The sequence below is a fragment of the Pseudomonas sp. m6p genome (assembly GCF_055760375.1).
On record NZ_CM147084.1, the window covers coordinates 6251277 to 6307222 of the forward strand.

Annotated in this window: 52 protein-coding genes, 2 tRNA genes and 1 pseudogene (2 of these 55 cut by a window edge); 20 read left to right on the plus strand and 35 right to left on the minus strand. The window is 60.0% G+C overall.

The genetic code is table 11. From position 1 onward, the window contains the following. The 7 genes from ACYZUM_RS28540 to ACYZUM_RS28570 form a co-directional block, all read right to left on the minus strand. A protein-coding gene (locus ACYZUM_RS28540; RefSeq protein ID WP_038445261.1) for a tyrosine-type recombinase/integrase crosses the window boundary here: on the minus strand, positions 1 to 748 show its 5' portion. Its footprint begins 587 nt before the window's first position; the window shows 748 of its 1335 coding nt (coding positions 1-748); its start codon is at positions 746 to 748; its stop codon lies beyond the left edge, outside the window. A gap of 172 nt (positions 749 to 920) precedes the next feature. Then, positions 921 to 996: transfer RNA gene (locus ACYZUM_RS28545), tRNA-Thr, on the minus strand. A gap of 420 nt (positions 997 to 1416) precedes the next feature. Next, on the minus strand, positions 1417 to 2652 hold the full coding sequence (locus ACYZUM_RS28550; protein WP_108181395.1) for a methyltransferase: 1236 nt from the start codon (positions 2650 to 2652) through the stop codon (positions 1417 to 1419). After that, positions 2633 to 3322 carry an ABC transporter permease gene (locus ACYZUM_RS28555; RefSeq protein ID WP_003220713.1) on the minus strand — a complete coding sequence of 230 codons (690 nt, stop codon included), beginning with the start codon at positions 3320 to 3322 and terminating at the stop codon, positions 2633 to 2635. The genes ACYZUM_RS28550 and ACYZUM_RS28555 overlap by 20 nt, the downstream gene beginning before the upstream one ends. Continuing rightward, positions 3319 to 4014 carry an ABC transporter permease gene (locus ACYZUM_RS28560; protein WP_007961693.1) on the minus strand — a complete coding sequence of 232 codons (696 nt, stop codon included), beginning with the start codon at positions 4012 to 4014 and terminating at the stop codon, positions 3319 to 3321. The genes ACYZUM_RS28555 and ACYZUM_RS28560 overlap by 4 nt, the downstream gene beginning before the upstream one ends. A gap of 77 nt (positions 4015 to 4091) precedes the next feature. Continuing rightward, the gene (locus tag ACYZUM_RS28565) at positions 4092 to 4841 is read right to left on the minus strand and encodes an ABC transporter substrate-binding protein (RefSeq protein ID WP_041071347.1); all 750 of its coding nucleotides are present in this window, start codon (positions 4839 to 4841) and stop codon (positions 4092 to 4094) included. Positions 4842 to 4854: 13 nt separating this feature from the next. After that, complete coding sequence (locus ACYZUM_RS28570; protein ID WP_041071351.1) at positions 4855 to 5628, minus strand: ABC transporter ATP-binding protein; 774 nt, start codon at positions 5626 to 5628, stop codon at positions 4855 to 4857. 552 nt (positions 5629 to 6180) lie between these two features. On the opposite strand from ACYZUM_RS28570, the gene gabP reads away from it, so the two are divergent. Next, a complete protein-coding gene (gene gabP, locus ACYZUM_RS28575; RefSeq protein ID WP_047290843.1) occupies positions 6181 to 7572 on the plus strand; it encodes a GABA permease in 1392 nt (463 codons plus the stop codon). 71 nt (positions 7573 to 7643) lie between these two features. On the opposite strand, the gene vapC is transcribed toward gabP, so the two are convergent. The 5 genes from vapC to ACYZUM_RS28600 form a co-directional block, all read right to left on the minus strand. Further along, on the minus strand, positions 7644 to 8051 hold the full coding sequence (vapC, locus tag ACYZUM_RS28580; protein WP_108181397.1) for a type II toxin-antitoxin system tRNA(fMet)-specific endonuclease VapC: 408 nt from the start codon (positions 8049 to 8051) through the stop codon (positions 7644 to 7646). Further along, a complete protein-coding gene (gene vapB, locus ACYZUM_RS28585) occupies positions 8051 to 8281 on the minus strand; it encodes a type II toxin-antitoxin system VapB family antitoxin (protein ID WP_108181398.1) in 231 nt (76 codons plus the stop codon). The genes vapC and vapB overlap by 1 nt, the downstream gene beginning before the upstream one ends. Positions 8282 to 8446: 165 nt before the next feature. Then, positions 8447 to 8899 (minus strand): hypothetical protein, encoded by a 453-nt coding sequence (locus ACYZUM_RS28590; protein ID WP_108181399.1) that lies wholly within the window; start codon positions 8897 to 8899, stop codon positions 8447 to 8449. 6 nt (positions 8900 to 8905) lie between these two features. Continuing rightward, complete coding sequence (locus ACYZUM_RS28595; protein WP_108181400.1) at positions 8906 to 9319, minus strand: hypothetical protein; 414 nt, start codon at positions 9317 to 9319, stop codon at positions 8906 to 8908. A gap of 28 nt (positions 9320 to 9347) precedes the next feature. Continuing rightward, on the minus strand, positions 9348 to 10298 hold the full coding sequence (locus ACYZUM_RS28600; protein ID WP_108181401.1) for an alpha/beta hydrolase family protein: 951 nt from the start codon (positions 10296 to 10298) through the stop codon (positions 9348 to 9350). Positions 10299 to 10541: 243 nt separating this feature from the next. Here ACYZUM_RS28600 and ACYZUM_RS28605 point away from each other — a divergent pair, with 243 nt between their 5' ends. Beyond that, positions 10542 to 10982, plus strand: coding sequence for a hypothetical protein (locus ACYZUM_RS28605; protein WP_108181402.1), 441 nt, complete (start codon positions 10542 to 10544; stop codon positions 10980 to 10982). A 91-nt stretch (positions 10983 to 11073) separates the two neighbouring features. Here the strand turns inward: ACYZUM_RS28605 and ACYZUM_RS28610 are convergent, their stop codons facing one another. The 7 genes from ACYZUM_RS28610 to ACYZUM_RS28640 form a co-directional block, all read right to left on the minus strand. Continuing rightward, a complete protein-coding gene (locus ACYZUM_RS28610) occupies positions 11074 to 11424 on the minus strand; it encodes a hypothetical protein (RefSeq protein WP_108181403.1) in 351 nt (116 codons plus the stop codon). 374 nt (positions 11425 to 11798) lie between these two features. Next, positions 11799 to 12953, minus strand: coding sequence for a hypothetical protein (locus ACYZUM_RS28615; RefSeq protein ID WP_108181404.1), 1155 nt, complete (start codon positions 12951 to 12953; stop codon positions 11799 to 11801). A 113-nt stretch (positions 12954 to 13066) separates the two neighbouring features. Then, a tRNA-Phe gene (locus ACYZUM_RS28620) sits at positions 13067 to 13142 on the minus strand. A gap of 103 nt (positions 13143 to 13245) precedes the next feature. After that, positions 13246 to 13518 carry an oxidative damage protection protein gene (locus ACYZUM_RS28625; protein ID WP_008024947.1) on the minus strand — a complete coding sequence of 91 codons (273 nt, stop codon included), beginning with the start codon at positions 13516 to 13518 and terminating at the stop codon, positions 13246 to 13248. Then, positions 13515 to 14582: an A/G-specific adenine glycosylase gene (gene mutY / locus ACYZUM_RS28630; protein WP_108181405.1), complete on the minus strand. Its 1068-nt coding sequence runs from the start codon at positions 14580 to 14582 to the stop codon at positions 13515 to 13517. Before mutY ends, ACYZUM_RS28625 begins: the two co-directional genes overlap by 4 nt. Next, positions 14579 to 16804 carry an AsmA family protein gene (locus ACYZUM_RS28635; protein WP_108181406.1) on the minus strand — a complete coding sequence of 742 codons (2226 nt, stop codon included), beginning with the start codon at positions 16802 to 16804 and terminating at the stop codon, positions 14579 to 14581. Before ACYZUM_RS28635 ends, mutY begins: the two co-directional genes overlap by 4 nt. 78 nt (positions 16805 to 16882) lie before the next feature. Next, complete coding sequence (locus ACYZUM_RS28640; protein ID WP_108181407.1) at positions 16883 to 17287, minus strand: acetyl-CoA sensor PanZ family protein; 405 nt, start codon at positions 17285 to 17287, stop codon at positions 16883 to 16885. A gap of 319 nt (positions 17288 to 17606) precedes the next feature. Here ACYZUM_RS28640 and ACYZUM_RS28645 point away from each other — a divergent pair, with 319 nt between their 5' ends. From ACYZUM_RS28645 to ACYZUM_RS28675, 7 genes are all read left to right on the plus strand, one after another. Then, the gene (locus tag ACYZUM_RS28645) at positions 17607 to 19271 is read left to right on the plus strand and encodes an OFA family MFS transporter (protein ID WP_041071385.1); all 1665 of its coding nucleotides are present in this window, start codon (positions 17607 to 17609) and stop codon (positions 19269 to 19271) included. A 270-nt stretch (positions 19272 to 19541) separates the two neighbouring features. Continuing rightward, positions 19542 to 20135, plus strand: coding sequence for an imidazoleglycerol-phosphate dehydratase HisB (gene hisB, locus ACYZUM_RS28650; RefSeq protein WP_007909204.1), 594 nt, complete (start codon positions 19542 to 19544; stop codon positions 20133 to 20135). Further along, positions 20135 to 20773, plus strand: coding sequence for an imidazole glycerol phosphate synthase subunit HisH (gene hisH / locus ACYZUM_RS28655; RefSeq protein ID WP_108181408.1), 639 nt, complete (start codon positions 20135 to 20137; stop codon positions 20771 to 20773). Before hisB ends, hisH begins: the two co-directional genes overlap by 1 nt. Further along, on the plus strand, positions 20774 to 21034 hold the full coding sequence (locus tag ACYZUM_RS28660) for a DUF2164 domain-containing protein (protein WP_108181409.1): 261 nt from the start codon (positions 20774 to 20776) through the stop codon (positions 21032 to 21034). Between the two features lie 42 nt (positions 21035 to 21076). Further along, on the plus strand, positions 21077 to 21814 hold the full coding sequence (gene hisA, locus ACYZUM_RS28665) for a 1-(5-phosphoribosyl)-5-[(5-phosphoribosylamino)methylideneamino]imidazole-4-carboxamide isomerase (RefSeq protein ID WP_097086957.1): 738 nt from the start codon (positions 21077 to 21079) through the stop codon (positions 21812 to 21814). A 9-nt stretch (positions 21815 to 21823) separates the two neighbouring features. Next, entirely contained in the window at positions 21824 to 22594 is a 771-nt protein-coding gene (gene hisF, locus ACYZUM_RS28670; RefSeq protein ID WP_007909211.1) for an imidazole glycerol phosphate synthase subunit HisF, read from the plus strand. 73 nt (positions 22595 to 22667) lie between these two features. Then, positions 22668 to 23423 (plus strand): substrate-binding periplasmic protein, encoded by a 756-nt coding sequence (locus ACYZUM_RS28675; protein WP_108181410.1) that lies wholly within the window; start codon positions 22668 to 22670, stop codon positions 23421 to 23423. On the opposite strand, the gene ACYZUM_RS28680 is transcribed toward ACYZUM_RS28675, so the two are convergent. The 5 genes from ACYZUM_RS28680 to gpmI form a co-directional block, all read right to left on the minus strand. Further along, the gene (locus ACYZUM_RS28680; RefSeq protein ID WP_108181411.1) at positions 23404 to 24699 is read right to left on the minus strand and encodes a Vps62-related protein; all 1296 of its coding nucleotides are present in this window, start codon (positions 24697 to 24699) and stop codon (positions 23404 to 23406) included. The two genes, ACYZUM_RS28675 and ACYZUM_RS28680, sit on opposite strands and share 20 nt — an antisense overlap. Positions 24700 to 24812: 113 nt before the next feature. Next, complete coding sequence (locus ACYZUM_RS28685) at positions 24813 to 25589, minus strand: divergent polysaccharide deacetylase family protein (protein ID WP_041071406.1); 777 nt, start codon at positions 25587 to 25589, stop codon at positions 24813 to 24815. 2 nt (positions 25590 to 25591) lie between these two features. Next, positions 25592 to 26911 carry a S41 family peptidase gene (locus ACYZUM_RS28690; RefSeq protein WP_041071409.1) on the minus strand — a complete coding sequence of 440 codons (1320 nt, stop codon included), beginning with the start codon at positions 26909 to 26911 and terminating at the stop codon, positions 25592 to 25594. 31 nt (positions 26912 to 26942) lie between these two features. Then, positions 26943 to 28229: a murein hydrolase activator EnvC family protein gene (locus ACYZUM_RS28695; RefSeq protein ID WP_086793950.1), complete on the minus strand. Its 1287-nt coding sequence runs from the start codon at positions 28227 to 28229 to the stop codon at positions 26943 to 26945. Positions 28230 to 28481: 252 nt separating this feature from the next. Further along, complete coding sequence (gene gpmI / locus ACYZUM_RS28700) at positions 28482 to 30008, minus strand: 2,3-bisphosphoglycerate-independent phosphoglycerate mutase (RefSeq protein WP_108181412.1); 1527 nt, start codon at positions 30006 to 30008, stop codon at positions 28482 to 28484. Between the two features lie 153 nt (positions 30009 to 30161). Between gpmI and ACYZUM_RS28705 the strand changes: the two genes are divergently transcribed. The 3 genes from ACYZUM_RS28705 to secB are packed head-to-tail and all read left to right on the plus strand — an operon-like array spanning position 30162 to position 31374. Then, entirely contained in the window at positions 30162 to 30575 is a 414-nt protein-coding gene (locus ACYZUM_RS28705; protein WP_041071418.1) for a rhodanese-like domain-containing protein, read from the plus strand. Position 30576: 1 nt separating this feature from the next. After that, the gene (gene grxC, locus ACYZUM_RS28710; RefSeq protein WP_041071421.1) at positions 30577 to 30831 is read left to right on the plus strand and encodes a glutaredoxin 3; all 255 of its coding nucleotides are present in this window, start codon (positions 30577 to 30579) and stop codon (positions 30829 to 30831) included. A 57-nt stretch (positions 30832 to 30888) separates the two neighbouring features. Further along, the gene (gene secB / locus ACYZUM_RS28715) at positions 30889 to 31374 is read left to right on the plus strand and encodes a protein-export chaperone SecB (protein WP_025110924.1); all 486 of its coding nucleotides are present in this window, start codon (positions 30889 to 30891) and stop codon (positions 31372 to 31374) included. 181 nt (positions 31375 to 31555) lie between these two features. On the opposite strand, the gene ACYZUM_RS28720 is transcribed toward secB, so the two are convergent. Continuing rightward, the gene (locus ACYZUM_RS28720; RefSeq protein WP_041071426.1) at positions 31556 to 32011 is read right to left on the minus strand and encodes a tRNA (cytidine(34)-2'-O)-methyltransferase; all 456 of its coding nucleotides are present in this window, start codon (positions 32009 to 32011) and stop codon (positions 31556 to 31558) included. Here ACYZUM_RS28720 and ACYZUM_RS28725 point away from each other — a divergent pair. Beyond that, positions 32010 to 32450, plus strand: a complete 441-nt coding sequence (locus ACYZUM_RS28725; protein ID WP_108181413.1) for a hypothetical protein — start codon at positions 32010 to 32012, stop codon at positions 32448 to 32450. The two genes, ACYZUM_RS28720 and ACYZUM_RS28725, sit on opposite strands and share 2 nt — an antisense overlap. A 508-nt stretch (positions 32451 to 32958) precedes the next feature. On the opposite strand, the gene ntrC is transcribed toward ACYZUM_RS28725, so the two are convergent. From ntrC to glnA, 6 genes are all read right to left on the minus strand, one after another. Continuing rightward, positions 32959 to 34395 carry a nitrogen regulation protein NR(I) gene (ntrC, locus tag ACYZUM_RS28730; RefSeq protein ID WP_007961729.1) on the minus strand — a complete coding sequence of 479 codons (1437 nt, stop codon included), beginning with the start codon at positions 34393 to 34395 and terminating at the stop codon, positions 32959 to 32961. Continuing rightward, positions 34392 to 35477 carry a nitrogen regulation protein NR(II) gene (gene glnL, locus ACYZUM_RS28735; RefSeq protein WP_007961730.1) on the minus strand — a complete coding sequence of 362 codons (1086 nt, stop codon included), beginning with the start codon at positions 35475 to 35477 and terminating at the stop codon, positions 34392 to 34394. Before glnL ends, ntrC begins: the two co-directional genes overlap by 4 nt. 231 nt (positions 35478 to 35708) lie before the next feature. Further along, a complete protein-coding gene (locus ACYZUM_RS28740) occupies positions 35709 to 36326 on the minus strand; it encodes a DUF4124 domain-containing protein (RefSeq protein WP_108181414.1) in 618 nt (205 codons plus the stop codon). Beyond that, positions 36323 to 36835 carry a DUF4124 domain-containing protein gene (locus ACYZUM_RS28745; protein ID WP_108181415.1) on the minus strand — a complete coding sequence of 171 codons (513 nt, stop codon included), beginning with the start codon at positions 36833 to 36835 and terminating at the stop codon, positions 36323 to 36325. The genes ACYZUM_RS28740 and ACYZUM_RS28745 overlap by 4 nt, the downstream gene beginning before the upstream one ends. A gap of 101 nt (positions 36836 to 36936) precedes the next feature. Continuing rightward, positions 36937 to 38334 carry a toxin-antitoxin system YwqK family antitoxin gene (locus tag ACYZUM_RS28750; RefSeq protein ID WP_440828820.1) on the minus strand — a complete coding sequence of 466 codons (1398 nt, stop codon included), beginning with the start codon at positions 38332 to 38334 and terminating at the stop codon, positions 36937 to 36939. Positions 38335 to 38408: 74 nt separating this feature from the next. Next, positions 38409 to 39815 (minus strand): glutamate--ammonia ligase, encoded by a 1407-nt coding sequence (gene glnA, locus ACYZUM_RS28755; protein ID WP_003220788.1) that lies wholly within the window; start codon positions 39813 to 39815, stop codon positions 38409 to 38411. A gap of 328 nt (positions 39816 to 40143) precedes the next feature. On the opposite strand from glnA, the gene thiI reads away from it, so the two are divergent. Together thiI and typA are read left to right on the plus strand one after the other, a co-directional pair. Further along, entirely contained in the window at positions 40144 to 41598 is a 1455-nt protein-coding gene (gene thiI / locus ACYZUM_RS28760) for a tRNA uracil 4-sulfurtransferase ThiI (RefSeq protein WP_027611269.1), read from the plus strand. Positions 41599 to 41737: 139 nt separating this feature from the next. Beyond that, entirely contained in the window at positions 41738 to 43558 is a 1821-nt protein-coding gene (gene typA / locus ACYZUM_RS28765) for a translational GTPase TypA (protein WP_007961739.1), read from the plus strand. Positions 43559 to 43775: 217 nt separating this feature from the next. Here typA and ACYZUM_RS28770 read toward each other — a convergent pair whose 3' ends face one another. Beyond that, positions 43776 to 44213, minus strand: coding sequence for a YkgJ family cysteine cluster protein (locus tag ACYZUM_RS28770; RefSeq protein WP_007961740.1), 438 nt, complete (start codon positions 44211 to 44213; stop codon positions 43776 to 43778). 259 nt (positions 44214 to 44472) lie between these two features. Between ACYZUM_RS28770 and ACYZUM_RS28775 the strand changes: the two genes are divergently transcribed. The 5 genes from ACYZUM_RS28775 to ACYZUM_RS28795 all read left to right on the plus strand — a co-directional run bounded on the left by ACYZUM_RS28775 (position 44473) and on the right by ACYZUM_RS28795 (position 54006). After that, positions 44473 to 46923 (plus strand): glycogen/starch/alpha-glucan phosphorylase, encoded by a 2451-nt coding sequence (locus tag ACYZUM_RS28775; protein WP_108181416.1) that lies wholly within the window; start codon positions 44473 to 44475, stop codon positions 46921 to 46923. A 168-nt stretch (positions 46924 to 47091) separates the two neighbouring features. Beyond that, entirely contained in the window at positions 47092 to 50688 is a 3597-nt protein-coding gene (locus tag ACYZUM_RS28780; RefSeq protein WP_108181417.1) for a DUF2339 domain-containing protein, read from the plus strand. Then, positions 50685 to 52049: a DUF3999 domain-containing protein gene (locus ACYZUM_RS28785; RefSeq protein WP_108181418.1), complete on the plus strand. Its 1365-nt coding sequence runs from the start codon at positions 50685 to 50687 to the stop codon at positions 52047 to 52049. Before ACYZUM_RS28780 ends, ACYZUM_RS28785 begins: the two co-directional genes overlap by 4 nt. 340 nt (positions 52050 to 52389) lie before the next feature. Further along, positions 52390 to 53400 (plus strand): class 1 fructose-bisphosphatase, encoded by a 1011-nt coding sequence (locus ACYZUM_RS28790; RefSeq protein ID WP_007961744.1) that lies wholly within the window; start codon positions 52390 to 52392, stop codon positions 53398 to 53400. Between the two features lie 3 nt (positions 53401 to 53403). Next, entirely contained in the window at positions 53404 to 54006 is a 603-nt protein-coding gene (locus tag ACYZUM_RS28795; protein WP_108181419.1) for a DUF924 family protein, read from the plus strand. Here the strand turns inward: ACYZUM_RS28795 and ACYZUM_RS28800 are convergent. From ACYZUM_RS28800 to ACYZUM_RS28810, 3 genes and pseudogenes are all read right to left on the minus strand, one after another. Further along, the gene (locus ACYZUM_RS28800; protein ID WP_179294948.1) at positions 54003 to 54167 is read right to left on the minus strand and encodes a hypothetical protein; all 165 of its coding nucleotides are present in this window, start codon (positions 54165 to 54167) and stop codon (positions 54003 to 54005) included. The genes ACYZUM_RS28795 and ACYZUM_RS28800 overlap by 4 nt on opposite strands. A gap of 155 nt (positions 54168 to 54322) precedes the next feature. Continuing rightward, positions 54323 to 55087, minus strand: a complete 765-nt coding sequence (locus ACYZUM_RS28805) for a methyl-accepting chemotaxis protein (protein ID WP_371260421.1) — start codon at positions 55085 to 55087, stop codon at positions 54323 to 54325. A gap of 93 nt (positions 55088 to 55180) precedes the next feature. Further along, a pseudogene (locus ACYZUM_RS28810) lies at positions 55181 to 55946 on the minus strand (cache domain-containing sensor histidine kinase); its annotated part runs 269 nt beyond the window's last position; the annotation flags it as partial.

Here is a 55946-nt window from a genome sequence, read left to right on the forward strand (position 1 = left end):
GCTCGCTGGACCGTACAAACACATGGAGCGACAGCATCACCGTCAGACGGGTAAGTGCCCGGCCTTTATAGGTGTCGATCCGCTCTTGCAGTTCCGGCAGTCGCGATAAGGGTAGAGCGGGGCGATGGATCACCCGCGGGGCTTTGATCAAGCCTTCGAGGTCGTAAGCAGGGTTTGCGGTGATAAGCCGGAGTCGCTTTGCCTCGCGCATGATGCTCTGCAGGTAGTTTTGTACCCTTAAAGCAACGTCTATCGTTCCGCGCTTCTTGATCGCTTCCAAGGGCTGCATAAGGTCATGGGTGTCGAGATCAACAATGGCGCGTGCGCCGATCAGCGGGAATACGTGGGTTTTTAGGCGGCTCATCACTGTCTTGGAATGGCCTGGTGCCCACTTGGCCGACATTTCTGTGTGCCAGTCCAGCGCAACGCTTTCAAAGGTTCTGCCTTTGATCACGGCTTCCGCCTTGGCTTGGTGCTTGGTCTCTATGGGATCAATGCCATCCGCCAGCATTCGCTTGATCTCCAAGCGCTTGCGGCGCGCATCGGCGAGGCCAATGACGGGGTAGTTGCCGAACGAGGTCAGTCCTTCCCGTCCGTCAGGTTTGACGTAACGGAGCCGCCAGCCTTTGCGGCCATTGGGTTGGACTAGGAGGTAGAGGCCGTCGCCGTCGAAAAGCTTGTAGGCGCGGTCGGTGGGCTTGGCTGAGCGGCAAGCCGAATCAGAGAGTGGAGCAGTGGTGCGCGACATAAGGGTACTCCCTTTTATCGAAGTGACCTGTATCCCAAACTCTACCCTTAAAACGGTTGGAATCCACCAGTTTCTGACGGAAACCGATGGAACGCCAAAACGAAAAAACCCGCCAGAAGGCGGGTTTTTCGGGGGTTCTAGAGATTTTGAAAGCCTTCTCTGGAACCTTGTATGGTGCCGGCACCAGGAGTCGAACCCGGGACCTACTGATTACAAGTCAGTTGCTCTACCAACTGAGCTATACCGGCGTGTGGGCGACGATTATAGCGATTGGATTGGTTCTGTAAACCCCTGAATTCAGACTATTTTTACGTAGGCGCTGGATCAGGCTTGGCGTGAGCGGTGTCTCCGGGTTTTTAGCCGCAAGACTGGGGTTCCACGAGATCAAGCCAGACTGAGCGTAAGGGCAGAATTTCCGCACCGTTCAAGCACCCATTTCCCCCGTTTATGTCCTTTTGATTGGAAGCTTATGCACAACGGATCGGCGCGACCTTGGCGTTGCGGGGAATTTTGTGGACACGTTCTCATTTTGTGCGCAAATCCCTGTTTTACAGGTTTTTTATCAATATGAACAAAAAATGACCAATGCTGTTTTTGTCACGCAATGGCCGTGGATATTGGATCCACGGGGAAACCATCAACAGAGTTATCCACAGGCTGTAAAGATTTCAAGCGCGCTCGGCCAGCAGCAGAAAATTACGCGGCGTCAGAGGTGCGTTGCAGAAGGTGCCGAGGCGTACGACGTATCCCTGTTCGGCGAGGAAAATGGCTCGATCAAGAATCAGCCAAAGCTCCAGCGGTCGTCGGAACAGTCCGCGCAGTAGTTCCAGGTTGCGAACTTCGGCCAATCGTTGCCAACCGGCGGCTTCCAGTGCCTGCCAATCTGGCGTGCCGACTGTGGATAACTCTTTCAGTGCTGCCAGATCGCGGCAGTAATCGGCGAACGGTTTGTCCAGCCAGGCGCTCGGTAGGGACGGGGTTGGCAGGTATTCATCGACGCAGCGCACTTGCCGTTGCAGCAGATCAAAGGCCAAACGCCGGGCCATGGAGGTGTCGCGCTGACGTCGGACTCTTGCACCGGCGGTGACGGTTTCGCTCATGGGCAGCGCCAGATCTTCGAGCGAGAGCTGTAGGGCGGATCGCAAACCCGCTGAGGACAATGCGTGGTACTCGCTGCGTTTGATCCGGTTGTAGCAGCACGGGGCGATAGCCATCCGCTGACATCCGGCCGCGCTCGCCAGTTGCATCAGGCGCACATGCAGGTCGCCGCAGGCGTGCAGGGCGACGGGGGTGTGATGAGCGCTCAACACGTTCGCCGCGTCTGCGGCCAGCACATCCTGCTCGACATGCAGGGCATGCAAATGATGACGCTGACTCAGGGCCTGACCACTGGCGACCAACGCCGGATCGTATTCGACACAGGTCAGCTGTTGCCCGACGCTTAACAGGCGCCGGCCCAAATGCCCTTTGCCGGAACACCAGTCCAGCCAATGCGTTGGCGGCGAGGCGAAAGACAAACGGCTGCCGAACGCTTCAATCTGCTGCCACTTGCGTCCCGGCACGTCGACATTCAATCGATGGCCTGCAGTTTCCAGCGCATGTCCCGGCAACTCACCCACTGCGCTCAGCTCAGCCGACAACGCCGCCAAAGAGGCGAACGGCTCCGGGGCATCGACGAGATCGGCAGGATGGTTGTGCGCCCGCTCTGCATCTTCCAGTGACCGTCTGCGTAGCCAGGAAGACAATTGCGGGTAGGCGGTTTCCCACGGGAGCGAAAGATGAGTGAACGGACGAGGTTTCCACAGCGCCTGATGCGCCGTAAGAAAATCATCCAGCGCGGTGAAGCGGGCGAGTAACTCCTCGCCCGTCAGCACGTGGGAAGTTTCAACGCCCTTGGCAGGCATCGACGCGCAACCAGCGCTCCAGCAGCTTGAAGCCGCGCACCAGCACGTAGGACATCAGCAGATAGAACACGCCGGCGGCGAAGAAGATTTCCACCGGCAGGTAGGTGCGGGCGATGATCGTGCGGGCCATGCCGGTCAGTTCCAGCAGGGTCACGGTGCTCGCCAGTGCGCTGGCCTTGAGCATCAGGATCACTTCGTTGCTGTAGGCCGGCAAACCGATGCGCGCCGCACGCGGCAGCATGATGTAGAACATCGCCTTGGGCTTGGACATGCCCAGTGCTCGCGCTGCTTCGATTTCGCCCGGCGGAATCGCCTGGATCGCGCCGCGCAGGATCTCCGCGATGTACGCCGCCGTGTGCAGGGTCATGGTCGCGGTGGTACACCAGAACGGATCGCGCAGGTACGGCCACAGCGCGCTGCTGCGCACCGCATCGAACTGCGCCAGGCCGTAATAGACGAGGAACAGTTGCACCAGCAGCGGCGTGCCACGGAAAAAGAAGATGTAGGCGTAGGGCAAGGCGCGCACGTACCACAGCTTCGACGAGCGGGCGATGCCCAGCGGAATCGCCAGCAGCAGGCCGGCAATCACGGCAATCGCCACCAGTTCGAGGGTCAGGGTCGCGCCCTGCGCCAGTTTCGGCAGCCACTTGATGATCACTTCCCAGTTCATGAAGCGCTCCTCGCAAAGCCGCGAGCGGCGCGTTTTTCCAGGAAGTGCATGCCGGTCATCGCCAGCACTGTCAGGCCGAGGTACATGACTGCGGCTACCAGATAGAAGGTGAACGGTTGTTTCGACACGGTCACGCCGATCTGCGCGTGACGCATGATTTCTTCCAGACCGATGACTGACACCAGCGCGGTGTCTTTCATCAGGATCATGAACAGGTTGCCCAGGCCCGGCAGGGCGATGCGCCACATCTGCGGCATGATCAGTTTGGTGAAGATCCGCCATTTCGACAGGCCCAGCGCCACACCGGCTTCACGGTGGCCTTTGGGAATGGCGAGGATCGCGCCGCGGAACACTTCCGTGGCGTAGGCGCCGAAGCACAGGCCCAGCGCAATCACGCCAGCGGCGAAGGCGCTGAGTTGCAGGTCGGGGTTACCGAAAAACTCACCGAGGCTGCGCATCAGGTTGACCGTACCGAAGTAGATCAACAGCACCCAGAGCAATTCCGGGACGCCACGTACCAGGGTCGAATAAGTGCCGCCAAGCCACTGCAGCGGCTTGTACGGGGAAGTCTTGGCCAAGGCGCCGAGCAGACCGAGCACCAGTCCCAGGCACAGGGCTGTCAGCGCCAGTTTGACGGTCATCAGCGCACCGGCAGCGAGGGCCGGGCCGAATCCGTAGAGGTCGATAATCATGGATTTCTTTTCAAATCGCGGCAGGCAAGGCCGGGAGCCGGCGCCGTCGGTGGATGGCGCCGGTCCCGCAGGTCAGATCAATAGATGCTGAACGGGAAGTACTTGTCGTTGATCTTCTTGTAGGTACCGTCAGCGACGATTTCCTTCAGTGCGGCGTTCAGCTTCTCGCGCAGCGGGTCTCCTTTGCGCACGGCGATGCCGATTTTGTCGCTTTCCACGACCGGGTCGCCTTTGAACTCGTAGGCCTTGCCTGCATCGGTTTTCAGCCAGTCGTAGTTGGCGTACTTGTCGGCGAGGATGGCGTCGACACGACCGGAGGTCAGGTCCAGGTAGGCGTTTTCCTGGGTGTCGTAGAGTTTGACTTCGATATCGCTGCCGTAAGTGTCCTCAAGCCAGGTGCCCGCGAGGGTGGCGCGCTGGGTACCGATGATCTTGCCTTTGAGCGAATCCTTATCGGTTTTGAACTCTTTATCTTTCGGCGCGATGAACTGCAGCTTGTTCGAGTAGTACGGGTCGGTGAAGTCCACCGCGCCCTTGCGCTCTTCGGTGATCGACAGCGAGGACACCAGGAAGTCGAACTTCTTGGCGTTCAGCGCAGGGATGATGCCGTCCCAGTCAGAGGTGACAACCGAGCACTCGACTTTCATCTTGGCGCACAGGGCGTCACCGATGTCTTTGTCGAATCCGACCACATTGCCGCTGGCGTCTTTGTTGTTGAACGGCGGGTAAGCCGCTTCGATGCCCATCTTCAGGGTCTCGGCCATGGCCCCGGCGCTGAATGCGAGGGTGACGGCGGCGGCCAGGAAGACCTTTTTAAAATTCTGCATGCATGTTGCTCCGTTAGCGGTTGCTGGACATGAATTGTTTGCAGCGCGCCGAAAGCGGGTTTTCGAACACCTGCTGAGGCGATCCTTGCTCTTCCACCAGCCCCTGGTGGAGGAACACCACTTCGCTGGAGACCTGACGGGCAAAGCCCATTTCGTGGGTCACCAACAGCATGGTGCGGCCTTCTTCGGCCAGTGCGCGGATGACACTAAGTACTTCCTGAACCATTTCCGGGTCAAGGGCGGAGGTGGGCTCGTCAAACAGAATCACCTTCGGCTGCATCGCCAGCGTGCGGGCAATCGCGGCGCGTTGTTGCTGACCACCGGACAATTGCGACGGGTAGGCGTGGCGCTTGTCGGCGATGCCGACCTTGGCCAGCAGCGCTTCGGCGACCTCGATCGCCTCGGCCTTGCTCTGGCCGAGCACGCGGCGCGGGGCTTCGATGATGTTGTCGAGCACGCTCATGTGCGGCCACAGATTAAAGTTTTGAAATACAAAACCAATCTCGGAACGCAGGCGGTTGATCTGTTTGCCATCCGCAGCAACCAGTTCGCCATTCTTGGCGGGCTTGAGCTTGAGTTCTTCACCGGCCACCAGAATCTGACCCTGGTGCGGGTTTTCCAACAGGTTGATGCAACGCAGGAACGTGGACTTGCCGGAACCGGAGGAACCGAGGATCGAGATCACATCGCCGTCGCGGGCGGTCAGCGAGATGCCTTTGAGCACCTCAAGCTGTCCGTAGCGTTTGTGCAAGTTGCGGATTTCAAGCGCGGGCGTGGCCTCAGCCATGTGCGTTCCTCATATATGTTGCGCTCCTGCTGTTGGCGGGCCTTCCTGGCGAGGCGGCCAAGCTAGCATAGCGTTTCAATGGCAGCCAACAGCGCTACGGGCGGTAAGCGGATGGCGTGTGGCGGGTTGTCGCATCGGCACAGCAGACTGTCGCCCCATCAACAACCGAACGGGTGTTTGAACGTGCAGGCCCGTGGGTGTTGCGTAAAAAAAGGCGCGATGTTGCCAGCTTTGGCGGGGTGTTGGAAGCGCTATCCGGCCGAACGTTCCTGATTCGCCCTTTTATTGTGCATCCCACACTTTTTCAGTGTGTTTCTGGTGCGCCTGTTCGCTTGAAAAGTGAGTCGCAGGGTAACGCTCTGGCGAATTGCCATTAATTTTAAGGACTTGCGATGACTGTCCGGTCGCGTTCAAAGCCGCGGGCCAGAAGAGTTTGAAACATTTTGGCGCATTTATTGCGTGCAGAATCTGGAACGCCCTGTTGGTTTCTTTTTACGAGAAGGAAAATCAGGCAGGTCGGACGCAATCGCTTTCCTCGCAAAGGTAGTTTCGATGAGCAGTACCCCAAGCTCCAATGGCCTCGAACAGGGGCTCAAACCGCGTCATGTGACCATGTTGTCGATCGCCGGTGTGATCGGCGCCGGTCTGTTCGTTGGCTCCGGCCACGCCATCGCTGCCGCCGGCCCTGCCGTGCTGCTGGCTTACGCCGCCGCCGGTACCCTGGTGGTGCTGGTGATGCGCATGCTCGGTGAAATGGCTGTCGCTTCGCCCGACACCGGCTCTTTCTCGACGTACGCCGACCGTGCCATCGGGCACTGGGCCGGCTTCACCATCGGCTGGTTGTACTGGTGGTTCTGGGTATTGGTGATTCCACTGGAAGCCAACGCCGCCGCAACCATCCTGCATGCCTGGTTTCCGAGCGTGGAGATCTGGGCCTTTGCCTTGGTCATCACCATGTTGCTCACGGTGACCAACCTGTTCAGCGTGAAAAACTACGGTGAGTTCGAATTCTGGTTTGCCCTGATCAAAGTCCTGGCGATCATCGGCTTCATCATCCTCGGCCTCGCGGCGATCTTCGGCTTCCTGCCGAACAGTCAGGTCAGCGGCGTTTCGCACTTGTTCGACTCCGGCGGCTTCCTGCCAAACGGCATGGGTGCGGTACTGGGTGCGATCCTGACCACCATGTTCTCGTTCATGGGAACCGAAATCGTGACCATCGCGGCTGCGGAATCGAAGAACCCGGGCAAGCAGATTTCCAAGGCCACCAACTCGGTGATCTGGCGGATCGGCCTGTTCTACCTCGTCTCGATCTTCATCGTTGTGGCCCTGGTGCCGTGGAACGATCCGACGCTGGCCAACCTCGGTTCCTACCAGACCGTGCTTGAGCGCATGGGCATTCCGAACGCGAAAATGATCGTCGACATCGTGGTTCTGGTCGCGGTCACCAGCTGCCTGAACTCGGCGCTGTATACCTCGTCGCGCATGCTGTTCTCCCTCGGCAAGCGCGGCGATGCACCGGCGATGTCGACTCGGGTCAACAAAAGCGGCACGCCATACTGGGCGGTGATGCTGTCGACCGGCGCGGCGTTCCTCTGCACCTTCGCCAACTACGTGGCCCCGGCTGCCGTGTTCGAATTCCTGCTGGCCAGCTCCGGCGCCATCGCATTGCTGGTCTACCTGGTGATCGCGTTCTCGCAACTGCGCATGCGTAAACAACGCATGGCCCGCGGCGAGAAAATCGTCTTCAGCATGTGGCTGTTCCCGGGTCTGACCTACGCGGTGATCATCTTCATCGTCGCGGCTCTGACCATCATGCTGTTCCAGGAAGCCCACCGCGTGGAGATCCTCGCAACCGGCCTGCTGAGCCTCATGGTAGTCGCCGCCGGCCTGCTGGTGGCACGCCGCCGCAAGCTGGAAAAGCGTGGTGCGGTGGTGTTGAACTGATCCGCAACGCGTAATGCAAAACGGCCGCTGTCAGTGATGACGAGCGGCCGTTTTTGATTGGGAGCGGTGCATTAGCCTGGGTGCACCCAATCTTCAATGCGTAATCCGGAAACACGTTCGAATTCCCGTACATTGTTCGTCACCACGATAAGGCCTTGTGAGCGTGCATGACCGGCGATCATTTGGTCGTAGGGGCCAATAGGTGTTCCTGCTCTAGCCAGTTCAGATCGAATCATTCCGGCCTGTGCTGCTGCGTCATTGTCAAAAGCCAAGACTTCCAGTCGAGCAACGAATCCCTCGACAACCGAAAGATTCTTTTCAGGGGCTGCCGATTTTTCAGCGCCGTAGATAAGCTCCATGAGCGTGATAGCGCTGATGCACAACTGTCCGGAATGTCGGTTGAAAGATTCTCGGACAATTTGTGGTTTGTTCTTGATGGTGAAAATGCAGATGTTGGTATCCAGCATGTACTTGATCATCAGAACGACTCACGCTCCTGATCGTCTGGTTGCTCTCGTTCAGCCATGAAATCAGCTGAAACGTTTTCTCCATCGAACCAACTATCCCAGCTTTCTCCGGCAGGTGTGATGACGCGTGTTCTGCCGATGGCGATCACTTCAACTCGTTTGACATCGCCGGGCATTGCGACTGCCTTTGGCAGTCGAACAGCCTGGCTTCTATTGCTCATGAAAATTGTCGTTTGTTCCATATTCGGCCTCCAAAGTCTGCGCCTGCAATGAAGCAAGAATAGGTTGCGAATGGGATATGTCAACGGGATATACATCATTCTCGGATGGAGGGCTTTCGAATCGCCCAAACAAAAACGGCCGCTGTCAGTGATGACGAGCGGCCGTTTTTGTTTGGGAGCGGGGTCTTATTCGCTCTTTTCTTCCCGAACATCCTGCGACTTGCCGTAAGTATCCAGCGCAATCCCGAAATCGGTGATGAACTGTGGCTCGGTCAGCCAGGCCTGGGCGGTTTCGATGTCCATGCCGTCGGCCCACATGCGGTAGTCGATCAGCATGTCGGCGGCCAGGTGAGTGGCGGCCATGCCTTCGTTCTCGGCGTTTTCCATGTCCAGCAGCTCTGGATGGTCAACGATGATGAACGCCAGTTCGCGCAGCAGGGTCAGCAGCATTTCGTTGCGACTGACGGCTTCGGCGTCGCGCATTTTGCTGAACATCGCCAGGGTGTATTCCGGGATCGGCTCGTCCAGATGCCCGAGATTGTCGTCCTGGTCCAGCGGCTTACGGCCGACCATGCGGATGTGCTTGGCTTTGGCCTTGGCGCGCTTGGCGCGTTTCAGTTGCTTGTTCAGGGATGCCATGGGAGCTCAGTTCTTCTGTTGGGTTTGTGCGGCAATCGCGTCGGACGCCGCCACATAGTCGGCCTGGAAGGCCGGGGATTCGATCCACGCCAGGGCGCCGGCTTCGTCGGTTTCCTGCGACCACTGGCGATACTCGATCAGCGCGGCGAGGATGAAATCCATCGCGCCTTCTTCGCCTTCCTGCTCGTAAACCAGCTCCAGCAGCGGGTCTTCGAGGAATGCGCTGCACATGGCTTGCTGGCTGATCTTCTCGGCGTCGATCATTTTCTTGAACAGCTCGGTCAGGTCCACCGACTCGAAGTCGATACGGTCATCGTTCGGGTCCAGCTCAAGCGGCGCCTCGGCGCGTTTGGTGCGGTTCTGCTTGGCCTTGGTCTTGGCCCGGGCGGCGCGTTTTTGCTGCTTGTTGGCGGAGGCCATGGTGTGTTCCGTCGTGCGTGGGAAGGGCTCAGCTGCGCGGCACTGTCCGCCCGGGTGTGTCGGGGGGCAGTTCGCCGGTTTGCAGCCAGGTCAGAGCGATGGGCCATAGTGTGGCTTGGTATTCGCTACGAAAAAAGGCGAAATGTCCGACTTGTTGTTCGCCGATGTCCTGCGGCGCGATGCGCAGGTGGGTTTTATGCGCATGACTGAAGTAGCCGAGCAGACGTTCGATGGCCGGGATCGTGCCGTACGGGTCGTCGCTGATGCTGATCGCCAGGATGTGCGCGCGGACGTTGGCGAAGGGCAGGCGGCCGCTTGTCTTCAGTAGTCGGCGGCCACTCGGACGCTGCTCGTAGCGCGCGGCAGGCGTGCTCCAGTCGCGTACGACGCCTGTTGGCGTGTCCTCCAGCCAACCGAGGCGTTTGCCCGGAAAATAGCAGCAGAGCCGCGTCAGCAGCGGCATCAGCAAATGCCATTTACCAAACATGCGCCAGCGCTGTGCCGGCGCGTAGTCGCGCCAGTAAGCGAACTGCGCGCCGACCGTCACCAGCCGACGAATGACCTGCCCGGATTCGCCAAGTCCCGCCGCACAACCGCCGAAACTGTGGCCGACCACATCGATTGGCTGGCCGGGAAACTCCCGTTGCGCGCGCTTGAGCATCGCTTCGAAATCCAGCGCGCCCCAATCGGTCCATGAAGCCTCAAGGCCTCTCAGCGTCGCCGGACGCGATTCGCCGATGCCTCGGTAGTCGTAGGTGATCACGTCGAAGCCGTTGGCGAACAGGTAATCGGCGAAGCGCGAGTAATGTCGGCAGCGTACCGAGGTGGCGGCGTTGATGATGACTACTGGGCGTTGCGCATCGGGCAGGGCGTGACGCCAGGTGAAGCCGCCGAGCATAAAGCCATCTGCGGCAGCTTCTTTGAAAGGTTCGCTCACGGTTGCTGTGTCGGGCGTAAATGCGGGACTGCGTGAATTCATATGGACCTGGCCTTGGCGAAGACGGATCGAGAATGAGCTTCAACGCCGGCCTGCGCAATCACTCGGAACGCAGTGCGTTCCGGATTGAAGGTTAGCGACTCTGTACATTCGAGCCGCAGTGCGTCTCGAATTAGTCCCTTTCGCACCCTGGCCAAGTGCCAATCATTCTAAAACACGTGCTTCCCTGGCCGGATCAAATAAGGAGTAACGGTAGGGCTCTATAAGAGCCCGGGAGTTGTCATCATGAAACGCGTTCTTTCATTCCTGCTGCCCATCGCGGCGATGGCTGCATTGGCTTTTCCGGCGATGTTGCAGGCGGCCAATCTCGACCCGATCGACAGTGCCGGTGTGCAAGTCCAGCAGCAACAGCAAAACGGCATCAATTACCTGTCCGGCGGGATCGGCCTGGACGAGTCAAAAGCCATTCAGCAAACCCCCGGCTACAACCTCCATATGACCTGCTCGGTCGGCATGCAAAACGAGTACGCCGCCAACGTCGACGTGACAATTGAAAAAGCCTCGGGACAAACCGTGCTGACCCTCAATCAGGCAGGGCCGTTGGTGTATGTGCAGTTGCCGCCAGGCAAATACATTGTGCGGGCCACGCTCAATGGCCAGGAGCGGCGCGACGTGACTGACGTTGGCAGCGGCACGGCGCGCAATCTGGTGTTTCACTGGAGTTGAGGTGGTCAATGGATGATGCACTGGCAACGCATCAGGCGCGGTACAGTCCCGCGCCTGATGTGTTGGACCGCTCCGGCATTTTCTGAAAGTGTCACTGCCGCTTGCGCTTGGCCTTCTGCTTGTCACCGGGCTCGTGCGCCATTCGGTGAATCCACAATCCAATCCAGCCGACGGCTATCAGGAACAGAGTGCCGACGCACTGCGACACGATCTCGAACCAGAACATTCGGGGTTGCTGCGCCAGGGTGTAGGTATGGCGTGGGCCGGATCGGTTCCAGGTGGTGATGGAGCCGCTGAGCAAGCTGTGGATGATCAGATAAGTCGACGCGGCGATGAGGAAGGCGATCAGTATGCCGACCAGTATCATCAGCCAGAATGCAATCCGGCTCTGGCGATAGGGTGGCGGATGGGGCAGGGGCACGCGGGTTCTTTTCTGGTTCATCGAGCGGATGACCCTGTTCCATAAGGTGCGGCCAAAGTAGCGCGGATCGCCTTTGTGCGGAACCCGTCACGTATTTGTGCAATAAAAACCTGCGATGCCTAAAAAGGACTCGCGGGGTTTTTCTGGACTGCGCAGAGGGTTGGATTGTGCCGTGATCATATCGCAGGCATAAAAAACCCTGAATCTTGCGATTCAGGGTTTTTGGTATTTCATACTCAATCTTGCTTGTCACGCGCCTGCCAGGGATGGCGTAAAGCGGAGTAATCCGGTTAGCGAATGATCATCCCTGTGCAGCAAAACCCTGAAAAGGCGGGTCGCCATCAGGCGACTTGATGGGCGCTAGGATGCCAGTTAATGAAGGGTGCGGCACCACCTCATGGCGTCTGTGGAGTGCTTGGGTCAGATGTTGGCAGTGAAGAAGGCAGGGGTTTAGGCTTGGGTAAAGCTTTCGGCACAAAGATCCTGGTAGAAAGGATTGAGCTGCTGGGGATTTTTACCTTTAATTCCTGACTCGCAAACTGCCACGTCATCACAGTGGTACTGCCCATCGACCAGATCACGTGCACGTCATTCAATGCGCAATTGCTCTTGATGCCATAACCCTCAATGGCTTTGTATTTTTCGCAGAGATCGCTGTTGAGAATTACTTGTTCGGCTTGATAGTTGCCCAGCCCAAGCAGTTTGACGATTTTGCCCGGAAGATCTACCCAGGTATTGGTCCACAGCATCAGCACGACAGCAAACAACGGGCTGACGATCAGCACAAAGCGCGGATTACCTCTGATTATTGCCGTGACGATGGTAAACGCCACCAGTGAAGCGAAGAAGCAGGCCGCCATGAACGGATACTCTCCGACGGCTTTGACGGCCTCAGGGACGCCTCTGGCAACCTCCAGAGTGGACAACAATGCAACGATGTTTGCGATGAAAAACACGAGAAATGCTGTGACAGTGAACTTGGCCCAGCTAAAGGGAGGGAGTTCGTAATTTCTCTGCAAAATCGAACCGAAAAGTAGACCGCTAAGAAATGGTCCTGCTACAAGGCCGATGGTGTAGGCGGTATCCCCTTCAAAAAAATATAGAGCCATCCATAGGATGCTCATGCATATGAAGCCTGGAACGAAAAAGTAGCGGTTGATCAGGCGATGATCGAGGCGCTCCTTGGGCATATTTCCATTGATTCGATACTCCAGCTCTTCGCGCACCGGCTTGTCGCTAAAGAAAGCCTCTGACCAAGTCCAACCGGGTGCGCAAAAGCCAAAGGCAATCACCAGAACCATCAGGCCACCGATGAGCGCGGCAGTTGCCAGCAACGAAAGAAAGCTGAAGAGATCGAAGTCGGGATAGAAGTGGTTTTGGCAGAAGTAGATAAGAAATATCAAAAAGCCAAAACCAAGTGATGCGATTCGGAAGAGTTTCCAATTGTGCTTTTCGATGAACTCAAAAACCGTGTCCAGAGATTGAGGTTGCGGCTTCTCGGTCTTGGCTTCGTGTTGGTTGGTCGGCTTGCTTGAGGTTTGCATGTCCATTGGCTTGATTCATCCTTGCAAGAAACAGGGGCTGCTCTTATGCGGCGTGGGTGTTTCACTTTTCTTCAGGCATAAAAAAACCCTGAATCTTGCGATTCAGGGTTTTCGGTATTTGGTGCCCAGAGACGGAATCGAACCGCCGACACGGGGATTTTCAATCCCCTGCTCTACCGACTGAGCTATCTGGGCAACGGGGCGCATTAAAAGGGTTTTTCGGATTTACGTCAACGACTTTTTTAAAATTTCTTAAATTAATTCCGTCGCTTACGATCCGCCCCCCGATTTTGCGGGTTTACTCCGCAGGCGGAACGTAGCCTTCGGCCTTGGCGTATTCCTCGCCGGAGAAGTACTTGTCCATTTCGCCCTGAAGGTATTTGCGGTCTTCGGCATTCATCATGTTCAGGCGCTTTTCGTTGATCAGCAGGGTCTGGTGTTTCTGCCAGTCAGCCCAGGCCTTGGCCGAGACGTGGTCAAAAATGTCCTGACCTTTGGCGCCCGGGAAAGGAGCGCGTTCCAGCGCGGGCAATTCTTCTTTGTACTTGCGGCACATGATGGTGCGGGTCATGACGACTCTCCTGCGTTCAATACGGCGGCCGCGCGCTCGAGCAAGGTTTTGACCGGGGCAGCAAGGCCCAGGCGCGGCGGGGTGGCGAGGTTATACCAGAGCCAGTCGGCCTCGGCCACGTGATGGGTGGCCTCCTGTACCTGAACCAGCCAGGGTTCGATGGACAGCTGGAAATGACTGAAGGTGTGAACGAGGCTTGGCAGTGCCTGCTGCTCGCCCATGGTCAGCGAATGCTGATCGGCCAGATGTTGCAGGTCGTCGAGATCTTCGAGTTCCGGCAGGCTCCACAAACCGCCCCACAGACCGCTGGAGGGACGGCGATAAAGCAGAATCGCGCCGTCGCCATTGGCGAGCATCGGCATCAGTGTGCGTTTTTGCGGGATCGCTTTGCGCGGTTTGGGGATCGGGTAGCGCGTTTCCAGGCCGAGCATGTGCGCCTCGCAGCCCTTTTCCAGCGGACACAGCAGGCAGCTGGGTTTGCTGCGCGTGCACAGCGTGGCGCCGAGATCCATCATCGCCTGGGTGTAGGCGTTGACTCGATCATGTGGCGTGAAACGCTCTGCGTTGGCCCACAGCTGTTTGGCGACCTTCGGTTCACCCGGGTAACCCTCTTGCGCAGTAAAACGCGCCAGCACGCGTTTGACGTTGCCATCGAGGATCGGCGCGCGCAGGCCCATGCTGATGCTGGCAATGGCCCCGGCGGTGGACAGGCCGATCCCCGGCAGTTCCGTGAGCTTTTCAACGTCCCGCGGAAACTCGCCGCCGTACTGGCTGACGACGATCTTCGCGGTCTTCTGCAAATTGCGCGCACGGGTGTAGTAACCCAGCCCTGTCCACAGGTGCAGCACTTCGTCCTCCGGCGCCTCGGCCAGCGCTTGCACCGTTGGCAGCGCGGTCATGAAACGGTCGAAGTAATTGAGCACGGTGCTGACCTGGGTCTGCTGCAACATGATCTCCGACACCCACACCCGATACGGATTGATGTCTTGCTGCCAAGGCAAATCGTGGCGGCCGTGGCGGTCGAACCATTCCAGTACCGCCGTGGAAAACTGCTCCGCTCTCATCGCTTGAACAGCCCCTTCAATGCGTTTTTCAATTCCGGGCTGACCTTGTCGCCGAGTTTTTCATCGATCTTCTCGCTGAGTTTGTCGCCGGCCATTTTGGTCGCGACCTGGCCGAGACGTTCGTTGTCCACACGGCAGGCCTTGGCGCCCAGCTCCAGCGGGCCACGGCAACGCAGCGGCCACTCGATGCCGACGAACTTCTCGCCGACCTGACAGGCCGGGTCCGGCATCGCGCTGGTGTCGCCTTCGACGATGATGCCGACGCGGTAATCCATACCCAGCACGCGCAGGTCGATGTCGCCGTCGCCGTTGACGGTCATGCCGGGGATGCGCACCTTCAGGTCCGGGTTGCTGGCCACGCCGTTGCGCAAGGTCAGGTTGCCCTTGAGTTCCTGGAACGGCGTGTCCTTGCCCCGCGGCTCGCCGCTGAGGGTTTTGCGGTTAAGCGTGGCGATGCCTTTGCACAGTTGCTGTTCAAGGTTGGCGTTGAGCAGCACGCCGTTGTTGATCACGAAACTGGCGTTGCCATTGAGGGTTTCGATCAGCGCCTGCTGGCTGTTGCCGCTGCCGGTGAGACTGCTGGTCAGTGTGACCAGGCCTTTGACTGGCGGGTTCTTGCCCTGGCTTTCGAGGATTTTCTCCACCGGCACGCGGTTGATCCGGGTTTGCAGATTCAACACTGGCGCGCTCGGGCGCACATCGAGGGTGCCCTTGGCTTCGAAGTCGCCGTTGTACAGCCCGCCGCGCAGGTTTTCCAGAGTCAGCAGGCCGCCCTGGCCGGTGGCTTTGAGCGCGGCGTTCTGGATCGGCAGTTTATCGAGGGTCAGTTGGCCGAAGCTCAGATCGGCATCAACGTCGAGTTTGGCCAGGCGCTCGACCGGCAACAGGCGCTCAGTGCTCCAGGCGCTTTTACTCGGCTTGTCCGGCAGCGGTGTGCTGCCGGCACCGGCCATGGCATCGGCTTCGGTACTGGCGACTTCGGCCTGACGCACTTGCGTGGCGTTTTTGGCTTTTTCCGATTTCGGCGGCAGGTAGCGGTCGACGTCGAACGTGTCAGCCTTGAGGATCGCCCGCAGCGACTGCTTGGCGAAGTCCTCAACGGCAATGCGCCCGCTGAAGCTGCTGTCGTCGAGTTTCAGGTTGATGTTGTCGAAGGCGACGCTGGTTGGCGTGGCGGCTACGCGGCTGACCAGCTCGACCTTGCTCAGGCTGCCGGGCGCCATCGCTGGCAGTGTCTGGCCGATGCTGTCGACGAATTTCGCCAGATCGAACTGGGCGATGGAGATACCGCCAGTGATCTGCGGGGTCTTGTCGAGGTCGTTGGCTTTCAGCTCACCCAAGGCGCGCAACTGGTTGGCAGATATCTTGATCCCGGTCCATTCAGCGACGTTCGCTGCCTTGTCCAGCAAGATCTGCCCTTGGGCGGAGAAGGTCATGGCCTTGCCCTGCAGTGGATCGCCAGTCAGCTCGCCGGACAACTTCATGTCTTCGAACTTGTAGCGTTGCAATGCACGCTCGATGCGCAGCTCGCCATTGAGTTCGGTACGCACGCGCAGCACAGGCTGATTGGTGCTGAGAAACGCCGTGGCTTTCAGCGGAATGTTGGTCGAGTCGTGTACCGCACCGGTGCTCAGCTGGATGCTTTCGGCGCTGTACTGTTTGCCGGTCTGCTCATCGTTGTATTCAACCCGGGCGTTGTTGACGGTCAGGCTGTCGATGTCTAGGCGGATCGGCTGCGGCGGTTTTTCCGGCTGGGCGGTGGCCTCTGCGACAGGCGGGCTGGCTGGCGCAGGGCTGCCGGCAGGCACGGCAGGAGGCGGCAGCTTGCCGATGTCTTCCCAGTTGCCGTGGCCGTTCTTGTCGCGTTTCAGGCGCAGGTTCAGGCCTTCGACGCGCACATCGCTCATCTGCACTTCGCGGCGCAACAGCGGCAGCACGCGCACGGACAGGCCGAGCATCTGCAGATCGGCGTACGGCTCGGTCGGATTGATCAGGGTGGCGATGCTGGCTTCATGCAGTTCCAGGCCAAGCCACGGGAACAGGCTCCAACCGATATCGCCATTGAGCGTCAGCTCGATGTGGGCCTTGTCGCGGGCTATCTGGCGAATCTCGTCTTTGTAGTCGTTGGGATCAAACAGGTGGGTCAGGGCGAAGCCCGCCGCCACAATGATCAGCAACAGCCCGAGAAGTACCAGACCCAGGATTTTGCCGAACGCTTTCATGGGCGAGTCCTTGTAGTTAGTCGAATTCGTAATTTAGCCGGGGAGTATAGCGCTGCATCCGCCCGGTTCGGGGCGCTGTCATGTCGCGATGACGTCCAGCGGCACTTGCCATTTGGTGGCCAGCGCCTGGGTTTCAAGGTGTCCGGCCGGTGCCAGCAGGCGCAGTTGCGCACCCGCTTGCGACGCCATTTTCTGCGCTTGGTTCACCAGCCGCTCGGCTACTCCACGGCGCCGAGTGACTTTTCGTACACATAAATGTGAGAGATACCAGACGCTGTCGTGCCTTGTCAGGCGCGCCGCGCCGAGCAATCGATCATTGAAACGTCCTGTAATCAAAGCGCCGTCAGCCAGGCTGCGTTCAATCAACTGGGTGTCCCCGGAGTACGGCTCGAACAGCCATGGCGGGGCGTCACGATAGATCTTCTGCAGATCCTGTTGATCCTGGTAATTGGCGTCTTCAAGCATTTGAACGATGACAGGCATGATTTTCCCGTTTATGAGGCTCTATGTAGGAGCTGCCGCAGGCTGCGATCTTTTGATGTTGGCGATTTCAAAACAGATCAAAAGATCGCAGCGTTCCGCAGCTCCTGCAGGGGACGAGATCAGATGACATGAAAAAGGTGATATCAGTTTGGTTTTTCTGTCACGTGCAAATGGTAACCTTCGCCGGTTCGTCCGTCCTTCTGCGACTTAACGTCGCGCCTTCAAGGAGCTTCACCCGAAAAAACGGTCATGCCTGCGTGCATAAAGGCCGAGGGTGAGCAGTGGCTGGCGAACCATACTAATAATTGGGGGATACACAATGAGCACGAGCATCACGGCGGACGGCCTTCGCGCCGACCAGCCTGCGTTCCTGTCCAAGGAACGCATTATCGCCAAGCCCGGTTTCAACCGTTGGCTGGTTCCACCGGCCGCTCTGGCCATCCACCTGTGCATCGGCATGGCCTACGGTTTCTCGGTGTTCTGGCTGCCGCTGTCCAAGGCATTGGGCGTCACCGCGCCCGTGGCTTGCGCGCCGGACATGAGCTTCATGGCTCAGGTCTTCTCTTCGCAATGCGACTGGCCGATCTCCATGCTCGGCTGGATCTACACTCTGTTCTTCATCTTCCTCGGCTGCTCGGCCGCGATCTGGGGTGGCTGGCTGGAACACGCCGGGCCACGCAAGGCTGGCGTTGTGTCGGCATTGTGCTGGTGCGGCGGTCTGCTGATCTCGGCACTGGGGATTTATACCCACCAGATCTGGCTGATGTGGATCGGCTCCGGCGTGATCGGCGGTATCGGTCTGGGCCTGGGCTATATCTCCCCGGTCTCGACCCTGATCAAGTGGTTCCCGGACAAGCGCGGCATGGCGACCGGCATGGCGATCATGGGCTTCGGTGGCGGCGCGATGGTCGGTGCACCGTTGGCGACTGCGCTGATGAGCCACTTCGCTTCGCCTGCCGGTGTCGGCGTCTGGCAGAGCTTCGTGGCCATGGCCGCGATCTACTTCGTGTTCATGATCGGTGGCGCCCTGGCTTACCGCGTGCCGCCAACCGGGTGGAAGCCTGAAGGCTGGACCGCTCCGGCGAAGAAAGCCTCGAACTCGATGATCACTCACCGTCACGTCCACGTGAATGTGGCGTGGAAAACCCCGCAGTTCCGTCTGGTGTGGCTGGTGCTGTGCCTGAACGTATCGGCCGGTATCGGCATCCTCGGCATGGCCTCGCCACTGCTGCAGGAAGTGTTCGGCGGCAAGCTGCTGGGCGTTGACGTGCCGTTCGGTCAACTGGACGCCGGGCAACTGGCCTCGATCGCCGCGATTGCCGCCGGTTTCACCGGTCTGCTGAGCCTGTTCAACATCGGTGGCCGTTTCTTCTGGGCCTCGTTCTCGGACTACCTGGGTCGCAAAAACACTTACTTCGTGTTCTTCGCCCTCGGTTTTGCCCTGTACGCGTTGATCCCGAACATGGGCCATCTGGGCAACGTTGCGCTGTTCGTGGCGGCGTTCTGCATCATCCTGTCGATGTACGGCGGTGGTTTTGCGACCGTTCCGGCGTATCTGGCCGACCTGTTCGGTACGCAAATGGTCGGCGCGATCCACGGTCGCCTGCTGACTGCCTGGGCCGCCGCCGGCGTGCTCGGTCCGGTGTTGGTGAACTACCTGCGTGAGTATCAGTTGAGCATCGGCGTTGAACGCGCTGCTGCTTACGACATCACCCTGTACATCCTCGCCGGCCTGCTGGTGCTGGGCTTCCTCTGCAACCTGCTGGTGCGTCCGGTGGCCGACAAGTACTTCATGACCGACGCCGAACTGGCCGCCGAACAGGCGCTGGGCCACGACAAAGGTGCTGATGCAAGCACTGTGCTGGAGTGGAAAGCCGCGCCGGGCAGCAAGCCGCTGGCAATTGCCGCGTGGCTGGTGGTGGGCATTCCGTTGGCGTGGGGTGTGTGGGTAACCCTGCAGAAGACGGCGGTACTGTTTCACTAAGTAATGGGTAAAACGCAGTACCCCTGTGGGAGCGAGCCTGCTCGCGAAGACGGATTGTCAGTTGCCATAAGTGTTGGCTGACTCACCGCATTCGCGAGCAGGCTCGCTCCCACATTTGTTTCGGGGTGCCTGTAATGGCTTGTATGGACATGTCTACCCGCGACAGCCGGGGCTTCTGTCCGTCAGGCATATCACGTCGCGTGTTTCTGTTTCGGCCCCGCGTGCCTATAATGGCTGCCTTTTTCGCCCAATGATTTTGCGGAGCTGGTGATGGCCGAACGTAAGGCGTCTGTCGAGCGCGACACTCTGGAAACCCAGATCAAAGCCTCGATCAACCTTGATGGCACCGGAAAGGCCCGATTCGATATCGGTGTTCCTTTTCTTGAGCACATGCTGGATCAGATCGCCCGTCACGGGTTGATCGACCTGGATATTGAATGCAAGGGCGATCTGCATATCGACGACCACCATACCGTGGAAGACGTCGGTATCACCCTCGGCCAGGCCTTCGCCAAAGCCATCGGCGACAAGAAAGGCATCCGTCGCTACGGTCACGCCTACGTGCCGCTCGATGAAGCGCTGTCACGCGTGGTGATCGACTTCTCCGGCCGCCCAGGCCTGCAGATGCACGTGCCGTACACCCGCGCCACCGTGGGCGGCTTCGACGTCGATCTGTTCCAGGAATTCTTCCAGGGCTTCGTCAACCACGCACTGGTCAGCCTGCACATCGACAACCTGCGCGGCACCAACACCCACCACCAGATCGAAACCGTGTTCAAGGCATTCGGTCGCGCGCTGCGCATGGCCGTCGAGCTGGATGAGCGCATGGCCGGGCAAATGCCATCGACCAAAGGCGTTCTGTAATGCAGACGGTTGCAGTTATCGACTACGGCATGGGCAATCTGCACTCGGTGGCCAAGGCCCTCGAGCACGTGGGCGCTGGCAAGGTGCTGATCACCAGCGATGCGGACGTGATCCGTGAAGCGGACCGCGTGGTATTCCCGGGCGTCGGCGCGATTCGCGACTGCATGGCGGAAATCCGTCGTCTCGGTTTCGATTCGCTGGTACGTGAAGTCAGCCAGGATCGTCCGTTCCTCGGCATCTGTGTCGGCATGCAAGCCCTGCTCGACAGCAGCGAAGAGAACGACGGCGTCGACTGCATCGGCCTGTTCCCGGGCGCGGTGAAGTTCTTCGGCAAAGACCTGCATGAAGACGGCGAGCACCTGAAAGTCCCGCACATGGGCTGGAACGAGGTGCAGCAGAAGGTCAGTCACCCGCTGTGGCACGACATTCCGGACATGGCGCGTTTCTACTTCGTGCACAGCTACTACATCGCCGCCGCCAACGCGCGGCAGGTAGTCGGCAGCGGTCATTACGGTCTCGATTTCGCTGCCGCGCTGGCCGAGGGCTCGCGTTTCGCCGTGCAATTCCACCCGGAGAAGAGCCACACCCATGGCCTGCAATTGCTGCAGAACTTCGCCGCGTGGGACGGTCGCTGGTAAATGGCTGCCAGGAAATCCAAACCGCCGATCCTGACCCTCACTCCCGAACAGGAGAACGAGGCCAACCGCAAGATCCAGCGGTTCATGGAGGATCGGTTCGAACTCGACCTGGGTTCGTTCGAAGCGGCGGAAATTCTTGAGCTGTTTACCCGCGAAATTGCTCCGCACTATTACAACAGGGCGATTTTCGATGTGCAGACCCACCTCAAGGAGCGGTTTGAAAGCATCGAAAGCGACCTGTGGGCGCTCGAGAAAAACTGATTTCCGAGCCAAGCTGAACATTCAAATTTGAAGGTTTGCCAGATGCTGATTATTCCCGCTATCGATCTTAAAGACGGTGCCTGCGTACGTCTGCGCCAAGGCCGCATGGAAGATTCCACAGTGTTTTCCGATGACCCGGTGAGCATGGCTGCCAAGTGGGTGGAGGGCGGTTGCCGTCGTCTGCATCTGGTCGATCTGAACGGCGCGTTCGAAGGTCAGCCGGTCAACGGCGAAGTGGTGACCGCGATTGCCAAACGCTACCCGAACCTGCCGATCCAGATCGGCGGCGGCATTCGCTCGCTGGAAACCATCGAGCACTACGTCAAGGCGGGCGTGAGCTATGTGATCATCGGCACCAAAGCGGTGAAGGATCCGGCGTTCGTCGCTGAAGCCTGCCGCGCGTTCCCGGGCAAGATCATCGTCGGTCTGGATGCCAAGGACGGTTTTGTCGCTACTGATGGCTGGGCTGAAATCAGCACCGTGCAAGTCATCGATCTGGCCAAGCAGTTTGAAGCCGACGGTGTGTCCTCGATCGTTTATACCGACATCGCCAAAGACGGCATGATGCAGGGCTGCAACGTACCGTTCACCGCTGCACTGGCTGCAGCGACGAAGATCCCGGTGATCGCGTCCGGCGGTATCCACAATCTGGGTGACATCAAGTCGCTGCTCGACGCCAAGGCGCCGGGCATCATCGGTGCAATCACTGGCCGGGCGATCTACGAAGGCACCCTCGACGTCGCCGAAGCGCAAGCTTTCTGCGATGCGTACCAAGGCTGAGGACTGACCATGGCGCTGGCCAAACGCATCATCCCTTGCCTGGACGTTGACAACGGCCGGGTCGTCAAAGGTGTGAAGTTCGAGAACATCCGCGATGCCGGCGACCCGGTGGAAATCGCCCGTCGTTATGACGAGCAGGGTGCCGACGAGATTACCTTTCTCGACATCACCGCCAGCGTCGATGGCCGCGACACCACGCTGCATACCGTCGAGCGCATGGCCAGCCAGGTGTTCATTCCGCTGACCGTCGGCGGCGGCGTGCGCACCGTGCAGGACATCCGCAACCTGCTCAATGCCGGTGCGGACAAGGTCTCGATCAACACCGCGGCGGTGTTCAACCCGGAGTTCGTCGGCGAAGCGGCGCAGCATTTCGGCTCGCAATGCATCGTCGTCGCCATCGACGCGAAGAAAGTCTCCGGCCCGGGAGAAACCCCGCGCTGGGAAATCTTCACCCACGGCGGGCGCAAGCCGACCGGTCTCGATGCAGTCGAGTGGGCGAAGAAGATGGAAGGCCTGGGTGCCGGCGAGATCCTGCTGACCAGCATGGATCAGGACGGCATGAAAAACGGCTTCGACCTCGGCGTGACTCGCGCGATCAGCGATGCGCTGGGCATTCCGGTGATCGCTTCCGGCGGCGTCGGCAATCTGCAGCATCTGGCCGACGGCATCCTCGAAGGCCACGCCAGCGCGGTGCTGGCGGCGAGTATTTTCCACTTCGGCGAATACACCGTGCAGGAAGCGAAAGCGTACATGGCCAAACGCGGCATTGTGATGCGCTAAACCGTACAGGCCAGTGGACAGCATGGCGTACCCAAGGCACTCTTGGGCACGCCATGGATTCCGGTAGCCCGACATGATCAAACGCCTGCTTCTTGTTCTCGCCAGTGCTTCTGTGTTGTTGCTCAACACGGCGCGGGCCGAAAACAGTCCCGACACCGATCTGGTGCTCCTCACCGAAAACTTTCCGCCCTACAACATGGCGAAAGACGGCAAGAATTTCGCCAAGGGCGAGAACATCAACGGCATTGCCGCCGACATCGTGCGTGAAATGTTCAAGCGTGCCGGGCTCACCTACAGCCTGACGCTGCGCTTTCCGTGGGAGCGGGTCTACAAACTGGCATTGGAAAATCCCGGTTACGGTGCTTTCGTGATGGCGCGCCTGCCGGATCGCGAAAACCTGTTCAAATGGGTCGGCCCGATCGGTCCGGACGACTGGATCATGTTGGCCCGGGCCGACAGCAAGATCACCCTCGAAACCCTCAACGATGCGCGCAAATACAAGATCGGTGCCTACAAGGGCGACGCAATTGCCGAGACCCTGGCCAAGCAGGGCTTGAAGCCAATGGTGGTGTTGCGCGATCAGGACAACGCGAAAAAACTGGTCAACGGCCAGATCGACCTGTGGGCCACCGGTGATCCTGCCGGACGTTATCTGGCGCGGCAGGACGGGGTCACCGGTCTCAAGACCGTATTGCGCTTCAACAGCGCCGAGTTGTACCTGGCGCTGAACAAGGACGTGTCGGATGCAACGGTCGCCAGGCTGCAGGCGGCGCTGGATCAGATGCGCAAGGACGGGGTTGTCGACGAAATCATGGGGCGCTATCTGTAGTTGTCGGCAATGCCTTGTCCGCGGCTTCATGGATGCATTCGTGCGGCGGATACTGCAGCAGTTCCAGGCTCTCGTACTGGGTGTAGCCGAGGTTGATGCCGGCTTGCGAGCCGTCTGCACGGAGCAACTCGTAGAAACTCTCCTGCTGATAAGCCGCGACGAATTTGCCTTTGCCGGCCATGGCGAGGACGTTGCTGATGAACGGTGTCAGCCAGCCGCTGGTTGAGGTTTCGCAGTGCGTGAACTGGCTGTCGAGTCTCGCCGAGAATGGCAGTGACGGATGGACGTCGCTCTTCATTGCCCAGGCGCTCACAAAACTGATGGCGGTAACCTGGGTGAACAGGCGCAGCACCTTCGGATTCTGCAACCGTTGCGCAGTCCACTTGAATGCCCGCGCCTTGTCGCCCGTGTTGTGTCCGCTCCCGACCAGATAATACTGGTCGGTTCTTTCCAGGCGATAAAAGGGCGTGGTGCGTAATTGTTCGAGCGGTGACAGGTCATCCTTGACCACGAACCACGGAAGTTCCACCACTTGAGCGAGGGTGGCCGCTCCGTTGGTTTGCGGAGCGTCCGCTGCGTGGAGCGTCGGCAACACTGGCGATGATTTGATCAGTGGCGCGATCTGCATCCGCAAGGCAAAGACACTGACGTCGGCCTGTGGTCGGTTGAAGCTGCCTGCCGCAACGAAGGTGCCCGGCGCGAAGTGAATGTCTCCCGGCGGTGCGCTGGGCGGGGTGACGCTCCAGGCACTGAAACTCTGCCGTGCACCGCTGCCCTTGTCGCTCCAGAGCATATTGCCGACCGTTGAAGCGATCACCAGGTCGGCCCGGACGCAGCGCACACTACTGAGCAGTGGCTTGTCGTCGCCGCTGGAGCAAACCTGGCCCAAGGCAACGTAGCCGGCCGGGGGCAGCGGTCGCCAGACCGTGCAGTTGGTTTTGGCGCCCGAGCCGGTATCTTTCCAGACTTGTTCAAAGTCGAGGGGCGCGCTGAGGGCTTTGGCTTTTGTCGGGTCGGTCTCGCGCTCGCTGACAACGGCCACGACGTGTTTTGCGTTGATGTTGTCGTGGCTGCCCACCACGACATCGCCTAAAGGAAAATAGCCCGGCAGCATCTCGGGAGAGGGCGTCGGGCGCCAAAAGCTCCCGGGTGCCGCTTTCGATCCGCTGCTGTCCCAGATTCGCTGGAAATCAGTCGTGAAGTTGATCAGCAGATTGTCCAGCGTGATCGGTTTTGCCTGTTGCGGGACGCCTGCGTCCTTGTCTTCGGTATTCATAATCAGCCCTGATAGTGAAAGACGACTCGGGAAGAGTCGTCACAGTTGCAGGGCTCACTATCCGGCCATGGGCGGGCCGTTTGGCGGTAATTATGTATAGCGGGCGAGGCTGTTCAACGGTAGACGCCGTCCTTGCCATGGGCGGCGGTGGCGCGATTGCTGCGCACGCTGATCATCTGCTTGATGTCGATCCACTCGATGCCTTGTGCCTTGAGCTTCGGCAATTCACGTTCCAGGACTGCCAGGGTCTGCGGATACGGGTGACCGATCATCACCGCTGACCCCTGCTTGCGCGCCAGGCTGATGGCGGTCTGCAGTTGGGTGAAGATGGCGGCTTCGGTGCGCTCGTCATCGAGGAACACATCCCGCGAGACACTCGCCAGATCGATCTTCTGTGCCTGCTGCGCTGCGACGGTCTGGGCGCTGGTGCGGCTGTCGACGAAGAATTTGTGCCGGCGCTGCAACTCACCCATCAGCCACGCCATTGCCACCGGCTGGGCGGTCATGCGACTGCCCATGTGGTTGTTAATGCCCGCCGTGTAGGGGACCATTTTGAAGGCGGCGTCGAGGCGCTTTTGCAGTTCCTCGAGCGGCAGTTCAGGATGCCAGGCGTACGGTCCGGTGGCCGGGTCCATGGGCATGTGCAGAATCACGATCTTGCCGGCGCGATGGGCTTCGCGGGCGAATTCGGTAGCGTGCGGCGTGTCGGGCATGATCGCTGTGGTCACCGGGCCGGGCAGGGCCAGCACGCGGCGATCCCGGGGCAGGTTCTGCCCCAGGTCGTCGATGATCAGCGTCAGGTAGGCTTTTGGCGGGGTGGTTCTGGCAGGCTCTGCGTGAGCAGCACCCGCCAGACAGCACAGCAGGACGAAGAAGAAACGCAACGACATCCTCAACGGCCGGACGTGATGCTCAGCCCTTTGAGCAGGCTCAGCGCCTGGGCCAGTTGGTAATCGTCATCCTGCGGCATGGCCTTGGCCTTCGCGCCGGAACCGGTCGGCTTGTCCGCGCCGCCGTTGCCGTTGCCCAGGTGACCTTGCAGGTCGGCTTCCTTGAAGTAGTCGCCGTCGGCTTCGTTGGTGATCTTGGCCTTGCGCACTTCGATGTCCGGGACGATGCCCTGGGCCTGGATCGAGCGACCGTTCGGCGTGAAGTACAGCGCCGTGGTGATCTTCAGTGCGCGGTCGTTGTTCAGCGGCAGCACGGTCTGCACCGAGCCTTTGCCGAAACTGGTGGTGCCCATGACCACGGCGCGTTTCTGATCCTGCAGGGCGCCGGCGACAATTTCCGAGGCCGAGGCGCTGCCACCGTTGATCAACACGACCATTGGCACCGCTTCGCTTTCATCCTTGCCGGTGGCGGAGAAGCGCAGTTCGGAGTTGGCGATCCGGCCTTTGGTGTAGACGATCAGGCCTTTCTTGATGAAATGGTCGACCACTTCCACGGCGGCCTGCAGTACACCGCCCGGGTTGTTGCGCAGGTCGAGGATGATGCCGTTGAGCTTCTTGCCGTTGTCCTTGCGCAGCTTGGCCAGGGCCTTGGAGACCTCTTCGCCGGTCTTGACCTGGAACTGAGTGATGCGGATGTAGCCGTAGCCCGACTCCAGCAGTTGCGCCTTGACGCTCTTCACTTGAATCACGGCGCGGGCCAGAGTCACGTCGAACGGCGTACCGCCATCGCGCACCAGGGTCAGGGTGATTTTCTGGCCGATCTTGCCGCGCATCTTGTCCACGGCTTCGGTCATGGTCTGGCCGCGGGTCGGCTGGCCGTTGATCTTGACGATGAAGTCCCCGGCCTGAATGCCGGCCTTCGATGCCGGGGTGTCGTCGATCGGCGAGACGACCTTGATGAAACCGTCTTCGGAGCCGACTTCGATGCCCAGGCCGCCGAATTCGCCGCTGGTGCTCTCCTGCAATTCGGTGAAGTCTTCAGGGCCGAGATAGGCGGAATGCGGATCGAGGTTGCTGAGCATGCCCTTGATCGCGTTTTCCAGCAGGGTCTTGTCGTCCACCGGCTCGACATAGGCGGCCTTGATCCGGTCCATTACCTCGGCAAAGGTGCGCAACTCTTCCAGCGGCAACGGTGCCTTGGCGGTCGCGGCAGTGCCTGCCGGAGCGACGGCCGGGGCCGGTTGAGCGGCGAACGCCAGAGGCGCGCCGATCACCAGAGCGATCGTCAGGGCCAGCGAGGTAAGGCGGGACAAATGCAGCATGTCGAACGAACTCCTGAATTAGGCGACGCGCTTATCCTTGCGCGTGACACCATTGCGCCGGATCACTCGGGTGACCCTGCTGACGAATTGCGAAATACAGCGCTGGTGTGTCCTGACCGCCACTGTTACCCACAGTGGAGATCGACTCACCGGCTTTTACCACGTCACCGGCCGACTTGAGCAGCGTCTGGTTGTGACCGTAAAGACTCAGATAACCATTGCCGTGATCGAGGATCACCAGCAGCCCGGCACCGCGCAACCAGTCGGCGAACACCACGCGTCCGCCGTGCACGGCATGCACCTGGCTGCCGGCGGCGGCGCTGATCATCACGCCATCCCACTTGGTACGGGCATCGTCGCCACGGCTTTCGCCGAAGCGTGCCAGCAATCGACCATCAACCGGCCACGGAAGTTTTCCCCGGGTTGCAGCAAAAGGGCCACCGAAGGTCTCGCCGCTGCTGGACACCAGTGCGCCGGGGGTTGATCTGGCGGGTTTTCGTGGGGCGTCGCTGGTGTCAGCCTGCGCCTCACGCAAACGCTTTTTTTCCGCTTCCTGCTGGGCGATCAGCGCTTTCTGCCGCGCTTCTTCTGCCTCACGGGCCTGACGGGCCAGGGTTTCTTCAATGGTTTTAAGGACTTTAGACAGGTCTGCCTGATCCTGCTCGCGGGCGGCCAGTTTCTGGTCGCGGGCTTTCACGTCATCGTTGAGCTTGGCGAGGACTTGCTGGCGCTCCTTGCGGACTTTTTCCAGCTCGTCGCGCTGGCTGTCGAGGCTGCTTTTCTGCACCAGCAATTGCGCCTGCTGCGTGGCGATGTCTTTTTCGACATTGGCCAGTTGGCGCAGGGTTTCGTTGAAGTTCTTCAACTGCTCCAGGCGGGCCTGGCTCAGGTAATCGTAATAGGTGAGGGTGCGGGCGAATTTCTCGGGATTCTGCTGGTTGAGCAGCAGCTTGAGGTATTCCTGACGGCCGTTCTGATAGGCCGCGCGGGCCTGGATGGCGATCAGTCGCTGCTGTTCAGTGCGCGCGCTCTGGAGTTTTTTTTTCTCCGCATCGAGCCGCTGCAGCTCGGATTCGCTCTTCTTCAGCTCTTTCTGCAGGGCATCGACCTGCTTCTCGAGCTTGCCCATCTCGGTTTCAGTGCCCTTGAGCTCTTTCTGCACACCGGATTTTTCTTCCTGCAGCTTGCCCAGCAGCTTTTTCAGCTCGGCAATGTCCTGACGCGTGGCATCCAACTGCTGTTGGGTTTGCGCGCGCTCGTCAGCGAAGGCCGGTTGGAGCAGGCAGGTCAGAGCGAGGGCGATCAGGACGCGGAGCATAGAGGCGGGCGGCACCAGGGTAATGGACGGCCTAGTATGCCCGCCCGGGGCTGCAAAAAAAACGCCCAATTGGGCTTGTGTGATAACTGGAGCGGCGCAGAGGCCCATTTCCATTTCGAAAACCCCATAAACCACTGTGGGAGCTGGCTTGCCAGCGATGGCGTCTGCACCTTCAACATAGCTGTTGGCTGTCAGATTGCTATCGCTGGCAAGCCAGCGCCCACAGGGTTTGGCGGTGTTTGATCGGGCGAATTACACCAGAATCGAGGTACCCGTCATCTCCGCCGGTTTTTCCAGGCCCAGCAGCATCAGCATGGTTGGAGCCACGTCCGCCAGTACGCCGCCGTCACGGACCTTGAGGTCACGCTTGCCGACATAAATGAACGGCACAGGCTCGGTGGTGTGCGCGGTGTGCGCCTGGTGGGTTTCTTCATCGGCCATTTTTTCGACGTTGCCGTGGTCAGCGGTGATCAGCGCTTCGCCACCGACTTTTTCCAACGCCTCGACGATGCGCCCGACGCAGGTGTCCAGGCATTCCACGGCTTTCACCGCAGCGTCGAACACACCGCTGTGGCCGACCATGTCGCCGTTGGCGTAGTTGACCACGATCACGTCGTAACGCTGGTGTTCGATCGCATCGACGATACGGTCGGTGACTTCCGGTGCACTCATTTCCGGCTGCAGGTCGTAGGTGGCGACTTTCGGCGACGGGATCAGAATGCGCTCTTCGCCCGGGAACGGTTCTTCACGGCCACCGGAAAAGAAGAAAGTGACGTGTGCGTATTTTTCGGTTTCGGCGATACGCAGCTGGGTCTTGCCGTTTTTTGCCAGGTAGTCGCCAAGTACATTTTCCAGGCTGCCCGGAGCGAAGGCGGCCGGGGCCGGGATGCTGGCCGCGTATTGGGTCAAGCCGACGTACTGCACTTTTGGCTGGCGCGCGCGCTCGAATTCCTTGAAATCGTCTTCGACGAACACGCGGCTCAGCTCGCGGGCGCGGTCGGCGCGGAAGTTCATGAACACCACCGCGTCGCCGTCTTCAACCTTGACCGGCTCGCCGATGGTGGTGGCTTTGACGAATTCGTCGCTTTCGCCACGGGCGTAGGCAGCGTCGAGGCCTTCCTGAGCAGTGGCGGCGTTGAATTCGGCGTTACCGTCGACGATCAGGTTGTAGGCCTGGGAGACACGGTCCCAACGGTTGTCACGGTCCATCGCGTAATAGCGACCGATGAGGCTGGCGATGCGGCCCTTGCCGAGCGCCTGGAACGTCGCATCGAGCAGTTCGATCGACGAAGCGGCGCTCTTTGGCGGCGTGTCACGGCCATCAAGAAAGGCGTGCAGGTAGATTTTTTCGGCGCCGCGCTTGAACGCCAGTTCGGCCATGGCGATCAAGTGATCCTGGTGGCTGTGCACGCCGCCATCGGACAGCAGGCCCATGAAATGCACGGCTTTGCCGGCGGCCACGGCTTTATCCACCGCGGCGCAGATGGTCGGGTTCTCGAAAAACTCACCGTCGCGGATCGCTTTGGTCACGCGCGTGAAGTCCTGATACACCACGCGCCCGGCGCCGAGGTTCATGTGGCCGACTTCAGAGTTGCCCATCTGGCCGTCCGGCAGACCAACGTCCATGCCGCTGCCCGAGATCAGGCCGTTCGGCACCGTGGCCCACAGGCGATCGAGCACTGGCTTCTTCGCCGCATACACGGCATTGGATTCGTGGCTGTCACTGTGACCGAAGCCGTCGAGAATCATCAGGACCAAAGGTTTAGGCGTGGTAGTCATGGAATCCACTCGTGGCTAATAAAGAAGAGGGCGATGGAAAAGGGAGTGGCAGTTTAAAGCGAAGTTCCTGCGGCGTCACCGCCGGACGGGGTTTGGCCCACCATAGTGGCTGTGTATACTGGCCGACATTTTAACGCCCTGGAACCTCCTTCGATGGTTGCTCACCTGATTGAATTTGCCACTAACCACTACATTCTTGTCGGTATCTTCGTCGTACTGCTGGCTCTGCTGCTGGCGCACACGATGCAGGGCGGCGGTAAAAGCCTGAGCACTGGCGAGCTGACCGCACTGGTCAACAAGGACGCAGGCGTGGTGGTGGACATCCGTCCGGCGAAAGATTACGCCGCCGGTCATATCGTTGGCGCGATCAACATTCCTCAAGACAAGCTGGCTGCGCGTGCCGGTGAGCTGGAAAAGCACAAGGCCAAGACCATCATTCTGGTGGACGCCCTGGGCCAGACCGCTGGTACCCACGCTCGCGAGCTGATGAAATCCGGCTTCACCGCCGCCAAGCTGTCCGGCGGGATCTCCAGCTGGAAAGGCGACAACCTGCCGCTGGTGAAGTGATATGAGCGAAGTCATCGTCTACTCCAGCGACTACTGCCCTTACTGCATGCGAGCCAAGCAATTGCTCGCGAACAAAGGTGTGGCCTTCGAAGAGATCAAGGTCGATGGCAAGCCGCAGATTCGTGCTGCCATGAGCCAGAAGGCCGGACGCACGTCCGTGCCGCAGATCTGGATCGGCGACAAGCACATCGGCGGTTGTGATGATTTGTATGCCCTGGAGCGCGCCGGCAAGCTCGACGCGCTGCTCAAGGCCTGAACGGCTGCACCCACGTACAGCAATCCCTAAAAGACCCAAGATCAGAAAGGATCTGAGATGACTGACCAACAGAACACTGCAGCCAGCGAAGAAGAAACCGCACCGCAATTCTCCTTGCAGCGCATCTACGTACGCGATCTGTCCTTCGAAGCCCCGAAAAGCCCGGCGATCTTCCGCCAGCAGTGGGACCCTACCGTCGGTCTGGACCTGAATACCCGTCAGAAAGAACTGGAAGGCGATTTCTACGAAGTCGTGCTGACCCTGTCCGTGACCGTGAAAAACGGCGACGAAGTGGCCTTCATCGCTGAAGTGCAGCAGGCCGGTATCTTCCTGATCAAGAACCTGGACGCGGCTTCGATGAGCCACACCCTGGGTGCGTTCTGCCCGAACATCCTGTTCCCGTATGCTCGCGAAACCCTGGACAGCCTGGTGACCCGCGGTTCGTTCCCGGCCCTGATGCTGGCGCCGGTGAACTTCGACGCCCTGTACGCGCAAGAGCTGCAGCGCATGCAGGCTGCGGGCGAGACGCCGACCGTTCAATAAGCGGTTTGAGCGACAACGAAAAAAGCGCCGTAACGGGCGCTTTTTTCTTGGGTTGGAATAGAGACTTCATGACTTCATGACTTCATGTAGGAGCTGCCGAAGGCTGCGATCTTTTGATCTTGTTGTTAAAAATCGAGATCAAAAGATCGCAGCCTTCGGCAGCTCCTACAGGATCGGGTGGTTATTTGAAGTCGTTCTGCCGCCACGCTTCGTACACGGCCACCGCCACGGTGTTGGACAGGTTCAGGCTACGGCAGCCTTCACGCATCGGCAGGCGCAGGCGCTGTTCGGCGGGCAGGGCGTCCAGCACTTCCGGCGGCAGGCCACGGCTTTCCGGGCCGAAGATGAACGCATCGCCCGGGACGAACGCGGCATCGTGAAACGGCCGCGAGCCCTTGGTGGTGAACGCGAACAACCGTGGGTGGCCGAGGCTCTCCAGGCAACTGGCGAGGTCGGCGTGGCGCTGCAGCGTGGCATATTCGTGGTAGTCGAGACCGGCCCGGCGCAAGCGCTTGTCGTCCATCTCGAAACCCAACGGTTCGATCAAATGCAGGTGGCAGCCACTGTTGGCGCACAGCCTGATAACGTTGCCGGTGTTCGGCGGAATTTCTGGTTGAAAAAGGATGACGTGAAACATGCACGGCTCCGAAGGTAAAGATGACGCGCATTCTACGCCGCCAGCCGACCCGCGTTCGAAACTATTCCCGCGGGTGATCGGTTCGCTGGCGATTTTCGGCTTGATGGTCGGTTTGATGATCGGCCGCCTGACCACGCCGGACCCCAGCGTGCTGCAGCAGGTCGACGTGACCGCTGACGGCCTGGTGGTGTGGTTCAACAATGAGCCGAAGCTGCACGGCGAGATCATCGACGGTACTGTGGCTTTGTTGTTTCAGGCTGAAGGCCGCGCGCAGAAGGGCCAGCTCAAGCTCAATGGCAAGGATGTGAACTGGCGTACGCGAGTGAGTGACGGTGGGCTGTTGTTGACAGTGCTGGCGGCGCGGCCGCTGCAAGGGGAATGGGCCGGGAGCAAGGTCGATGACCGCTGGCGGCTGGAGATCCATCTCCGGGAGCAATAAAAGCGGGAATCCCCGGCCTGCCTGTACCAGGGTTCCCAAAACGGGGTGGACTTCGCTGAGAGCGTCGGTCCGGTGTAAAGAGGGAACCCCCGGCCTGCCTGTACCAAGGATCCCAAAAGGGTGGGTTCGCCGCGTTGCGGTTTGAACCCAGTGTAAAGAGGGGAATCCCCGGCCTGCCTGTACCAAGGCCCCCGAAACGGGTGGTGAATCGAATCACCTGTGAGGGATATTGCAGGCGGCGTGCCAGTTTTAGTATTTCGAAACAGAAAAAAGCTTCAGATGCGCGAAAGCCCCGTAAATCTGGGCTTTGATGCTTCTGCGTGGCTGGAGCTTTGAACCTGGTTGGTGTTTTTTTGATCAGTGAGTTATGCCCAATTGCGGTTCGCCGTGCCTTGTGGCGGTGCACACAAAAAAAGATCGCAGCCTTCGGCAGCTCCTACAGGGATATGCGTTCTCTGCAGGAGTTGCCGAAGGCTGCGATCTTTTCGCGGACGATTAGAGGAGGGGCTTAACCCTCATCCCCCTCATCATCATCCCCACCGTCCACTTTCATCCCCAATTCCTTGATCTTGCGGGTCAGGGTATTACGCCCCCAACCGAGCAATACCGCCGCATCACGCCGGCGTCCGGCCGTGTGCTTCAGCGCGGTCTCGATCATGATCCGCTCGAACGCCGGCACTGCGCTGTCGAGCAGGCTCGACTGGCCACGGGCCAAGGCTTGATCGGCCCACTGACGCAGCGCCTGCTCCCAGTTGGTCACCGGTGCCGAATCCTGCGGCAGGCTCAGCAGTTCCGGTGGCAGGTCACTGATGTGCACTTCGCGACCGGAGGCCATCACGGTGATCCAGCGGCAGGTGTTCTCCAGCTGCCGCACGTTGCCCGGCCATGGCAGGTTCTTCAGGTACTCCTCGGTCTCGCTTTTCAGCAGCTTCGGTTCCACCGCCAGTTCTTGCGCGGCGCGGCTGAGGAAGTGTTTGGCCAGGGTCGGGATGTCTTCGCGACGGTCCGACAGGCGCGGAATGTGGATGCGGATCACGTTGAGGCGGTGGAACAAGTCCTCACGGAATTTGCCGGCGTGCACCAGGGTTTCCAGGTTCTGGTGGGTCGCGGCAATGATCCGCACATCGACCTTGACCGGCACATGCCCGCCAACGCGATAGAACTCACCGTCGGCCAGCACCCGCAGCAAACGGGTCTGGGTATCGGCCGGCATGTCGCCGATTTCGTCGAGGAACAGCGTGCCGCCGTCAGCTTGCTCGAAGCGCCCGCGACGCAGGTTGGCCGCGCCGGTGAACGCGCCTTTCTCGTGGCCGAACAGCTCGGATTCCATCAGGTCCTTGGGGATCGCCGCCATGTTCAGCGCGATGAACGGCGAGGCCGCGCGCGGGCTGTGGCGGTGCAGGGCGTGGGCCACCAGTTCTTTACCGGTACCGGATTCGCCGTTGATCAACACGGTGATGTTGGAGTGGCTCAAGCGGCCGATGGCGCGAAACACCTCCTGCATCGCCGGTGCTTCACCGATGATTTCCGGGGTGCGGGTCAGCGCCGGCACCACTTCCAGGCCTTGCTGTTCCTGCGCATGCTGATTGGCGCGCTTGACCAGCGACACCGCCTCGTCAACGTCGAACGGCTTGGGCAGGTACTCGAACGCGCCGCCCTGATAGGAGGCGACGGCGCTGTCCAGATCGGAGTGAGCGGTCATGATGATGACCGGCAACCGTGGGTGCTGTTCGCGGATGCGCGCCAGCAGATCGAGGCCACTGGCGCCCGGCATGCGGATGTCGGAAATGATCACATCAGGCTGCTGACGGGCCAGACGACTCATCACGCCATCGGCGCTGTCGAAGCTCTGCGTGGTCATGCCTTCCTGCTGCAAGGCTTTTTCCAGAACCCAACGGATAGAACGGTCGTCATCGACGATCCACACGGTTTCACTACGGCTCATGTCGATGTGGCTCCTTGTTCCAGTGGCAGAAAGATCGAGAACGTGGTGTGGCCGGGGTGGCTGTCACACTCGATCAGGCCCTGGTGCTGGCTGATGATGTTCTGGGTGATGGCCAGGCCCAGCCCGGTACCGTCCGGGCGGCCGCTGACCATGGGAAAGAAGATGGTTTCCTGGAGTTCCGCCGGGATCCCCGGGCCGTTGTCGATGATCTCGATCTTGGTCACCAGGCGATGGCGGACGTGGCCGATGGTGAACTGGCGCATGGTCCGGGTGCGCAGGCTGATGCGCCCCAGACGCAGCTCGTTCTGGCTGCTGATCGCCTGCATCGCGTTGCGCACGATGTTCAGCACGGCCTGAATCATTTGTTCGCGGTCGATCAATACGTCGGGAATGCTCGGGTCGTAGTCGCGCACCAAGGTGATGCAGCCCTGGCTTTCCGCCTCGACCAGTTGGCAGACGCGCTCCAGCACTTCGTGGACGTTGCACAGCGCCAGCGATGGCAGCTTGTTCGAGCCGAGCATGCGGTCGACCAGATTACGCAGGCGGTCGGCCTCTTCAATGATCACGTTGGTGTAGTCGCGCAGGCTGTCTTCCGGCAGTTCGCGGGCCAGCAATTGCGCGGCGCCACGGATGCCGCCGAGCGGATTCTTGATCTCATGGGCTAGGCCGCGCACCAGCATTTTGCTGGTTTCCTGTTTGGACAACTGCGCCTCTTCCTTGGTGATCCGCAGCAGGCGGTCACGCGGGTGCACTTCCAGCAGGAGCATGGTTGCGCCGTTGCTGAGGATCGGCGTCACCGCGTAGTCCACGGTCAGGGTCTGGCCGGTGAGGGCGGTGAGCATCGCTTCGCGCTTGGTGAACGGGTGTGCCTGTTCGACCGCCTGACGCAGCGAGTTGAGCGCTTCGGTGGACTCGGTGAACAACTCGCTGATGAACTGCCCATGGCTGCGCTGGCCGCTGATGGCCAGCAGCATCTCGGCCGCCGGGTTCATGTACTCAAGGCGCAATTCCGCGTCGAGCAGGATGGTAGCGGTGGTCAGGTTGTCGAGCAGCAAACGGTGGATTGCGTCGCTAATAGTCATCGGAGCCTCTTTTGGGGGCGGAGCGTGCGCAAGAAGCAGGCGTCGTAAAACGGAAAATGCAAAAACCAAACCAAGGCTCCGAAAAGAAGCGTTCAACCCCTGAAACAGGCGTTTGACGCTCGTTTGCGTGGCGCTCAATGCACGCGAGCGGGAAGTTTCGAACCAAAATGGGATGGAATATGGGTACGGTGCAGCCTCATGCACCAATATAGTGCGCAAAGCTGAACGGCGTTAGAAGAAACGCAGGAAGGGGTTTTTTTCTTCGACCGGTTTGTCTTTCAGCGGGCATTCCGGGCGTACGCCGTAGTCTTCGCTGACGCAGGGTTTGACCTGGCGTTTCTGTGCCAGCGAGATGCGCAGCATGTGGAACGGCTGGTTGGCGGTGCGTTCGACGGTGCGGCCCTGCTCATCGAGGATTTCCACTGACAGGTTATGGCTGCCGCGATCAATGTTGCTCAGCGGGAAAACAGGACTCAGGCCCGGCTCGCCAGTGGCTTGTCCGTCCAGCAGCAGGCGATAGCGGTGACCCTGCTGCAGGCCCGGTTCGCTGGTGACGCTGACGATCACCTCGCCGGCGCTGCTGCGAAGGGTCGCGTCCGGCTCGGGGATCAGGATGCGCAGCATGTCGTAGTGGAACAGCGGTTGTTCCGCGACCTTTTTCGCAGTGCTGATCGGAACTGCAGCCGTGGGGTTGGCCGACATGCGATTACTGGTCGCGACAGGTACGCGCTTGGCGTTGCCGCGTGGCTGGTCGGTGTAGACGCGATTGCCCTGCGCGTCGATATAGGTGAAGACCTCGGCGTGCACGGACTGGGCGCACAGGCATAGGATCAGCCAGAAAATCCTCATGGCTTGTGCACCCGCTGCACGGTGAACACCACCGCCGGGCTCTGCTGGATGATCGCTTCGCCGTCGATCACCTGCACCGCGAGATGATGCTCGCCACGATCAACATTCACCAGTTGCAGGATGGGCACGTTGCTCGGCTGGCCGTAAGGCGCGTCGTCCAGCACCAGCCTTAATTGGTGCGGCGCCTGCAGGCGCGGCTTGATCAGCACATTGACAGTGAAGGTGCCGTTGTTGGCGCGCAGCGCTTCTTCGCTGGGCAGGCCGGTCAGCTCCAGCACCTCGTAGGTACTGCGTGCCGCGGGACGTGTGTCGGTGCTTGAAGGTGCTGGCGCGCTCGGTGCCTGTGGCTCGACGCGGTTGAGTGGCGGCAACTCGACCGGCTGCGCCTGAACACCGTCCGGCGAGTGATCGCTGTAAACCGTGTTGCCATTGGCATCGGTGTACTTGTAGATCTGCGCGGCGGCGGGCAGGGCGATCAGCAGCAATAGGAATTGAAAACCACGACCCATGGACTCGACCGATCAACAATGAGATTGGCATGCAGCATAGGCCACGGGCGACGGTAAGCCCAATCGGGACAACATCCGCTCACACAACCCGCCCGAGGACTTTATTGTGAAGCGCCCGAGTCCAGCGCGCTTTCGCGAAAACCGGACAGGACGCCAGCCTTGTAATGCTCGATGTAGGTCAAATTGCCGTTGGCATCGGTTTCGCGCAACTCACCGTCCTTTTTGCCTGCGACGAAGTTCACGGTCTGGGTGTGGCCGTTGTCGGCCTTGAGTGTCCATGGGCCGCTTTGCAAGTTATCCGTGTAGTTGCCGTTTCCTGCCTTGGTTTCCCATGGACCCTGGCGCAGGTCGTCGACATAACGGCCGCGCTCGGTGACGCCGGCAGTGGTCAGTTCGCTCGGGCCGTTGAGTTGGCCGTGGGCATAGGTCTGGAATCCGCTGGCGACCCATTCCATCTCGTCGTAGTTGGAAAGTTGCCAGCGGCCCTCGCGCAAATCATTGTGGTACTCGCCGTCCAGCGTTTGCCCGTCCTGATAAATGGTCCATTGCCCCTCCCGTTTACCCTCTGCGAAAGGACCTGACTCCGAATATTTCTCGTCTTTGGAAAAGGACCACGCACCGATACGCACGCCCTGCTTGTAAGCACCTTGGGCTGAGATAGATCCGGAGTCATAGGACACCGACTGGCCATCCTCACTGCCGGTGAATTTCGCCGGGTCGGTTTCCCAGGCGATACGTCTGACCCGATAGTTGTAAAGCGTGCGGTTACCCTCGATGAGCGTAGCGTCGAGCCAGCGCCAGAAGGTCACAGTAAGAAAGCGTCCGTCTTTTTCCTGATAGGTCTTCTTGAAAAAGTACGGTTCGGCATCTGGCGTCGGATCCGGCAGTGGGTCGTAGTACTGGCCGTAATAGCCCACCAGTTTCCCTTGGCTGAAATCGATCTGGTCGAACTCCGGCACGCCGGACGCCTCATAGTCGAGGCGGTAGTTGAGCGGGGTAATTCGGCTCAAGGCCTTTTTGATGGTCAGGGCATCGAGGTGTTTCTGGCCTTGGGTGATGCGATCCAGCGCCGATTGCAGGCGCGTGGTACGGCTGTAGAGGTGATCGTTGGCATCGTATTTGTAGGCGTAGATCTTGTAGCGATCGTTCTGTCGGAACAGCACGAAGCGCGTCGGATCCTCGCTGTCGAGTGACATGAGAAAAACCGATTCGATGGTCGCCTGACCGTAGTCATCCAGTAATTGCGGGCTCGCCTCAGGCGCGTCGCACACGCAGTAATAACCTTTGACACCGCCAGCTTCTTTGATAAACGCCAGTGTCGCCGAGCTTTCCTGCAAACTCTGGATCAGCGGATGAGCCAGCGTTTTGTTTTCATAAAACTCGGCTGCGTTAACAGCCTGGCTGGTAAGGCCGGCCATCAGGGCCAGAGCCCATAACCACTTCATGCGAATCCCTTCGTCGAGACGCCAGTTGTGGCGCAGAAGCGGCGGATTATCCATGGATGAGCGCGCACAAAAAAGGCCTCCCGAAGGAGGCCTCTTTCTGTCACGCCGCGCAGCGCGGCGCTACCGGATCAGCAGCTGTAGTACAGCTCATATTCCAGTGGGTGTACGAAGGTACGGACCTTGATTTCTTCTTCGGATTTCAGCGCGATGTAAGCGTCGATGAAGTCGTCGGAGAATACGCCGCCCTTGGTCAGGAACGCACGGCCCTTGTCCAGCTCTTCCAGGGCTTCTTTCAGGCTGCCGCAAACTTGTGGGATCTCTTTCGCCTCTTCAGGCGGCAGGTCATACAGGTTTTTGTCAGCGGCATCGCCTGGGTGGATCTTGTTCTGGATGCCGTCCAGGCCGGCCATCAGCAGTGCTGCGAAAGCCAGGTACGGGTTGGCAGCCGGATCCGGGAAGCGAGCTTCGATACGACGGCCGCGTGGGCTGTTGACGTAAGGAATACGGATCGAGGCGGAACGGTTGCGAGCCGAGTAGGCCAGCATTACTGGCGCTTCGAAACCTGGCACCAGACGCTTGTAGGAGTTGGTGGCCGGGTTGGTGAAGCCGTTCAGGGCCTTACCGTGTTTGATGATACCGCCGATGAAGTACAGGGCGGTTTCGGACAGGCCGGCATAACCTTCGCCAGCGAAGGTGTTCTTGCCGTCTTTGGCGATGGACATGTGTACGTGCATGCCCGAGCCGTTGTCGCCGTACAGTGGCTTCGGCATGAAGGTCGCAGTGCGGCCGTAAGCGTCGGCAACGTTGTGGACAACGTATTTCAGGGTCTGAACTTCGTCAGCTTTTTTCACCAGGGTGTTGAACTTGACACCGATTTCGTTCTGACCGGCAGTCGCCACTTCGTGGTGGTGAACTTCAACGGTCTGGCCCATCTCTTCCAGTGCGTTGCACATGGCAGTGCGGATTTCGTGGTCGTGGTCGAACGGCGGAACCGGGAAATAGCCGCCTTTGATACCAGGACGGTGGCCTTTGTTGCCGCCTTCGATGTCCTGGTCGGACATCCACGAACCTTGCTCGGAGTAGATTTTGAACATCGAGCCGGAGATGTCGGACTTGAACTTCACTTCGTCGAAGATGAAGAATTCTGGTTCTGGACCGGCGAAGACGGTGTCACCGATACCGGTGGTCTTCAGGTATTCCTCGGCGCGGTGCGCGATGGCGCGCGGGTCGCGATCGTAACCTTGCATGGTCGAAGGTTCGATGATGTCGCAAACCAGGATCAGGGTCGCGTCTTCGGTGAACGGGTCGAGTACGGCAGTATCGTCGTCCGGCAGCAGGATCATGTCGGAGGCTTCGATGCCTTTCCAGCCAGCGATGGAGGAACCGTCGAACATCTTGCCGACTTCGAAGAAGTCGTCTTCCAGCGCATCGCGAGCCGGCATGGTCACGTGGTGCTGAGTGCCTTTGGTGTCCGTGAAGCGCAGATCAATCCACTTGACGTCATGATCTTTGATGAGTTGAACCGACTTCGACATAGTGTCCTCCGGGTGGCTTAGGGCTTGGTAGTGGATGCCCTTAATTTGGGTGATGCCGGCGCAGATACTCTGCCAAGGCAACCTGCCTCACAAGGGAGCAAATTGCATGCCAGTGCCCCAGCATGGGTTTTTTGCCCCAATTTCACGCTTTCAAAGCAAGAAAGCGCCATAAAGGCGAAATTATCGCCCCTTAATGTAGCGCTTCAAATCAGAAATGACCCGTTTTGGTGCAAGTGAAACCTTCTGCATATTAACTGGTTAAACCTTGAGCAATTTCCGCTATAATCCGCGCCCCCCTTTTTCGGCTGGCCCTGCGCGCGCTGTTTTCATGAAACTAATCGTAAAAGTCTTCCCCGAGATCACCATCAAAAGCCGCCCTGTCCGGATGCGTTTCATCCGCCAGCTGGCCAAGAACATCCGCGCCGTGCTCCGCGATCTGGACCCGGCCGTGGTGGTGAACGGTGTGTGGGACAATCTCGAGCTGGAAACCCGCGTTACTGACCCCAAAGCCTTGAAAGAGATGGGCGAGCGCCTCACTTGTACTCCCGGTGTCGCGCACTTTCTGCAGATCGACGAATACCCGCTGGGCGACTTCGACGACATCACCGAGAAGTGCAAACAACACTACGGCGATGTGCTGGCCGGGAAGATTTTCTCGGTGCGCTGCAAACGTGCAGGCAAGCATCCGTTCAGCTCGATGGACGTCGAAAAATACGTCGGCAGCAAGCTGCGTCGTGAGTGCGGTGCCGCCGGAATCGACCTCAAAGACCCGGAAATCGAAGTTCGCATCGAAGTTCGCGACCAACGGTTGTTTGTCATCCACAGCCAGCACAACGGCATCGGCGGTTACCCGCTCGGCGCCCTGGAGCAGACGCTGGTACTGATGTCCGGCGGCTTTGACTCGACGGTTGCCGCGTACCAGATCATGCGCCGCGGCCTGATGGCGCATTTCTGCTTCTTCAATCTGGGCGGACGTGCCCACGAATTGGGCGTGATGGAAGTCGCGCATTTCATCTGGAAGAAGTACGGCAGCTCGCAACGCGTGCTATTTGTCAGTGTTCCGTTCGAAGAAGTGTTGGGCGAAATTCTCGGCAAAGTCGATAACAGTCATATGGGCGTCGTATTGAAGCGTATGATGTTGCGCGCATCGTCGGCCATTGCCGACCGGCTGCACATCGACGCGCTGGTCACCGGCGAAGCGATTTCCCAGGTATCGAGCCAGACGCTGCCGAACCTGTCGGTGATCGACTGCGTGACCGACAAACTGGTCCTGCGCCCGCTGATCGTCGCGCACAAGCAGGACATCATCGACACGGCCAACGAGATCGGCACCGCCGATTTCGCCCGGCACATGCCGGAGTACTGCGGGGTCATCTCGGTCAATCCGAAGACCGCCGCCAAGCGCCACCGTGTTGAGCACGAAGAGAAAGAATTCGACATGGCGGTCCTCGAGCGTGCGCTCGAAAACGCCAAACTGGTGCCGATCGATCGAGTGATCGACGAATTGGGCCAGGACTTGCAGATCGAAGAAGTCGGCGAAGCGCTGGCCGGTCAGATCGTCATCGACATCCGTCACCCGGATGCGGCCGAGGATGACCCACTGGAACTCGCCGGCATAGAAGTACAGACGATGCCGTTCTATGCAGTGAACGCTCGTTTCAAGGAGCTGGATCCGACTCGCCAGTACCTGCTGTATTGCGACAAAGGCGTGATGAGTCGCCTGCATGCTCACCATTTGCTCAGTGAGGGGCATGCCAATGTGCGCGTTTATCGACCGAGCTAAGTGCCCGGGGCTGTTTGCCTGTGGCCTGCGTCACCGGCCCCCCGACACCGCCGTCAAGCTGTAACGGCCATGCCGGACACTACTGTTAATCGCTGCCAAGACTTGTCAGCAAACCGAATCCTCTGATCGAGATACACAAGTGATCGAAAATCTACGTAACATCGCCATCATTGCCCACGTTGACCATGGTAAGACCACCCTGGTAGACAAACTCCTGCGTCAATCCGGCACTCTGGAGCGCAACGAGCTCAACGACGAGCGCGTGATGGACTCCAACGACCAGGAAAAAGAGCGCGGTATTACCATTCTGGCGAAAAACACCGCCATCAACTGGAACGGCTACCACATCAACATCGTGGACACCCCGGGCCACGCCGACTTCGGCGGCGAAGTAGAACGCGTAATGTCGATGGTTGACTCCGTTCTGCTGCTGGTTGACGCTCAAGACGGCCCTATGCCGCAAACCCGTTTCGTGACCAAGAAGGCGTTCGAAGCCGGCCTGCGTCCAATCGTGGTTATCAACAAGGTTGACCGTCCTGGCGCGCGTCCGGACTGGGTTCTGGATCAGATCTTCGACCTGTTCGACAACCTCGGTGCTACCGAAGAACAACTGGACTTCCAGGTTGTTTACGCTTCGGCCCTGAACGGCATCGCCGGTCTGGATCACACCGCCATGGGCGAAGACATGACTGCGCTGTACCAGGCAGTGGTCGACCACGTTCCGCCTCCGGCCGTTGACCGTGATGGTCCGTTCCAGATGCAGATCTCCGCTCTGGACTACAACAGCTTCCTGGGTGTTATCGGTGTTGGCCGTATCGCTCGTGGTCGCGTCAAGCCGAACACTCCGGTTGTCGCAATCAGCGCCGACGGCAAGCGCCGCAACGGTCGTATCCTGAAGCTGATGGGTCACCACGGTCTGCACCGCATTGACGTTGAAGAAGCAGCAGCCGGCGACATCGTCTGCATCAGCGGCTTCGACGAGCTGTTCATCTCCGACACCCTGTGCGACATCAACACCGTCGAGGCGATGAAGCCGCTGACCGTTGACGAGCCAACCGTTTCCATGACCTTCCAGGTAAACGACTCGCCATTCTGCGGTAAAGAAGGCAAGTTCGTGACTTCCCGTAACATCAAGGATCGTCTGGACAAAGAGCTGCTGTACAACGTTGCACTGCGCGTTGAAGAAGGCGACTCGGCTGACAAGTTCAAGGTTTCCGGCCGTGGTGAGCTGCACCTCTCGGTACTGATCGAAACCATGCGTCGCGAAGGCTTCGAGCTGGCCCTGGGCCGTCCTGAAGTGATCATCCGTGAAGTTGACGGCGTGAAGCAGGAACCGTTCGAAAACGTCACCATCGACATCCCTGAAGAATCGCAGGGCAAGGTCATGGAAGAGATGGGTCTGCGTAAAGGCGACCTGAGCAACATGGTGCCGGATGGCAAGGGCCGTGTTCGTCTGGAATACAACATCCCTGCTCGCGGTCTGATCGGTTTCCGTAACCAGTTCCTGACCCTGACCAACGGTGCTGGCATCCTGACCTCGATCTTCGACCGTTACGCGCCAGTGAAGTCGGGCCACATGTCCGGCCGTCAGAACGGCGTACTGGTTTCGGTTGAAACCGGCAAGGCACTGACCTACTCGCTGGAAACCCTGCAGGCACGTGGCAAGCTGTTCGTAGAGCACGGCCAGGAGATCTACAACGGTCAAATCGTTGGTCAGAACAGCCGCGACAACGACCTGGGTGTGAACCCTACCAAAGGCAAGAAGCTCGACAACATGCGCGCTTCGGGTAAAGACGAAACCATCGCTCTGGTACCACCTGTTCGCTTCACTCTGGAACAGGCTCTGGAATACATCCAGGAAGACGAGCTGTGCGAAGTCACTCCTAAGTCCATCCGTCTTCGCAAGAAGATCCTGGACGAAAGCGAGCGTACCCGCGCTGCCAAGAAAGCCAAGGCATAAGATTTAGCCCAAGCTGAAAAAAACGCCCCCGGTCGCGAGACTGGGGGCGTTTTTGTTTGTCCGGGATTTGTGCGGTGTTTGTGCTGGCCTCATCGCTGGCAAGCCAGCTCCCACAGGGTTTTGCGTCGCACATGAATCTTGTGTACGACAACAATCAATGTGGGAGCTGGCTTGCCAGCGATGGCCGCCGGACAGGCGCCGAAAATTTCAGGAAAGGTCAGAACTTCTCGATCGACCGCGAATTCTGCACCCGCTCGACTTCCTTCGGCTTGTACGCGCAATACCCTGGCCGCGGGCCGATTTTCGGGTGGTTGCGGCAAGTGTCCGGGCGCTTGTCATAAATGGTGCACAGGCGGCTTTTACGATCCAGGTAGTAGCAATCGTTGTTGCTCATGCGCTGCAGGGTGAAGATCCCCGATTTCTGGTTGAAGCGCTCGACCAGCCCTTCCTTTTGCAGGCGCTTGGCGATGTTCTTCGGCGGATCGCCCAGCTCGAACTCGTCGACCACGCCGATGCGTACCAGGTCCTTGATCTTGACCTCGACCGGCAGGGTGCAGCAGCTGGAGACACAAGAGCCGCACATCGGGGCCGAATATTTGGCCCACGTATCGAGACGGTCGATCTCGGCGGCGGCAATCAGGTTGGGCTTCATCATCGGGGGTTACCAGGCGTGTGTGCATCAGGGCGCGCGATCATACCGGGACTGGTGGATTTTTGAACAACCTTTCGCCAGATTTTTGCAAACGCCGTGTAAATGCCATTCAGTCCGGCACGGCCCCTGCATTCATTAGCCCACTCGCCAAGGTAATGCCGGGCTATCTCACCGTCTTCGGAAAAACTGCCGAACCTGCGCCTCTACCGTCGGTCAGACCGTCTAGGCTCAGACAATTCCCCGCTCGCTCGAGGTCCTATCGATGACTCAAGAACCACTAGTTCGCGAAGCAGAGGTGGCCGCATTCCGCGATGCCGTCCTGACCAAGCTCACCTATGCGGTGGGCAAAGACCCGGATCACGCCTTTGACCATGACTGGTTCGAAGCCATTGCCCTGGCGGCACGCGACCACATGGTCGAACACTGGATGGACCACACCCGGCAGATCTACCGCAAAGGCCAGAAGCGGGTGTATTACCTCTCGCTGGAATTTCTCATCGGCCGTTTGCTCTACGACAGCCTGAGCAACCTCGGCCTGCTCGACGTCGCCCGTGAAGCGCTGACCGAACTGGGTGTCGATCTGGAACGCATTCGCCTGCTGGAACCCGATGCGGCGCTCGGCAATGGCGGCCTCGGACGTCTGGCGGCGTGCTTCATGGAAAGCATGTCGACCCTCGGCATTGCCGGGCACGGTTACGGCATTCGTTATGAACACGGGTTGTTCCGCCAGGCCATCGTCGATGGCTGGCAGCAGGAACAGACCGAACACTGGCTGGATTTCGGCAACCCGTGGGAATTCGAGCGTCCGGAAGTGGTGTACACCATCGGCTTCGGCGGCAGCGTCGAAACCGTCACCGATGCCAGTGGCAAGACCAAACAGGTCTGGTCGCCGGCAGAAACCGTACGGGCGATTGCCTACGACACGCCGGTGGTCGGCTGGCGTGGGGCGAGCGTCAACACCTTGCGCCTGTGGCGTGCCCGAGCCATGGAAGACTTGCACCTTGAGCGCTTCAACGCCGGTGACCACCTGGGCGCGGTGGCTGAGGTAGCCCGCGCCGAAAGTATTTCCCGGGTGCTTTACCCGGCGGACAGCACCGAAGCGGGGCAGGAACTGCGCCTGCGTCAGGAATATTTCTTCGTCGCGGCTTCGCTGCAGGATTTGCTGCGTCGCCATCGCAACATGCACACCTCGGTGCTGACCCTGGGCGACCACGCAGCGATTCAGCTCAACGACACCCACCCCTCGATTGCCGTCGCTGAACTGATGCGGCAACTGGTCGACGTCTACGACGTGGCTTGGGATGCGGCGTGGCAGGTCACCGTCGATACCTTGTCGTACACCAACCACACGCTGTTGCCCGAGGCGCTGGAGACCTGGCCGGTCGGCCTGATGGAGCGCATGCTGCCGCGGCACATGCAGATCATTTACCTGATCAACGCGCAGCACATCGACTCGCTGCGCGCCAAGGGCATTCATGATTTCGACGTGCTGCGCGCGGTGTCGCTGATCGAAGAAGACAACGGTCGTCGGGTGCGCATGGGCAACCTCGCGTTCCTCGGTTCGCACAGCGTCAACGGCGTTTCCGGTCTGCACACGCAATTGATGCGCAAGACCGTGTTCGCCGAACTGCACAAGCTCTACCCGGAGCGGATCAACAACAAAACCAACGGCATCACTTTCCGCCGCTGGTTGTTCCAGGCCAACTCCGAACTGACCTCGATGCTGGTCGATGCACTCGGCCCGCAGGTGCTGGATAACCCGGAAGAGCGCTTGCTCGACCTCGAACCGTTCGCCGAGCAACCCGCCTTCCGCAAAGCCTTCGCCGAACAGCGCCTGCACAGCAAGAAAGCGTTGGCCTATCTGATTCACGAGCGGTTGGGGATCGCGGTCAATCCGGCGGCGATGTTCGACGTGCAGGTCAAACGGATCCACGAGTACAAGCGCCAGTTGCTCAACCTGATGCACACCGTGGCGCTGTATCAGGCGATTCGTGCCGAGCCTGAAGTCGACTGGGTACCTCGGGTGAAAATCTTCGCCGGTAAAGCGGCGGCGAGTTATCACCAGGCCAAACTGATCATCAAACTGACCAACGACATCGCCCGTGTAGTGAACAACGACCCGACCGTGCGTGGTTTGCTGAAGGTGGTGTTCCTGCCCAACTACAACGTCAGCCTCGCCGAGAGCATCATTCCGGCGGCGGATTTGTCCGAGCAGATTTCCACGGCCGGGTTCGAAGCGTCGGGCACCAGTAACATGAAGTTCGGTCTCAACGGCGCACTGACCATCGGCACGCTCGACGGTGCCAACGTGGAAATGTGCGAGCGCATCGGCGCCGAGCACATGTTCATCTTCGGCCTCAGTGCGCAGCAGGTTGAAGCGCGCAAACAGAACCACGAGTTCAGCGCCGCGCCGGACATCGCCGCGTCGCATCGTTTGAGCGACGTGCTGCAAGCGATCCGCAGTGGCGTGTTCTCGCCGGATGACACGTCGCGCTATACCGGGCTGATTGATTCGCTGGTGGACTACGATCGCTTCCTAGTCTGCGCCGACTTCGATTCCTACTGGGAAGCGCAGAAACGCGTCGATGCGCACTGGCACGACGCCAACAACTGGTGGCGTTCGGCAGTGCTCAACACGGCGCGGATGGGCTGGTTTTCCTCTGACCGGACGATTCGTGAGTACGCCACGGATATCTGGAAGGCACTGGAGTAACTTTTCGCTGGGCTCGATATAATCGGCGCGCCGGAAAAGATCGCAGCCTTCGGCAGCTCCTACACAGGTGTTCACATAACCCTGTAGGAGCTGCCGAAGGCTGCGATCTTTTTGGATCAGGCTGCGCTAATCTTCCCGGATTGGCCTTTGCGCTTAGGGATATCGACCATGCAATGGATGTTCATGTTGATCGGGCTGCTGCTCGGCTGGCTGCTCGATGAGTCGTTCAGTGCCGCGCTATTGGGGGCGCTGCTCGGGCTGGCGATCGGGCAAACGCTGCGCCTTGCCCGGCTTGGCTCGCAGGCCACCGAACAACAGCGTCAACTGGAGGAGGCCAAAGTCGCTTTGCAGGCTGTCGAGCAGCGACTGTTTCTGCTTGAAGGTGCTGGCGTGCGCACTACGCCGCCGAGCATGGCGCCGACTCCGGACGCTGCCGTCGACCCCGTCATCGTTGCCGAACAAGCATCCGCCGCCACCCCTGAGCTGGTCTGGGAACTACCGCCCGAACTCGAACCGATCTCTGCCGTTGCCAGCGAAACCAGCCAGCCGCTGCCGGCCGATGTCTGGCGTCTGGACGCCGTCATCGACGAGCCTGCAGTCCCCACACAACCGGCCGAACCCCGTGGCCCGAACCTGATCGAGCGCGGCATCAGCGCTGCGCGCAACTGGCTGTTCGGCGGCAACACGGTGTTGCGGGTCGGCGTGGTGCTGTTGTTTTTCGGTCTGGCGTTCCTGCTGCGCTATGCCACCGAAGGCATGGTGGTGCCGATCGAATTGCGTTATGCCGGCGTTGCGGCGGCGGCGTTGGCCCTGCTGGCGCTGGGCTGGTGGTTGCGTCGGCGCAACAACAGCTATGCGCTGATTCTGCAGGGCACCGGGATCGCAGTGCTGTACCTGACGGTGTTTGCGGCGATGCGTCTGCATCCGCTGCTCGATCCGTCCGCCGCGCTGGGGTTGCTGGTGGCGGTCACAGTATTTTCGGCCATTCTCGCCATCACCCAGGATGCGCTGGGATTGGCGGCGGCTGCAGCATTGGGCGGGTTCGCCGCGCCGATCCTGACCTCGACCGGGGAGGGCAATCACGTCGCGCTGTTCAGCTATTTCGCACTGCTCAATGCCGGCATTCTCGCCATCGCCTGGTTCAAGGCCTGGCGCCTGCTGAACCTGATCGGATTCGTTGGCACGTTCGGCATCGGTTTCGCCTGGGGGCAGCGTTCGTATGCGCCCGAGTTGCTGTGGAGCACCGAACCGTTCCTGATTCTGTTCTTCCTGATGTACCTGGCCATCGGCCTGTTGTTTGCCCGGCGCAAGTTGCTCGACATGCCCGATGCGCCGGCAGACGGCGATCGCGAAGCACTGCTGCACTGGTCGGCGCGCAAGGGCGACTACGTTGACGGCACGATGCTGTTCGGGCCGCCGCTCGTGGGCTTCGGTTTGCAGTTTGCGCTGGTGCAGCACCTGGAGTTCGCCGCTGCGTTCAGTGCACTCGCACTGGGCGTGATCTACATGGGCCTGGCCCGGTTACTGATGGGTGGTCGCGCTTTGTTGCTGGGTGAAACCTGTCTGGCGCTGGGGGTGATTTTCGCCAGTCTGGCGATCCCGCTAGGCCTCGATGCACGCTGGACCTCAGCAGCGTGGGCAGTGGAGGGCGCGGGGATTTTCTGGCTCGGCCTGCGTCAGCAGCGGCCGTTCGCCCGAGCGTTTGCCCTGTTGCTGCAACTGGGTTCGGCGCTGGCGTTCCTCAGTCAGCTGCGGGTCGGCGAAAGCAGCCTGCTCGACGGCGCACCGTTGGGCGCGTTGATGCTCGGCCTCGCGCTGCTGTTCAGTTTCTATCAATTGCGCAAAGCCTCGGCGGAACAGGCTTCGCCGTGGGAGCGCCAGGGTTTGCCGGTGCTGGCGGCGCTGGGCCTGACCTTCCTGTATTTGCTGGCGCCGCTGTTTTTCTTTGTTCAGGCGACAGCGATCAGTTGGGCTTTGGCCGGATTGGTGACCTTGTTTGTCGGCCTGCGCCTGCAATCGCGTACGTTCCTGTTCACCGCGTTCGCCGTGCAGTTGCTGGGTGGTGCGTTGTTCCTGCTTCGGCTGCAAAGCGCGGGCGAGGATTCGGCGGCGGTGTTCAGCGCCGGTTGGAGCGGGTTGCTCAGCGCATCGCTGATCGGTCTGGCGTTGATCGCCGGGATGTTACTGGCGGCACGGGACGAGATGGTGCGCGGCGATGTGCGGCTGCTGCGCGGGTTGTCGGTGGTGTTGCTGGCGGGGTTGGTGCTGATCAATCTGGCGGTGCTGTTCGTGCTGCCGTGGCAAACCGCGAGTGCGGTATGGGCGGCGAGCGGCTTGCTGATCATCTGGCTGAGCCTGTACCTCAAGCAGCGCGTGAGTTTTGTTTTCGGCCTGTTGTTGCAGTTGATCGGTGGCGCGGCGTTCTTGTTGGCCGGCCCCGAGTTGTTCGGGCCGCTGTCCAGCGAAGGCCTGCGGCCGCTGGCTCATGGCAGCTTCTGGACGCCGTTGGTGCTGGGGTTGGCCGCGCTGGTCGGTGCCTGGCGTCTGCAACTGGGCAATCATGCCTCGGCGTTCGATGCGCTGAGTTTGCAACGCCTGTCCGAAGTGCTGCTGGTGTGGGGCGCCGGTTGGTGGGCGTTGGCGTGGGTCAGTGAGGTGCTGCGTTTTGCACCGTTGAATGTGCAGGCGCCGCTGTTGCTGCTGGTCGCCGCGCTAAGCGTGGCGTTGTGGACGCTGTTGGCGCTGCGCCTGAAATGGCCGGCGCTGGGCCTGCTCTGCACCTTGCTGATCCCGGCGGCGGGGCTGGTGCTGCTGGCGGCGTGGCATTCGCGTTATCACCCGGCGGCGAATGTCGGCTGGCTGGCGTGGGTGCTGGTGTTCGTCGTGCACTTCTTCAGCTTGCGGCGTCTGGCGCCGATGTTGCCGGCACGGGCCTTGAGCACGGCGCATGTGCTGGGTTGCTGGCTGCTGATCGGCGTACTGGCGCTGGAATTGCGCTACGGTTTGCTGCTGTTGTCCGAGCAATACAACGCCTGGCGCTGGCTCGGCTGGGCGATCCTGCCGAGCCTGTATCTGTTGCTGGCGGCAGCTCCACGCAACTGGCCTTGGCCGGTGGCCGCGTTCCCGCGCGAATATCGTTTGTATGCCGCTGCGCCGTTGGCAGTGCTGATGCTGGCGTGGTTCTGGCTGGCCAACGGCTTCAGCGACGGCAATGCCGAACCGCTGCCGTACGTACCGCTGGTCAACCCGCTGGAATTGGGCCTGCTGTTTGCCCTGTTCGGGGTGTACGTGTGGTCGCGTCATGCGGTGACGCAGTTTGCCCTGCGCAAGGATTACGCCGAGTACGCCACGCAACTGGTCGCCGGGGTTTCGCTGTTCGCCTTTTGTACCGCGCTGGTGACCCGCGCCGCGCACCATTGGGCGGGGATCCCGTTCGAGCTGGATCTTTTGCTTGAGTCGATGCTGGTGCAGGCCGGGTTGTCCATCGTCTGGACCCTGATGGCGCTGGGTCTGATGATCGGCGGACATCTGCGGCATCGTCGCGAAGTGTGGCTGATCGGCGCGGCGCTGATTGCGCTGGTGGTGGCCAAACTGATTTTTGTCGAATTGAGCAACCGTGGCGGATTGGCCCGGATCGTCTCGTTTATCGGCGTCGGCGTGTTGCTGCTGGTGGTGGGCTACTTTGCACCGCTGCCACCGAAACGCGTCGAAGCTGAGCCGGCGGCGGGCAAACCCGTGCCGGATACCGAAGGAGTTTCATCTTGAGTCGCATGCTGAATCTGGGGTGGTTGGCGTTGGGCGTGGTGATGGCTGCCGGCGCGCAGGAAAAACCGGCGGACTTCGCCACGCAGGTGCCGCTGACGGTGAGCGGCAACGGCCCTTGGTATCGCCTCGATCTGCCGCTGAGCGCGCAATTGCAGGCACGCCAGACCGATCTCAGCGACCTGCGCGTATTCAACGCTGCTGGCGAGCCGCAGGCCTACGCCCTGGCCCGGGAATCGGCGCAGACCCGCGACGACGGGCAGTTGCATGAGGTGAAGTGGTTCCCGCTGTACAACGCCGCCGACGCCAGCGAGCGGGCGCCGAACGTACGCGTGCAATCGACCACCACCGGCACACTGGTGGAAGTGCAGCCGTCGACGCAACTGGAGGCCGGCGAAGAGGTGCTGCGCGGCTGGCTGCTCGATGCCAGCGCGATCAAGGCGCCGCTGCAGCAACTGATCCTCGACTGGACCAGCGAACGCGACGGTTTCCAGCGCTTCAGCATCGAGGCCAGTGATGACTTGCAGCATTGGCAGGCGTGGGGCGAAGGGCAGGTGGCGCGCCTGACGTTTTCCGACGAGCGCATCGAACAGCATGAGGTGACGCTGCCGGGGCAATCGGCGCGCTATCTGCGTCTGCTGTGGGAGGCGTCCACCTCGGCACCCATCCTCACTGCAGTGCAATTGAAAAGCAGCGATCCACGCAACGTGCCGCTGCCGTTGGTCTGGTCGCAGGCGTTGGCCGGCAGTAGCACCCAATCCGGCGAGTACACCTGGCAGTTGCCGATGGGGCTGAATGTCGAGCGGGTGCAGGTCGAGTTGAAACAACCGAACAGTCTGGCGCCGGTCACCCTCGCGGGCCGCCGCGAAAGCAGCCTGCCGTGGCAGCCCCTGAGCAACGGTTTGCTGTATCGCCTGACCCAGAACGGTCAGGACGTGGTGCAGAACGAATTGCAGTTGTACGGGCAAACCGTGCAGCAATTGAAACTGAGCGTGGATGAGCGCGGCGGAGGTCTGGGTGAGCAGGCACCGAGCCTGAAATACGCGGTGCGGGCGACGCAGGTGATTTTCCTCGCGCGCGGTGACGGACCGTACAGCCTGGCGCTGGGCAATCCGACGGTGAAAACCGCGAATCTGCCGCTGAGCACGCTGATTCCGGATTTCAAACCGCAGAAGCTCGCGACGCTGGGCAAGGCGACGGTGCAGGGCGACGTGGTCACCACGCCGACCGCCCCGGCCACTACAGCGGCGGTGGCCGAAACCAACTGGAAGAAAATCGGCTTGTGGGCGGTGTTGCTGGTGAGTGTGGTGTTCCTCGGGGTGATGGCGGCGAGTCTGTTGCGCAAGCCACCGACCCGTTCCTGAGAATGGCTGGCGCTGTGCGCCATTCGCTGGCAAGCCAGCTCCCACAGGTTATTGGGTGTACACAAAACAGGTGAACGGCCGAAGTCCTTGTGGGAGCTGGCTTGCCAGCGATGACGGCCGATCAATCAACAAAAATCCTCAAACTGTCGCTATCAACCCAGCCACCACCCGTCCCGAACCGGACTACGCTCAATCCGATGCCTGAACTCTCTCGACCCGATCACGTCTGATACAAGCAATTGCGCCACAATGCACGTTACCGGGCGTCATCGCTCGCTAGGTTTTCAGACTCCCTGTAAACTGCGCGGGTTTTTAGCCCCCCATTCCACCGGAGCCGTCCATGTCCCGCGTTACCCTGAGTCGCTATTTGATTGAGCAGACCCGCAGCAATAACACTCCTGCCGATCTGCGCTTCCTGATCGAAGTGGTGGCGCGTGCCTGCAAAGAGATCAGCCACGCCGTGTCCAAAGGCGCCCTGGGCGGTGTTCTGGGCAGCATGGGCACTGAAAACGTCCAAGGCGAAGTGCAGAAGAAGCTCGACGTGCTGTCGAACGAGATCCTGCTCGAAGCCAACGAATGGGGCGGTCACCTGGCCGGCATGGCGTCCGAAGAAATGGACAATGCCTACCAGATCCCCGGCAAATACCCGAAAGGCGCTTACCTGCTGGTATTCGACCCACTGGACGGCTCGTCGAACATCGACATCAACGCCCCGGTCGGCACCATCTTCTCGGTACTGCGCTGCCCGAACGAATACCTGAGCCAGAACGAGCCGCTGAACGAAAAAGCCTTCCTGCAGCCAGGCACCCAGCAGGTTGCTGCCGGTTACGCGATCTACGGCCCGCAGACCATGCTGGTACTGACCCTGGGCGACGGCGTCAAAGGCTTCACCCTGGACCGCGAAATGGGCAGCTTCGTGCTGACCCACGAAGACATCACCATTCCTGAAACCACCCAGGAATTCGCGATCAACATGTCCAATCAGCGCCACTGGGAAGCCCCGGTACAACGCTACGTCAGCGAACTGCTGGCCGGCGAAGAAGGCCCGCTGAAGAAGAACTACAACATGCGCTGGGTCGCGGCGATGGTGGCTGACGTGCACCGCATCCTGACCCGTGGTGGTCTGTTCATGTACCCACGCGACAGCCGTGAGCCATCCAAGCCGGGCAAACTGCGTCTGATGTACGAAGCCAACCCGATGTCGTTCCTGGTGGAACAGGCCGGCGGCGCGTCCACCGACGGTCACCAGCGCATCCTCGACATTCAGCCCGAAGGCCTGCACCAGCGCGTAGCGGTGTTCCTCGGCTCGAAAGAAGAAGTCGCCCGCGCCACGGCTTACCACAAGGAATAAGCCATGACCGCGCCCTGGCAGCCGTTGCTCGATTGGTGGTTCGGACATGTCGAATCACCGGACGAGATTGCGGCTGACAAGGGCAAGTTGTGGTTCGGCAAGAAAGACAGTCAAGACCTCGAAGCGCGTGAGCGTTTCGGGGTCTTTGTCGATCAGGCCCTCGCTGGCGAATTGGCCGAGTGGACGCAACGTCCCGAAGGTTGGCTGGCGCTGGTGCTGCTGCTTGATCAACTGCCGCGCATGATCTTTCGCGACACGCCCAAAGCATTCTCGGGTGATCTGCGTGCGCAGAAACTTGTCGCGCAGGGCATTGCGGCGGACTTCGACCGGCAACTGAAGCCGATTCAGCGGGTATTCATTTATCTGGTGTTCGAACACTGCGAAAACCTCGCGGTGCAGAACGAAGCCGTTTCGCGTTTTATCGATCTGGTAGCTGAACAGCCGGAAGCCGAGCGGGCGGTGTTTGCCGATAACCTGGACTATGCCGAGCGGCATCAGAAGGTGATTGCACGGTTTGGCCGGTTTCCGCATCGCAATGCGGTGTTGGGGCGGGAGTCGACGGCTGAGGAGTTGGCGTTTCTCAGTCAGCCTGGGTCACGTTTTTAGCTTAGCCGAGTTATCGGTTGAACTGAGTCCATTTCATCCAGTTCAAGAAACACGCTTTGAGCGTCTCTGAATTTTCTTTGATCAATTTCCTCATTACCTATTGCGAGGATTGCCAACAAAGTTGTTTTGTCTGGATGATCGCAATCGAGTTCCGTGTTCATCAGTCAAGTATCCTGGCCAATTACAAATTACCGAGAAGGCATTCTGCATTGTGGAAGCCGTCTTCGCGAACAAGCCCGCTCCCACACTGGTTTTGTGAACATCACCGATCCAATGTGGGAGCTGGCTTGCCAGCGATGGGGCCAGTCGCAGCGCCTCAGATCCTGAAACTGCCCACCAACTGCTTCAACCGCGCCGCCTGCTGCTCCAGATCCGAACAAGCCCGCAAGGTTGCCTGCAGGTTCTCCACACCTTCCTGGTTCAGCGTGTTGATCTCGTTGATGTCGACGTTGATCGACTCGACCACAGCGGTTTGCTCCTCTGTTGCGGTAGCCACCGACTGGTTCATGCCGTCGATCTCGCCGATGCGCTGGGTCACGCTGCCCAGGCGTTCGCCGGCCTGATTGGCGATGCCGACGCTGCTTTCGCTCTCGCGCTGGCTCTCGGTCATGATGCTCACCGCCTGACGCGCGCCGACTTGCAGCTCTTCGATCATCTTCTGCACTTGCTGCGCCGAATCCTGAGTGCGGTGGGCGAGGTTGCGCACTTCGTCAGCGACCACGGCGAAACCTCGGCCTGCCTCACCGGCGCGGGCCGCTTCGATCGCGGCGTTGAGCGCCAGCAGGTTGGTCTGCTGCGAGATGCTGGTGATCACTTCCAGAATCTGGCCGATGTTCACCGTGTTGCTATTGAGGGTTTCGATGTTGCCGCAGGAGTCGCTGATTTTTGCCGACAACTGCTGCATCGCGTGAATGGTTTTATCCACAACCTGCTGACCGTCGACCGCCAGGCTGCGCGCATCGCTGGAGTGCTGCGAGGCGAGAGCGGCGTTCTGGGCGATTTCCTGGGCGGCAGCGCCGAGCTGGTTGATCGCCGCGGCCACGCTGTTGGTGCGGCTGGCTTGCTGGTCGGAGTTGTACATCGACGAGTTCGAGGCCGCGACCACACGCAAGGCGACTTCGTTGACTTGCCCGGTGGCCGACGACACTTCGCGGATCGAGGTATGAATACGCTCGACGAAGCGGTTGAACGACAGACCCAGTGCGCCAAATTCGTCGTGGCCGTGGATCACTAGGCGTTTGGTCAGGTCGCCTTCACCTTCGGCGATGTCGTGCATGGCGCGGCCCATGGTCAGCAGCGGTTGCATCAGCACGCGGATCAGCATGCCGAGCAGGGCGATGATGATCACCACGGCAATGACCATGGCGATCAGCGCCGAGGTGCGGAATTCGCTGAGCATCGAGAACGCGGTGTCCTTGTCCAGCACCAGCGCCACGTACCAGTCAGCCGATGGCACGCCGTTGACGCGGGTGAACGAGATCAGTTGAGTCTTGCCGTCGAATTCGACTTCTTTCAGGCCCGGGCTGACTTTCGGCGCACCGTTCGGATAAGCCTCGGCAAGGGTTTTCAGCACCAGTTTGCTGTCCGGATGAATCAGGATCTTGCCATCGGCGCTGACGATGAACGCATGGCCATGGCCACCGAAGTTGAGCGAGTTGATGATCGCGCTGACGCTGGTCAGGTCGATATCCGCGCCGGCCACACCGATCATCTGGCCCTGACGTTGCACCGGGGTGGCGACGGTGATTACCAGTTTGCCCGACGATGCGGCGATGTAGGGTTCGGTGACGATGGTCTGCTGCGCACTGTTGGCGGCCTTGTACCAGCCACGGGCGCGCGGGTCGTAATCCGGTGCACGGTTACCGGCGGGTACCGAGAACATTACGCCGTCAGCGCCGCCGAAATAGCTGAGCTGGAAATTGCCGGTGTAGGCGGGCAGG

Bases quoted from the DNA above. Each gene is read 5' to 3' on its own strand.
- ACYZUM_RS28800 (WP_179294948.1), bottom strand. From the start codon at position 54,167: ATGAACACGGAACTCGATTGCGATCATCCAGACAAAACAACTTTGTTG.
- ACYZUM_RS28745 (WP_108181415.1), bottom strand. From the start codon at position 36,835: ATGGGTCGTGGTTTTCAATTCCTATTGCTGCTGATCGCCCTGCCCGCC.
- ACYZUM_RS28705 (WP_041071418.1), top strand. From the start codon at position 30,162: ATGGTTGCTCACCTGATTGAATTTGCCACTAACCACTACATTCTTGTC.
- ACYZUM_RS28750 (WP_440828820.1), bottom strand. From the start codon at position 38,334: ATGGATAATCCGCCGCTTCTGCGCCACAACTGGCGTCTCGACGAAGGG.
- ACYZUM_RS28565 (WP_041071347.1), bottom strand. From the start codon at position 4,841: ATGCAGAATTTTAAAAAGGTCTTCCTGGCCGCCGCCGTCACCCTCGCA.
- ACYZUM_RS28555 (WP_003220713.1), bottom strand. From the start codon at position 3,322: ATGAACTGGGAAGTGATCATCAAGTGGCTGCCGAAACTGGCGCAGGGC.
- grxC (WP_041071421.1), top strand. From the start codon at position 30,577: ATGAGCGAAGTCATCGTCTACTCCAGCGACTACTGCCCTTACTGCATG.
- glnL (WP_007961730.1), bottom strand. From the start codon at position 35,477: ATGACTATTAGCGACGCAATCCACCGTTTGCTGCTCGACAACCTGACC.
- ACYZUM_RS28780 (WP_108181417.1), top strand. From the start codon at position 47,092: ATGCAATGGATGTTCATGTTGATCGGGCTGCTGCTCGGCTGGCTGCTC.
- ACYZUM_RS28590 (WP_108181399.1), bottom strand. From the start codon at position 8,899: ATGGCATCCCTGAACAAGCAACTGAAACGCGCCAAGCGCGCCAAGGCC.
- ACYZUM_RS28645 (WP_041071385.1), top strand. From the start codon at position 17,607: ATGAGCACGAGCATCACGGCGGACGGCCTTCGCGCCGACCAGCCTGCG.
- ACYZUM_RS28560 (WP_007961693.1), bottom strand. From the start codon at position 4,014: ATGATTATCGACCTCTACGGATTCGGCCCGGCCCTCGCTGCCGGTGCG.
- ACYZUM_RS28675 (WP_108181410.1), top strand. From the start codon at position 22,668: ATGATCAAACGCCTGCTTCTTGTTCTCGCCAGTGCTTCTGTGTTGTTG.
- ACYZUM_RS28615 (WP_108181404.1), bottom strand. From the start codon at position 12,953: ATGGACATGCAAACCTCAAGCAAGCCGACCAACCAACACGAAGCCAAG.
- ACYZUM_RS28695 (WP_086793950.1), bottom strand. From the start codon at position 28,229: ATGCTCCGCGTCCTGATCGCCCTCGCTCTGACCTGCCTGCTCCAACCG.
- vapB (WP_108181398.1), bottom strand. From the start codon at position 8,281: ATGGAACAAACGACAATTTTCATGAGCAATAGAAGCCAGGCTGTTCGA.
- glnA (WP_003220788.1), bottom strand. From the start codon at position 39,815: ATGTCGAAGTCGGTTCAACTCATCAAAGATCATGACGTCAAGTGGATT.
- ACYZUM_RS28725 (WP_108181413.1), top strand. From the start codon at position 32,010: ATGCACGGCTCCGAAGGTAAAGATGACGCGCATTCTACGCCGCCAGCC.
- hisH (WP_108181408.1), top strand. From the start codon at position 20,135: ATGCAGACGGTTGCAGTTATCGACTACGGCATGGGCAATCTGCACTCG.
- ntrC (WP_007961729.1), bottom strand. From the start codon at position 34,395: ATGAGCCGTAGTGAAACCGTGTGGATCGTCGATGACGACCGTTCTATC.
- ACYZUM_RS28720 (WP_041071426.1), bottom strand. From the start codon at position 32,011: ATGTTTCACGTCATCCTTTTTCAACCAGAAATTCCGCCGAACACCGGC.
- ACYZUM_RS28740 (WP_108181414.1), bottom strand. From the start codon at position 36,326: ATGAGGATTTTCTGGCTGATCCTATGCCTGTGCGCCCAGTCCGTGCAC.
- ACYZUM_RS28795 (WP_108181419.1), top strand. From the start codon at position 53,404: ATGACCGCGCCCTGGCAGCCGTTGCTCGATTGGTGGTTCGGACATGTC.
- ACYZUM_RS28805 (WP_371260421.1), bottom strand. From the start codon at position 55,087: ATGTACAACTCCGACCAGCAAGCCAGCCGCACCAACAGCGTGGCCGCG.
- ACYZUM_RS28605 (WP_108181402.1), top strand. From the start codon at position 10,542: ATGAAACGCGTTCTTTCATTCCTGCTGCCCATCGCGGCGATGGCTGCA.
- ACYZUM_RS28660 (WP_108181409.1), top strand. From the start codon at position 20,774: ATGGCTGCCAGGAAATCCAAACCGCCGATCCTGACCCTCACTCCCGAA.
- ACYZUM_RS28635 (WP_108181406.1), bottom strand. From the start codon at position 16,804: ATGAAAGCGTTCGGCAAAATCCTGGGTCTGGTACTTCTCGGGCTGTTG.
- ACYZUM_RS28570 (WP_041071351.1), bottom strand. From the start codon at position 5,628: ATGGCTGAGGCCACGCCCGCGCTTGAAATCCGCAACTTGCACAAACGC.
- ACYZUM_RS28685 (WP_041071406.1), bottom strand. From the start codon at position 25,589: ATGTCGTTGCGTTTCTTCTTCGTCCTGCTGTGCTGTCTGGCGGGTGCT.
- ACYZUM_RS28640 (WP_108181407.1), bottom strand. From the start codon at position 17,287: ATGCCTGTCATCGTTCAAATGCTTGAAGACGCCAATTACCAGGATCAA.
- ACYZUM_RS28680 (WP_108181411.1), bottom strand. From the start codon at position 24,699: ATGAATACCGAAGACAAGGACGCAGGCGTCCCGCAACAGGCAAAACCG.
- gpmI (WP_108181412.1), bottom strand. From the start codon at position 30,008: ATGACTACCACGCCTAAACCTTTGGTCCTGATGATTCTCGACGGCTTC.
- ACYZUM_RS28770 (WP_007961740.1), bottom strand. From the start codon at position 44,213: ATGATGAAGCCCAACCTGATTGCCGCCGCCGAGATCGACCGTCTCGAT.
- thiI (WP_027611269.1), top strand. From the start codon at position 40,144: ATGAAACTAATCGTAAAAGTCTTCCCCGAGATCACCATCAAAAGCCGC.
- vapC (WP_108181397.1), bottom strand. From the start codon at position 8,051: ATGATCAAGTACATGCTGGATACCAACATCTGCATTTTCACCATCAAG.
- ACYZUM_RS28790 (WP_007961744.1), top strand. From the start codon at position 52,390: ATGTCCCGCGTTACCCTGAGTCGCTATTTGATTGAGCAGACCCGCAGC.
- ACYZUM_RS28690 (WP_041071409.1), bottom strand. From the start codon at position 26,911: ATGCTGCATTTGTCCCGCCTTACCTCGCTGGCCCTGACGATCGCTCTG.
- mutY (WP_108181405.1), bottom strand. From the start codon at position 14,582: ATGAGAGCGGAGCAGTTTTCCACGGCGGTACTGGAATGGTTCGACCGC.
- hisB (WP_007909204.1), top strand. From the start codon at position 19,542: ATGGCCGAACGTAAGGCGTCTGTCGAGCGCGACACTCTGGAAACCCAG.
- gabP (WP_047290843.1), top strand. From the start codon at position 6,181: ATGAGCAGTACCCCAAGCTCCAATGGCCTCGAACAGGGGCTCAAACCG.
- ACYZUM_RS28550 (WP_108181395.1), bottom strand. From the start codon at position 2,652: ATGCCTGCCAAGGGCGTTGAAACTTCCCACGTGCTGACGGGCGAGGAG.
- ACYZUM_RS28610 (WP_108181403.1), bottom strand. From the start codon at position 11,424: ATGAACCAGAAAAGAACCCGCGTGCCCCTGCCCCATCCGCCACCCTAT.
- ACYZUM_RS28595 (WP_108181400.1), bottom strand. From the start codon at position 9,319: ATGGCCTCCGCCAACAAGCAGCAAAAACGCGCCGCCCGGGCCAAGACC.
- ACYZUM_RS28600 (WP_108181401.1), bottom strand. From the start codon at position 10,298: ATGAATTCACGCAGTCCCGCATTTACGCCCGACACAGCAACCGTGAGC.
- hisA (WP_097086957.1), top strand. From the start codon at position 21,077: ATGCTGATTATTCCCGCTATCGATCTTAAAGACGGTGCCTGCGTACGT.
- secB (WP_025110924.1), top strand. From the start codon at position 30,889: ATGACTGACCAACAGAACACTGCAGCCAGCGAAGAAGAAACCGCACCG.
- ACYZUM_RS28625 (WP_008024947.1), bottom strand. From the start codon at position 13,518: ATGACCCGCACCATCATGTGCCGCAAGTACAAAGAAGAATTGCCCGCG.
- hisF (WP_007909211.1), top strand. From the start codon at position 21,824: ATGGCGCTGGCCAAACGCATCATCCCTTGCCTGGACGTTGACAACGGC.
- ACYZUM_RS28775 (WP_108181416.1), top strand. From the start codon at position 44,473: ATGACTCAAGAACCACTAGTTCGCGAAGCAGAGGTGGCCGCATTCCGC.